This window comes from Tropicimonas sediminicola (assembly GCF_900188335.1).
In the GTDB taxonomy this organism is placed as follows: domain Bacteria; phylum Pseudomonadota; class Alphaproteobacteria; order Rhodobacterales; family Rhodobacteraceae; genus Tropicimonas; species Tropicimonas sediminicola.
The window spans coordinates 337,115-386,752 of sequence record NZ_FZOY01000005.1 but is presented as its reverse complement, the minus strand read 5'-3'; the positions used below and the strand labels follow the sequence as shown (position 1 = coordinate 386,752).

48 protein-coding genes and 1 tRNA gene (1 of these 49 running past the window's edge) are annotated in these 49,638 nt (G+C 67.9%); 16 read left to right on the top strand and 33 right to left on the bottom strand.

Going from position 1 to position 49,638, the window contains the following annotated elements:
• Positions 1 to 331: 331 nt before the first annotated feature.
• From CHB86_RS15305 to msrP, 4 genes are all read right to left on the bottom strand, one after another.
• A complete protein-coding gene (locus tag CHB86_RS15305; protein WP_089233915.1) occupies positions 332 to 1,366 on the bottom strand; it encodes a hypothetical protein in 1,035 nt (344 codons plus the stop codon).
• Positions 1,367 to 1,444: 78 nt separating this feature from the next.
• Positions 1,445 to 2,098 carry a protein-methionine-sulfoxide reductase heme-binding subunit MsrQ gene (msrQ, locus tag CHB86_RS15300; protein WP_245837993.1) on the bottom strand — a complete coding sequence of 218 codons (654 nt, stop codon included), beginning with the start codon at positions 2,096 to 2,098 and terminating at the stop codon, positions 1,445 to 1,447.
• On the bottom strand, positions 2,059 to 2,205 hold the full coding sequence (locus CHB86_RS25085; protein WP_342747473.1) for a GDCCVxC domain-containing (seleno)protein: 147 nt from the start codon (positions 2,203 to 2,205) through the stop codon (positions 2,059 to 2,061). Before CHB86_RS25085 ends, msrQ begins: the two co-directional genes overlap by 40 nt.
• Before the next feature lie 62 nt (positions 2,206 to 2,267).
• On the bottom strand, positions 2,268 to 3,197 hold the full coding sequence (gene msrP, locus CHB86_RS15290) for a protein-methionine-sulfoxide reductase catalytic subunit MsrP (protein ID WP_089233913.1): 930 nt from the start codon (positions 3,195 to 3,197) through the stop codon (positions 2,268 to 2,270).
• Positions 3,198 to 3,527: 330 nt separating this feature from the next.
• Between msrP and CHB86_RS15285 the strand changes: the two genes are divergently transcribed.
• Positions 3,528 to 4,013 (top strand): fasciclin domain-containing protein, encoded by a 486-nt coding sequence (locus CHB86_RS15285; RefSeq protein ID WP_089233957.1) that lies wholly within the window; start codon positions 3,528 to 3,530, stop codon positions 4,011 to 4,013.
• Positions 4,014 to 4,164: 151 nt separating this feature from the next.
• Here the strand turns inward: CHB86_RS15285 and clpB are convergent, their stop codons facing one another.
• A complete protein-coding gene (gene clpB, locus CHB86_RS15280; RefSeq protein WP_089233912.1) occupies positions 4,165 to 6,780 on the bottom strand; it encodes an ATP-dependent chaperone ClpB in 2,616 nt (871 codons plus the stop codon).
• 299 nt (positions 6,781 to 7,079) lie between these two features.
• On the opposite strand from clpB, the gene pyrF reads away from it, so the two are divergent.
• Positions 7,080 to 7,808 carry an orotidine-5'-phosphate decarboxylase gene (gene pyrF, locus CHB86_RS15275; protein WP_089233956.1) on the top strand — a complete coding sequence of 243 codons (729 nt, stop codon included), beginning with the start codon at positions 7,080 to 7,082 and terminating at the stop codon, positions 7,806 to 7,808.
• A gap of 200 nt (positions 7,809 to 8,008) precedes the next feature.
• On the opposite strand, the gene CHB86_RS15270 is transcribed toward pyrF, so the two are convergent.
• The 3 genes from CHB86_RS15270 to CHB86_RS15260 all read right to left on the bottom strand — a co-directional run bounded on the left by CHB86_RS15270 (position 8,009) and on the right by CHB86_RS15260 (position 9,783).
• A complete protein-coding gene (locus CHB86_RS15270) occupies positions 8,009 to 8,296 on the bottom strand; it encodes an NfeD family protein (protein WP_089233911.1) in 288 nt (95 codons plus the stop codon).
• Positions 8,296 to 9,186, bottom strand: a complete 891-nt coding sequence (locus CHB86_RS15265; RefSeq protein WP_089233910.1) for an SPFH domain-containing protein — start codon at positions 9,184 to 9,186, stop codon at positions 8,296 to 8,298. The genes CHB86_RS15270 and CHB86_RS15265 overlap by 1 nt, the downstream gene beginning before the upstream one ends.
• 141 nt (positions 9,187 to 9,327) lie before the next feature.
• Complete coding sequence (locus tag CHB86_RS15260) at positions 9,328 to 9,783, bottom strand: NUDIX domain-containing protein (protein WP_217898321.1); 456 nt, start codon at positions 9,781 to 9,783, stop codon at positions 9,328 to 9,330.
• A 175-nt stretch (positions 9,784 to 9,958) separates the two neighbouring features.
• On the opposite strand from CHB86_RS15260, the gene CHB86_RS15255 reads away from it, so the two are divergent.
• On the top strand, positions 9,959 to 11,212 hold the full coding sequence (locus tag CHB86_RS15255; protein ID WP_089233908.1) for a DNA polymerase IV: 1,254 nt from the start codon (positions 9,959 to 9,961) through the stop codon (positions 11,210 to 11,212).
• 269 nt (positions 11,213 to 11,481) lie between these two features.
• Here CHB86_RS15255 and CHB86_RS15250 read toward each other — a convergent pair whose 3' ends face one another.
• A complete protein-coding gene (locus tag CHB86_RS15250; protein ID WP_089233907.1) occupies positions 11,482 to 12,345 on the bottom strand; it encodes an N-formylglutamate amidohydrolase in 864 nt (287 codons plus the stop codon).
• A 158-nt stretch (positions 12,346 to 12,503) separates the two neighbouring features.
• Between CHB86_RS15250 and CHB86_RS15245 the strand changes: the two genes are divergently transcribed.
• The 3 genes from CHB86_RS15245 to CHB86_RS25080 all read left to right on the top strand — a co-directional run bounded on the left by CHB86_RS15245 (position 12,504) and on the right by CHB86_RS25080 (position 14,856).
• Positions 12,504 to 12,578, top strand: a tRNA-Val gene (locus CHB86_RS15245).
• A 79-nt stretch (positions 12,579 to 12,657) separates the two neighbouring features.
• Positions 12,658 to 12,783 carry a type B 50S ribosomal protein L36 gene (gene ykgO, locus CHB86_RS15240; protein WP_089233906.1) on the top strand — a complete coding sequence of 42 codons (126 nt, stop codon included), beginning with the start codon at positions 12,658 to 12,660 and terminating at the stop codon, positions 12,781 to 12,783.
• A gap of 252 nt (positions 12,784 to 13,035) precedes the next feature.
• Positions 13,036 to 14,856 carry a calcium-binding protein gene (locus CHB86_RS25080; RefSeq protein WP_245837991.1) on the top strand — a complete coding sequence of 607 codons (1,821 nt, stop codon included), beginning with the start codon at positions 13,036 to 13,038 and terminating at the stop codon, positions 14,854 to 14,856.
• A gap of 42 nt (positions 14,857 to 14,898) precedes the next feature.
• Here the strand turns inward: CHB86_RS25080 and CHB86_RS15230 are convergent, their stop codons facing one another.
• Positions 14,899 to 15,360, bottom strand: coding sequence for an Lrp/AsnC family transcriptional regulator (locus tag CHB86_RS15230; protein WP_217898320.1), 462 nt, complete (start codon positions 15,358 to 15,360; stop codon positions 14,899 to 14,901).
• A gap of 153 nt (positions 15,361 to 15,513) precedes the next feature.
• On the opposite strand from CHB86_RS15230, the gene ald reads away from it, so the two are divergent.
• Positions 15,514 to 16,632, top strand: coding sequence for an alanine dehydrogenase (gene ald / locus CHB86_RS15225; protein ID WP_089233905.1), 1,119 nt, complete (start codon positions 15,514 to 15,516; stop codon positions 16,630 to 16,632).
• Between the two features lie 27 nt (positions 16,633 to 16,659).
• On the opposite strand, the gene CHB86_RS15220 is transcribed toward ald, so the two are convergent.
• Positions 16,660 to 18,315 (bottom strand): peptidoglycan-binding domain-containing protein, encoded by a 1,656-nt coding sequence (locus tag CHB86_RS15220; protein WP_089233904.1) that lies wholly within the window; start codon positions 18,313 to 18,315, stop codon positions 16,660 to 16,662.
• A gap of 84 nt (positions 18,316 to 18,399) precedes the next feature.
• Positions 18,400 to 19,623, bottom strand: a complete 1,224-nt coding sequence (locus CHB86_RS15215; protein WP_089233903.1) for a phenylacetate--CoA ligase family protein — start codon at positions 19,621 to 19,623, stop codon at positions 18,400 to 18,402.
• A gap of 264 nt (positions 19,624 to 19,887) precedes the next feature.
• Between CHB86_RS15215 and CHB86_RS24670 the strand changes: the two genes are divergently transcribed.
• A complete protein-coding gene (locus CHB86_RS24670; RefSeq protein ID WP_176442874.1) occupies positions 19,888 to 21,333 on the top strand; it encodes a M8 family metallopeptidase in 1,446 nt (481 codons plus the stop codon).
• Positions 21,334 to 21,382: 49 nt separating this feature from the next.
• On the opposite strand, the gene CHB86_RS15200 is transcribed toward CHB86_RS24670, so the two are convergent.
• From CHB86_RS15200 to CHB86_RS15170, 7 genes are all read right to left on the bottom strand, one after another.
• On the bottom strand, positions 21,383 to 22,213 hold the full coding sequence (locus tag CHB86_RS15200; protein ID WP_089233900.1) for an ABC transporter ATP-binding protein: 831 nt from the start codon (positions 22,211 to 22,213) through the stop codon (positions 21,383 to 21,385).
• A gap of 74 nt (positions 22,214 to 22,287) precedes the next feature.
• On the bottom strand, positions 22,288 to 23,577 hold the full coding sequence (locus CHB86_RS15195) for an ABC transporter substrate-binding protein (RefSeq protein WP_089233899.1): 1,290 nt from the start codon (positions 23,575 to 23,577) through the stop codon (positions 22,288 to 22,290).
• An 87-nt stretch (positions 23,578 to 23,664) separates the two neighbouring features.
• Positions 23,665 to 24,741 (bottom strand): branched-chain amino acid ABC transporter permease, encoded by a 1,077-nt coding sequence (locus CHB86_RS15190; RefSeq protein ID WP_089233898.1) that lies wholly within the window; start codon positions 24,739 to 24,741, stop codon positions 23,665 to 23,667.
• Positions 24,741 to 25,010: a hypothetical protein gene (locus CHB86_RS15185; RefSeq protein ID WP_089233897.1), complete on the bottom strand. Its 270-nt coding sequence runs from the start codon at positions 25,008 to 25,010 to the stop codon at positions 24,741 to 24,743. Before CHB86_RS15185 ends, CHB86_RS15190 begins: the two co-directional genes overlap by 1 nt.
• A gap of 55 nt (positions 25,011 to 25,065) precedes the next feature.
• Positions 25,066 to 26,019 carry a branched-chain amino acid ABC transporter permease gene (locus tag CHB86_RS15180; protein WP_089233953.1) on the bottom strand — a complete coding sequence of 318 codons (954 nt, stop codon included), beginning with the start codon at positions 26,017 to 26,019 and terminating at the stop codon, positions 25,066 to 25,068.
• Between the two features lie 192 nt (positions 26,020 to 26,211).
• A complete protein-coding gene (locus CHB86_RS15175) occupies positions 26,212 to 26,970 on the bottom strand; it encodes an ABC transporter ATP-binding protein (protein WP_089233952.1) in 759 nt (252 codons plus the stop codon).
• Between the two features lie 166 nt (positions 26,971 to 27,136).
• Entirely contained in the window at positions 27,137 to 29,113 is a 1,977-nt protein-coding gene (locus CHB86_RS15170) for an AMP-binding protein (protein ID WP_245837989.1), read from the bottom strand.
• Positions 29,114 to 29,372: 259 nt separating this feature from the next.
• Between CHB86_RS15170 and CHB86_RS15165 the strand changes: the two genes are divergently transcribed.
• Positions 29,373 to 29,939 carry a L,D-transpeptidase gene (locus tag CHB86_RS15165; RefSeq protein WP_089233896.1) on the top strand — a complete coding sequence of 189 codons (567 nt, stop codon included), beginning with the start codon at positions 29,373 to 29,375 and terminating at the stop codon, positions 29,937 to 29,939.
• Between the two features lie 102 nt (positions 29,940 to 30,041).
• Here the strand turns inward: CHB86_RS15165 and CHB86_RS15160 are convergent, their stop codons facing one another.
• Positions 30,042 to 30,596, bottom strand: coding sequence for a L,D-transpeptidase (locus CHB86_RS15160; protein ID WP_089233895.1), 555 nt, complete (start codon positions 30,594 to 30,596; stop codon positions 30,042 to 30,044).
• A gap of 180 nt (positions 30,597 to 30,776) precedes the next feature.
• On the opposite strand from CHB86_RS15160, the gene CHB86_RS15155 reads away from it, so the two are divergent.
• The gene (locus tag CHB86_RS15155; RefSeq protein ID WP_089233894.1) at positions 30,777 to 31,400 is read left to right on the top strand and encodes a hypothetical protein; all 624 of its coding nucleotides are present in this window, start codon (positions 30,777 to 30,779) and stop codon (positions 31,398 to 31,400) included.
• Positions 31,401 to 31,446: 46 nt separating this feature from the next.
• Here the strand turns inward: CHB86_RS15155 and CHB86_RS15150 are convergent, their stop codons facing one another.
• Positions 31,447 to 32,103 (bottom strand): peroxiredoxin, encoded by a 657-nt coding sequence (locus tag CHB86_RS15150; RefSeq protein WP_089233893.1) that lies wholly within the window; start codon positions 32,101 to 32,103, stop codon positions 31,447 to 31,449.
• Between the two features lie 161 nt (positions 32,104 to 32,264).
• On the opposite strand from CHB86_RS15150, the gene CHB86_RS15145 reads away from it, so the two are divergent.
• The gene (locus CHB86_RS15145) at positions 32,265 to 33,704 is read left to right on the top strand and encodes an aldehyde dehydrogenase family protein (RefSeq protein WP_089233892.1); all 1,440 of its coding nucleotides are present in this window, start codon (positions 32,265 to 32,267) and stop codon (positions 33,702 to 33,704) included.
• A gap of 94 nt (positions 33,705 to 33,798) precedes the next feature.
• On the opposite strand, the gene CHB86_RS15140 is transcribed toward CHB86_RS15145, so the two are convergent.
• Genes CHB86_RS15140 through CHB86_RS15125 form a run of 4 tightly spaced genes read right to left on the bottom strand, consistent with a single transcriptional unit; the run spans position 33,799 to position 36,425 of the window.
• Positions 33,799 to 34,437: an RluA family pseudouridine synthase gene (locus CHB86_RS15140; RefSeq protein ID WP_089233891.1), complete on the bottom strand. Its 639-nt coding sequence runs from the start codon at positions 34,435 to 34,437 to the stop codon at positions 33,799 to 33,801.
• Entirely contained in the window at positions 34,434 to 34,817 is a 384-nt protein-coding gene (locus CHB86_RS15135; protein WP_089233890.1) for a GFA family protein, read from the bottom strand. The genes CHB86_RS15140 and CHB86_RS15135 overlap by 4 nt, the downstream gene beginning before the upstream one ends.
• On the bottom strand, positions 34,810 to 35,265 hold the full coding sequence (locus CHB86_RS15130) for a GAF domain-containing protein (RefSeq protein WP_089233889.1): 456 nt from the start codon (positions 35,263 to 35,265) through the stop codon (positions 34,810 to 34,812). The genes CHB86_RS15135 and CHB86_RS15130 overlap by 8 nt, the downstream gene beginning before the upstream one ends.
• A complete protein-coding gene (locus CHB86_RS15125; protein WP_089233888.1) occupies positions 35,265 to 36,425 on the bottom strand; it encodes a thiolase family protein in 1,161 nt (386 codons plus the stop codon). Before CHB86_RS15125 ends, CHB86_RS15130 begins: the two co-directional genes overlap by 1 nt.
• Positions 36,426 to 36,518: 93 nt before the next feature.
• On the opposite strand from CHB86_RS15125, the gene CHB86_RS15120 reads away from it, so the two are divergent.
• Positions 36,519 to 36,863 carry an STAS domain-containing protein gene (locus CHB86_RS15120; RefSeq protein ID WP_089233887.1) on the top strand — a complete coding sequence of 115 codons (345 nt, stop codon included), beginning with the start codon at positions 36,519 to 36,521 and terminating at the stop codon, positions 36,861 to 36,863.
• 113 nt (positions 36,864 to 36,976) lie between these two features.
• A complete protein-coding gene (locus CHB86_RS15115; RefSeq protein ID WP_176442892.1) occupies positions 36,977 to 37,417 on the top strand; it encodes an ATP-binding protein in 441 nt (146 codons plus the stop codon).
• A gap of 541 nt (positions 37,418 to 37,958) precedes the next feature.
• On the opposite strand, the gene hspQ is transcribed toward CHB86_RS15115, so the two are convergent.
• Positions 37,959 to 38,285: a heat shock protein HspQ gene (hspQ, locus tag CHB86_RS15110; protein WP_089233885.1), complete on the bottom strand. Its 327-nt coding sequence runs from the start codon at positions 38,283 to 38,285 to the stop codon at positions 37,959 to 37,961.
• A gap of 82 nt (positions 38,286 to 38,367) precedes the next feature.
• Between hspQ and CHB86_RS15105 the strand changes: the two genes are divergently transcribed.
• Positions 38,368 to 39,249 (top strand): AEC family transporter, encoded by an 882-nt coding sequence (locus CHB86_RS15105; protein ID WP_089233884.1) that lies wholly within the window; start codon positions 38,368 to 38,370, stop codon positions 39,247 to 39,249.
• 117 nt (positions 39,250 to 39,366) lie between these two features.
• On the top strand, positions 39,367 to 39,951 hold the full coding sequence (locus CHB86_RS15100) for a transglycosylase SLT domain-containing protein (protein WP_089233883.1): 585 nt from the start codon (positions 39,367 to 39,369) through the stop codon (positions 39,949 to 39,951).
• A 21-nt stretch (positions 39,952 to 39,972) separates the two neighbouring features.
• Here CHB86_RS15100 and CHB86_RS15095 read toward each other — a convergent pair whose 3' ends face one another.
• From CHB86_RS15095 to CHB86_RS15075, 5 genes are all read right to left on the bottom strand, one after another.
• A complete protein-coding gene (locus CHB86_RS15095) occupies positions 39,973 to 40,566 on the bottom strand; it encodes a LolA family protein (protein WP_089233950.1) in 594 nt (197 codons plus the stop codon).
• A gap of 93 nt (positions 40,567 to 40,659) precedes the next feature.
• The gene (locus tag CHB86_RS25235; protein WP_217898319.1) at positions 40,660 to 42,204 is read right to left on the bottom strand and encodes a M10 family metallopeptidase C-terminal domain-containing protein; all 1,545 of its coding nucleotides are present in this window, start codon (positions 42,202 to 42,204) and stop codon (positions 40,660 to 40,662) included.
• Between the two features lie 90 nt (positions 42,205 to 42,294).
• A complete protein-coding gene (locus CHB86_RS15085; protein ID WP_089233882.1) occupies positions 42,295 to 45,264 on the bottom strand; it encodes a DNA translocase FtsK in 2,970 nt (989 codons plus the stop codon).
• Positions 45,265 to 45,279: 15 nt separating this feature from the next.
• A complete protein-coding gene (locus CHB86_RS15080) occupies positions 45,280 to 46,464 on the bottom strand; it encodes an aminotransferase class I/II-fold pyridoxal phosphate-dependent enzyme (RefSeq protein WP_089233881.1) in 1,185 nt (394 codons plus the stop codon).
• Between the two features lie 165 nt (positions 46,465 to 46,629).
• Positions 46,630 to 47,958, bottom strand: a complete 1,329-nt coding sequence (locus CHB86_RS15075; protein WP_089233880.1) for an amidase — start codon at positions 47,956 to 47,958, stop codon at positions 46,630 to 46,632.
• A gap of 85 nt (positions 47,959 to 48,043) precedes the next feature.
• Here CHB86_RS15075 and CHB86_RS15070 point away from each other — a divergent pair, with 85 nt between their 5' ends.
• Positions 48,044 to 49,273: a UbiH/UbiF/VisC/COQ6 family ubiquinone biosynthesis hydroxylase gene (locus CHB86_RS15070; RefSeq protein ID WP_089233879.1), complete on the top strand. Its 1,230-nt coding sequence runs from the start codon at positions 48,044 to 48,046 to the stop codon at positions 49,271 to 49,273.
• Positions 49,274 to 49,288: 15 nt separating this feature from the next.
• On the opposite strand, the gene CHB86_RS15065 is transcribed toward CHB86_RS15070, so the two are convergent.
• A complete protein-coding gene (locus CHB86_RS15065; protein WP_089233878.1) occupies positions 49,289 to 49,492 on the bottom strand; it encodes a Trm112 family protein in 204 nt (67 codons plus the stop codon).
• On the bottom strand, positions 49,489 to 49,638 hold the end of the coding sequence (locus CHB86_RS15060) for an LON peptidase substrate-binding domain-containing protein (protein WP_089233877.1). Its footprint extends 483 nt past the window's final position; the window shows 150 of its 633 coding nt (coding positions 484-633); its start codon lies off the right edge, out of view; its stop codon occupies positions 49,489 to 49,491. Before CHB86_RS15060 ends, CHB86_RS15065 begins: the two co-directional genes overlap by 4 nt.

Genomic DNA, 49,638 nt, shown 5'->3' with positions numbered 1-49,638 from the left:
TCCCGAACCGCCCGTCTGGCGCCCCGCCGTGCGCCTCAGCGCCGCCGGTGAAGGGGGTTCTACGGATACTACCCGGAGGCCGCAAGTGGTTTTTTACATGAAGATGACAGTTTTTGCATCTCTTTTTGAATTTCCATGAAAAACAACAACTTGCACGCCGATTTTTTCGCTCACCCCGTCAGGAGAGCCTGCGGACGCCCATCTGGACCGGGTGCTGCGGGGCGATTTTCGGGCGATTTCGGACTTCTCCACAGACTCGCCCACAGAATCCGCCGGAACACCCGCCGAGTCGCCTTCACGACTCGTCCGAATCCGGCCCGAACAGGCCGAGTCAGGCAGCCCCCGCCTTCTTCGCGCCCCGCTTCCGCTTGGCGAGCTGCGCCTGGAGCCGCTCGTTCTCTCTCTGAAGGCGGTTGAGTTCCCGGGCGATGTCCTCGACCGACTCCGGCCCCCAGAGATCCGCCTCCGGCGGAAAGGACGGCGCCGGCAGGTCGAGCCCGTACCGCTCGCGGAGCAGGTCCGCCTCGGGCCCCGCGATCTCCATGATCGCCTCCCGCGTTTCGGGTGGCAGGAAGAACCGCTGCCCGCGGATACGGCTGAACACGGCGCCGGGCGCCCGTGCCCGTTCCGGATTCGCACGGCCGTCGATGAGCACCGGCTCGATCCGGTTCAGCGCATCCGCCAGCAGCACCGCCTCGTGGCTCAGGCTCTCGTTGGTGTCGGTCCCGCCGAGCTGGTCGAGCTGACTGTCCTCCAGTCCGAGGATGCCGAAGAAATCCCGCACCGCGTCGCCCCCCCGTAGCTGGGCGCGATCGAAGGGGCGCAGCACGAGCTCGCATTTCTCCAGCGCGGGGCCGAACTGCTCCAGCTTCTCGGACCAGCGCCGGACGTTCCTGTCGGGCGCAAAGTCCTTCAGCTGCATGTTGCCCATCTTGATGTGCTGCTGCACGCCGCTGAAGACCAGTGACGCGGGGTGCCGCAGATAGCAGATCACGACGACGCGCCGCGCCTTGGTCAGCAGGAAATCCACCAGCCGCTCGAAGGACACCGCGTCCTGCGTCACGAAGCTCTCGCTGGACAGGATCAGGTTGGGCGTTTCCGCCGTCGCCATCTCCGCCTCGATGCGGGCGCGGTATTCCAGCGCCTCGGCGCGAACCTCGTCTGACGTCCGCCCGTCGCGCCAGTGGTTCCGCTTCGGCGCGGGGTTGTCGACGAAGGACTGGCCCAGAAGGAAGTGGTTCCGGATGCCGGAAGGGTAGTGATAGCCGAACTCGCGCAGGAGATCCCTGGACTGATGCGCCGTCGCCTGGATCGACGAGCTTCCGGTCTTGCCGGTGCCGATGTGAAGATAGGCGGTGGCGAACATGGGCGATCCTCCGGGTCAGTCATCGCGCGCCACGGTTCCACGTTCCCCCGCGGCGGGCAAGCACCCAGTGCGCCGCCCTCAGGTCCGGGCCGCGGACCGGGAGCGCAGCATCCGGCCGGGGCGCAGGCGCAGCGCCAGCAGGCCGAGGATCGCGGCCAGATAGTAGAACGGCTCGACCTGCCAGCCCTTCACCACCATGACGAAGTGCACCGCGCCGAGCGGCACCACCAGGTAGGTCAGCCGGTGCAGCCGCCGCCACCGCTCTCCGCCGAGCCGGCGCAGCGCCCAGTTGTTCGAGGTCAGCGCCAGCGGGATCATCAAGACGAAGGCGACCATGCCGATGGTGATGTAGGGTCGCTTGAGAATGTCGCCCCAGATCTGCGCGGGGATCTGCACGTCCAGCACCAGCCAGACCGCCAGGTGCGCCGCTATATAATAGAAACCGAGCAGGCCGATGGCCCGGCGGAACCGGACCAGCCGCAGCCCCGCGTGGCGCTGCAGGGGCGTGATGGCCAGCGTCGCGATCAGCAGCCACAAGCCCCAGAGTCCCAGCCAATGCTCGATCGCCTTCACCGGGTCGACGCCCAGGTCACCCCGGATGCCGGCCCAGAACAGCCAGGCCACCGGCAGCGCGCCAAGCGGATAGAGCAGCCAGGCCGGCACCCGGCGCAGCGCGGAATTGATCGGGTCCATCAGGTGCAACACCCCTGTCCTTCCTGAACCGGCGGGCATGGCACGTCCCCGTAGGAACAGAAGACGCAACAATCGCCGGGGCGCGGCCGCAGCAGCGCCGCACAGGCCGGGCATTCGTAAAACCAGACGCAGGCATTCCCGGGCATGTCCTCCCGGCTGCGATGGCCGCAGCGCGGGCAGGTCAATGTCGAGACGGTCTGCGTCACCGTCAGTAGTACTTCGCCAGGTCCATCCCGTCGTAGAGCGACGCGACCTCCTGGCCGTAGCCGTTGAACATCAGCGTCGGCTTGCGCTTGGCCAGCAGACCGCCGCCCACCTCGCGCTCGGTGGCCTGGCTCCAGCGCGGATGGCTCACCTCCGGGTTCACGTTCGAATAGAAGCCGTATTCCCGACCGTTCGCCTTGTTCCAGCTGGTCGGCGGCTCGTCCTCGGTCAGGGTGATCCGGACGATCGACTTGATCGACTTGAACCCGTATTTCCACGGCACCACCAGACGGATCGGCGCGCCGTTCTGGTTCGGCATTGGCTCGTCATAGACGCCGGTGGCCATGATCGTCAGCGGGTTCATCGCCTCGTCGAGCCGCAGCCCCTCCACGTAGGGCCAGTCGAGCACCCGCGTCCGCACGCCGGGCATCTCCTCGGGGCGCAGCGCCGTCTCGAAGGCCACGTATTTCGCCGAAGGCTGCACGCCCACCCGGTTCAGCAGGTCGGCCAGCTCGAAGCCGACCCAGGGCACGACCATCGACCAGGCCTCGACACAGCGGAAGCGATAGATCCGCTCCTCCAGCGTCGTGCCGGCCAGAACGTCGTCCATCGTCCAGGTGCCGGGCTTGTCGACCAACCCGTCGATCTGCACCTGCCAACCTTCGGTGGTCAGCATGTGCGCGTTGCGGGCCGGATCGTCCTTGCCGGTGCCGAACTCGTAGAAGTTGTTGTAGGTCGTCACCGCCTCGTAGCTCGTCGGCTCCTCGACGGTCGAATATTGCGACGGTTTCGCCGAGAGCCCGGCACGCGCCACGCCTGCGATCCCGCCCGCGGCCAGACCGGCGGCGGCGGCAATCACCTGGCGACGGTTCAACCAGGCCGCTTTCGGGGTCACCTGCGACCAGGTGAGATCGTTCTTCCAGCGTCCGGCCATCTCTGCCCTCCTGTTGCGCTTTCCTCCTTGTACGACATCCCGACGCGTCCCGCGCCCCTCCGAAACGAAATCTCACGCGAAAGTTGGCGTCCGTCACCGCGCCGGCCCACCGCGTGATCGCGTTCGGATCACGTCCATTCAGCAAAAGGTGACTTGATTGCGCAAAACGCCCGGGCTTAGCGCGCCGCGGCCATGGATCAAGCCCGCTCTCCGGCATCTTTTCCCGGCCTCCCGTCATCCAGCCGGCCTGTCCCGCCGTAGCACTGATAACGTCCGAGACGGGCGTGCCAGTACGAACTGGAAACCACATTGACGACGGAGATTGCCAAGATGATCCGCAGAACTTTCCTCGCCCTCGCTTCCGCCACCATGCTCTCCGCCCCGGCCTTCGCCGGCGGGCACAGCATGGACATCGTCGACACCGCCGTCGGCGCCGGCTCCTTCGAAACCCTCGTCGCCGCGGTGACCGCCGCCGGCCTGGTCGACACGCTGAAGGGCGAAGGCCCGTTCACCGTCTTCGCGCCGACCGACGACGCCTTTGCCGCCCTGCCCGAGGGCACCGTCGAGTCGCTGCTGCTTCCGGAGAACAAGGACCAGCTGGTCTCGATCCTCACCTACCACGTCGTTCCGGCCAAGGTGATGTCGGGCGAGCTTGCCGGCCAGACCGTGACCGCCAAGACGGTGAACGGCGCCGAGCTGATGGTAGACGGTACCGACGGTGTGAAGGTCAACGACGCCATGGTCGTGCAGGCCGACATCGAAGCCTCCAACGGCGTGATCCATGTCGTCGACAAGGTGATCCTGCCCGAGGGCTGAGTTCGAGCGGCCCTGCCGCCCACTCACGGAAAGGGGCGCGCCGCAGCAGCGACGCGCCCCGTTTCTTTGTCCTCTCCTTCCAGCGAGCCCCAGCCTGTCTTCCTGGCTGAAATACCCCCGCCGGAGGCAGCGCGCGCCAGCGCGCTCCAGATCAGTGAACCACCGCATCCTCCGGCGGCTGCCGGCTGGTCGAGCCGATGTGGTCGCCCACGATCAGCCCCTCCGCGCCGGCCGACACCGTGACGGTGTCGCCATCGGCCACGTCGCCGGCCAGGATCATCTCGGCCAGCTCGTTCTGCAGCGCCTTCTGGATCACCCGCTTCAGCGGACGCGCCCCGAACACCGGGTCGTAGCCCTCGTCGGCCAGCCACTTCCGCGCCGCCTCGTCCAGATCCAGCGAGATCCCCCGCCGCGCCAGGCGCTTCTCCAGAAGCCCGAGCTGGATGTCGACGATCCCGTCCATGTCGGACCGCGACAGCCGGTCGAAGATGATGGTCTCGTCCAGCCGGTTCAGGAACTCCGGCCGGAAATGCGCCTTCACCGCATCCATCACGTCGCGCTTGGCCTCCGAGGCGTCCGCCCCGTCGGGAAGCTGGCTCAGCGCCTGCGCCCCGAGGTTCGAGGTCAGCACGATCAGCGTCTGCTTGAAGTCCACCGTGCGCCCTTGCCCGTCGGTCAGCTGACCGTCATCGAGCACCTGCAGCAGCACGTTGAACACGTCCGGATGCGCCTTCTCGACCTCGTCGAACAGCACCACCTGGTAGGGCCGGCGCCGCACGGCCTCGGTCAGCACACCGCCCTCGTCATAGCCCACGTAGCCCGGAGGCGCGCCGATCAGGCGGGCCACCGCGTGTTTCTCCATGAACTCCGACATGTCGATACGCACCATCGCGCTGTCATCGTCGAACAGGAACTCCGCCAGCGCCTTGGTCAGCTCGGTCTTGCCGACACCGGTCGGCCCGAGGAACAGGAAAGAGCCCAGCGGCCGCGATTCCTCGTTGAGCCCGGCCCGCGCCCGGCGGACGGCGTTGCTGACCGCGGTCACCGCCTGTTTCTGGCCGATCACGCGCTTGCCGATCTCGCCTTCCATCCGCAGGAGCTTCTCGCGCTCGCCCTCCAGCATCCGCGTGGTCGGAATGCCGGTCCAGCGCTCCACCACCTCGGCGATCTGCTCGGGCCGCACGGCCTCCTCGACCATCACGTCGTCCTCGGCGCTTTCGGCCTCGGCGAGCTGCTTCTCGAGCTGCGGGATGACGCCATAGGACAGCTCCCCCGCCTTGGCGAGATTGCCCTCGCGCTTGGCGATGTCGAGTTCCGCCCGCGCCTGGTCGAGCTGTTCCTTCAGGTCGCGCGCACTGTCGAGCTTGTCACGCTCCGACTGCCACCGCGCCGTCATCTCGGCCGACCGCTGCTGCAGGTTCGACAGTTCCTCTTCCAGCTTGTCCAGCCGGTCCTTCGAGGCCTGGTCGTCCTCCTTCTTCAGCGCCTCCGCCTCGATCTGCTTCTGCAGGATCTCGCGGTCGAGCGCGTCGAGCTCTTCCGGCTTCGAATCCACCGCCATCCGCAGACGGCTCGCCGCCTCGTCCATCAGGTCGATCGCCTTGTCCGGCAGGAACCGGTCGGTGATGTAGCGATGGCTGAGCGTCGAGGCCGCCACCAGCGCGCTGTCCGAAATCCGGACCCCGTGGTGCAGCTCGTACTTCTCCTTGATGCCGCGCAGGATCGAGATCGTGTCCTCGACCGTCGGCTCCTCGACCATGATCGGCTGGAACCGCCGCGCCAGCGCCGCGTCCTTCTCGACGTGCTTGCGGTACTCGTCGATCGTCGTCGCGCCCACGCAGTGCAGCTCGCCCCGCGCCAGCGCCGGCTTCAGCAGGTTGGAGGCGTCCATCGCCCCATCCGCCTTGCCCGCGCCCACCAGCGTGTGCATCTCGTCGATGAACAGGATGATCTCGCCCGCCGCCGCGGTGATCTCCGCCAGAACCGCCTTCAGACGCTCCTCGAACTCGCCGCGGTACTTCGCGCCGGCAATCAGCGAGCCCATGTCGAGCGCCATCAGCGTCTTGTTGCGCAAGCTCTCCGGCACGTCGCCGTTGATGATCCGGAGCGCCAGCCCCTCGGCGATCGCCGTCTTACCGACGCCGGGCTCGCCGATCAGCACCGGGTTGTTCTTGGTCCGCCGGCTCAGCACCTGCATGGTGCGCCGGATCTCGTCGTCGCGGCCGATGATCGGGTCGATCTTGCCCTCGCGCGCCGCAGCCGTCAGGTCGCGGGCGTATTTCTTGAGCGCGTCATAGCCTTCCTCGGCGCTCGCCGTGTCGGCGGTCCGGCCCTTGCGCACGTCGTTGATCGCGGCGTTCAGCCCCTGCGCGGTCACCGCCCCCGCTTCCAGCGCCTCCTTGGCGCCCGAACGCACCACCGCCAACGCGGTCAGGATGCGCTCCACCGGCACGAAACTGTCGCCCGCCTTGGTGGCGATCTTCTCGGCCTCGTCCAGCACGCGGCTCATCTTCTGGTCGAGATAGACCTGCGCCCCGTCGCCCGACACCTTCGGCTGCTTGGCAAGCTGCGCTTCCACGGCCTCCCGCACCCGCTCCGGCGCGCCGCCCGACCGCTTGATCAGGTTGGCCGCAAGCCCCTCTTCGTCATCCAGCAAGGCCTTCAGCAGATGCTCCGGCACCAGCCTCTGGTGCTCTTCCCGCATCGCGATGGTCTGCGCAGCCTGAAGGAACCCGCGCGACCGCTCCGTGAACTTCTCCATGTTCATCGGTCTCTCCTTTTCCAAAGCGCCTGCCGGGATTTCGCCGCCCGTCCGGCGGCACGGCGATGTCGCAGGCCTCGTCAGCGATATGGGAAGCGAAACCGCCCGGCTCAAGCCGCACTGTCACATTTTTCACACAGCAACTTGCATGTCCCCCCAGCCCTCTCCTGCCCGGATGTTTCCCCGGCGGGAGCGCCGCCGCATGGGCCGCAACGGGGACAGACAGCCCCCCGGCCACCGCCGCCACAGGCTTGACCCGCATGGAAAGCAGCGCCATGACGGCCCCGATCAACCGGAGAACCGCCATGCCACAGCCCGCAGCCGACGACCGCCTGATCGTCGCCCTCGACGTCCCCGACGCCCTCGCAGGGCTGAAACTGGCCACCGAGATCGGCGACGCCGTCTCCTTCTACAAGATCGGCCTCGGCATGCTGACCGGCGGCGGGCTGGCACTGGCCAACGAACTCAAGGCCGAGCACGGCAAGCGCATCTTTCTGGACATGAAGCTCTTCGACATCGGCGCGACCGTCGAGGCGGCCGTGCGCGGGCTCGCGCAGTTCGACCTCGATTTCCTGACCGTCCACGGCGACCCCCATGTCGTGCGCGCCGCGCAGGAAGGCAAGGGCGCGAGCGAGCTCAGGATCCTCGCCGTCACCATCCTCACCTCGCTCGACCGCGCCGACCTCGACGCCAGCCTGATCCGGCCCGGCGACCTGCAGGAGATCGTCCTCGAACGCGCCGCCCGGGCGCTCTCCGCCGGGGCCGACGGCGTGATCGCCTCGCCGCAGGAAGCCGCCCTGATCCGCGCCCTTCCGGAAGCGGAGGGCAAGCTCATCGTGACGCCTGGCGTGCGCCCCGCCGGCGCCGCCCTCGGCGACCAGAAACGCGTCGCCACCCCGGCGCAGGCAGTTGCGGACGGCGCCGATCACGTGGTGGTGGGCCGCCCGGTCTGGCAGGCCGAGGACCCGCGCGCCGCCGCCCAGGCCATCGTCGCCGAGCTCAACAGCCCGCAGGCCCTCCGCGCCAACGCCTGATCGGGCCGGCAAAGGGGGGCTCCCCTCGCGGCTCGACGCTGCCGCGCCTCGCCCCCTTGGGGCCGGGCGCGCCTTCGGCGCGTCCCCGCGCTCGTGGCGAACGCGCCCCCCTTGCCGGGCACGACCGCGGCTTCTTCTGTCCGGAAATTTCCTCGCGGGAGGCAATCGCGCGCCGGCGCAATCCTCTGCCCCAATGAGGCTCAATCCTCGTTGATGTCCTCGTCGAACGTCTTCACCGACCCGCCAGACAGCCCGAAGATCCGCTTCAGCGCCAGCCAGGCCACGAGCGAGAGCACGGCAAAGACCAGGAACAGCAGCGGCAGCGACCCGGCCATCATCGCCCCGAGCGGCCCGCCGACCCAGAGCAGCAGCCCGGTCGCCAGCGCCCCCACCGCGAAGCCCAGAAAGATCCATCCCGGCGCCAGCACCTCGAGGATCGCCAGCACCAGCCCGGCGATCACCCAGGCCCACCAGGTGCTCCAGACCATCAGCCACGCCCCCGCAGCATCTTGAACGCGTCACCGAAGGCCTCGGCGGCATTCGCCGGCAGCACGATGGTCTGCTTGCCCTCGCCGTTGCCGAGGTTGTTCAGCGCCTCGACCTGCTTCAGCGCCACCTGGTATTGCGCCGCCTCGATCCCGTTCTCGCGGATCGCCGCGGCGACCACGCCGGTGGCATAGGCCTCGGCATCCGCCTGGATCCGCCGCGCCTTGGCGACCTGCTCGGCGGCATAGAGCTCCGCATCCGCGTTGAGCTCGATCGCCCGCTTCTGGCCCTCGGCGCGGGTCACCGCCGCGCGGCGCTCCCGCTCGGCGTTGAGCTGCTGCAGCATGGCGTCCCGCGTCGCCTGGTCGAGGTTCACATCCAGGATCTCCGCCCGGGTCACCTCGATCCCCCAGTCGTCCACCGCGGATTCGACGCTGGTCTTGATCTGGTCGATCAGCTGCGAGCGGTTGGACTGCACCTCGTCGAGATCCATCTTGCCGATCTCGGCCCGCACGATCCCCGCGACGGTCGTGGCGATCGCCCCGTCCACGTCGCGGATCCGGTAGACCGTCTTTTCCGGCTCGAGGATGCGGTAGAAGACCGAGGTGTCGATCTGCACCAGCACGTTGTCCTTGGTGATCGCATCCTGGGTGGCGTTGGGCAGCTGCCGCTCGAGGATCGACACCTTGTGCGCGACCCGGTCGAGAAACGGCACGATCAGGTTCAGGCCCGGCCCGAGCACCGCCCGCAAACGGCCGAACCGCTCCACCACGTATTTCTCGGATTGCGGCACGATCCGCACCCCGAGAAAGACACAGAGCAGGATGAAGGCCGCCAGCAGCAGCACCACGACCGAGCCGCCGGAAAGGGAGAAAAGAATATCTTCGAGCATGGGACCGCTTTCGTCTGCCATCAAATGTTACAGGACTATGCCGGTCGCATGTGAAAACAAAAAGGCGCGAATGGCCCGATTGCGGGAAACCCCGGGGGGATGTGGCGCGGGGGCGCCATCGGCGCCGCAGCGCGGCGGCGCTCAGCCGAGCGCCTCCCACCACTGGCAAAGCGCCCCCTGCAGCTCCGGCACCGCGTTCGGATGGGCGATGAAGCGCGGCACGCTCATCATCTCCCACCGTTGCCCCTCCTCGCCAAAGACGATCGCCTCGACCAGCGTCGGCGGGATGCGGGCGACGAGGAACACCCCGGCGATCCGGTGCGGCTGGTACTTGTGGAACCGGTCGGCATGGACGACCGACGCCGCCGGCACCCGGATGCCGAACTCCTCCTCCGCCTCCCGCAGCGCGCAGACCAGCGCCGTCTCCCCGGGCTCGCGTTCGCCGCCCGGCAGATCCCATTGGCCCGGGTTCGGAATATGGGCGAAGTCGTCCCGCAGGTAGGTCACCACCTCGTCGCCGCAGACCAGGGCGATCTTCGCGCCAAAGACATCGCGGCTGGCAGCCCAGTCCCGCGCCTCGGGTCTCGTCTCGCTCACCGCCATCGGCCCCTCTTCACCCCGTGTCCGCACCGCCATACCGCGCCGCGCAGGCGAGTCAAACCCGCCGCGCGCAGCCCGCGCCGGCCCGGGCAGGGCACAAACCCGTTGCGCCCGGCCCGCCGCCTCCCCTATCCCGTCTGCACCAGGGTTTCCCAGCCAAGGGCCACGCGCCATGCCCGCGCTCTGCCGCGATTGCCTGCACAGCTTCGACACAGGCCGCCGCTGTCCGGCCTGCGGCTCGCCGCGCGTGATCTCCCATCCCGAGCTCTTCGACCTCTCCATCGCCCACATGGATTGCGACGCCTTCTATGCCTCGGTGGAAAAGCGCGACGACCCAAGCCTCGCCGACAAGCCGGTGATCGTCGGCGGCGGCAAGCGCGGGGTGGTCTCCACCTGCTGCTACATCGCCCGCACCTACGGCGTGCGCTCGGCGATGCCGATGTTCCAGGCGCTGAAGCTCTGCCCGCAGGCGGTGGTGATCAAGCCGCGGGGAGAGGCCTACGCCACGGCCTCCCGCGCAATCCGCGGCATGATGGAGGAGTTGACCCCGGCCATCGAGCCGCTGTCGCTAGACGAGGCCTTCATCGACCTCACCGGCACCGCGCGGCTTCACCATGCACCACCCGCGGTGATGCTGGCCCGCCTGGTGCGACGGATGGAGACCGAGCTCGGCCTCTCGGGCTCGATCGGGCTCAGCCACAACAAGTTCCTCGCCAAGGTCGCCTCCGACCTCGACAAGCCCCGCGGCTTCGCGGTGATCGGCAAGGCCGAGACCGCCGATTTCCTGCGCGACCGGCCCGTGCGCCTGATCTGGGGCGTGGGCGAGGCCTTCCAGTCCTCGCTCGACCGCGCCGGCATCCGCACCTTCGGCGACCTGCTCCGCTGGGACCGCAAGGACCTGCATGCCCGGTTCGGCGCCTCCGGCGACCGGCTCTGGCACCTGGCGCGCGGCGAGGACCGACGCCGCGTGACCCGCAACGCCCCGGTCAAGTCGATCTCCAGCGAGACCACCTTCTTCGAGGACACCGCCGACCGCGACCTGCTGGACGGCCATATCTGGCGCCTCGCCGAGAAGGTCTCGGACCGGGCCAAGGCCAAAGGATCGGCCGGGCGCGTGGTGACGCTCAAGCTGAAGCGTGCCAGCCACGCCCTGCTCACCCGGCGCCGCGCGCTGGAGGACGCCACCCAGGTCGCCGACCGGATCTACCGCACCGCGCGCAGCCTGCTGGACCAGGTCGAGGAGCCGGGGCCGTTCCGGCTGATCGGCGTCGGCCTGTCCGACCTGGTGCCCGAGGCCCAGGCCGACCTCTCCGGCGATCTGCTCGACCCCGCCGCCGAACGCCGCGCCCGCGCCGAACGCGCCACCGACCGAATCCGCGCCCGCTTCGGCGCCGAGGCGATTCTCAAGGGCCGATCCCTGCGCTGACCGCCGAGTCACAGGCCGGATGCCAGGGGCTCCCGCCCGGGCTCGACGCCTTGCGGCGTCTCCCCCGGTTGGGCCGGGCCGCGCCTTGCGGCGCGGCGGTCGCGCCCCCGCCCGAGGGCGATGCCCGCCGGCAATCGGCTTGGCGGCCGCCACAGCCTGCAGGCCGAAGGCCTGCCACGCCCAACAGCTTTTCTGCCCCCGAACGGGGGCGGACAAGGTGGCGGGAGCCCCTGGTCACCGGAAAGGACAATCGAACGGCGTGCTGCGCCCTATTCGGCCGCGAGCGGCAGGGACGCCGGCCGGCCAATCTCCACGATCTCGGCAATGATGCCTTTCAGCGTCGCCCGGAAATCGCTGAAACCCTGGCTCGGCCGGACCGCACGCTCGTCCATGTAGAGCGCCCGGTCGATCTCCACCTGGACCACGTGCTGCCGGCGAGAGGGCTTGCCGTAATGCTGGGTGATGAAGGCCCCCGCGAAGGGCGCGTTGCGCACCACCCGCAGGCCGGCCCGGACAAAGGCCGCCTCCACCGCATCGATCACATCCGGCGCGCAGGCCGCGCCGAACCGGTCGCCCAGCACCACCTGCGGCCGCCGCCCGACGGCGCCGGGCATCGAGAGCACCGCCTCGTGCGGCATCGAATGACAATCGATCAGGATCGCCCGGCCGAACTGCGCCTTGCTCTCGTCGAGCAGCTGCTGCAGCTGGCCGTGGTAGGGCCGCCAGACCTCGGAGAGCCGCTCCCGCGCCTCCGCCAGCTCGATCTTGCCACGATAGATCGCCCGCCCGTTGGCGACGACACGGGGAATCACCCCCAGCCCGGAGCTCACCCGCGGGTTGTGGGTCACCGCCCGCACGCCGCGCACCACCGCCGGGTCGAGCTCGTCGGCCCCGCGGTTCAGATCCACGTAGGCCCGCGGCGCCAGCGCCGCCAGCAGCGGCGCGCCAAGGCCGGGGGCGGTGTTGAACAGCCGGTCGACAAAGGCATCCTCGGAAGAACGGATCGACATCTCGTCCAGCACGGATCTTCTCAGGAAATCCCAGCTGTAATCGCGCCCGCTGTGCGGCGAGGCAAAGACCACACCCGTGGTGTGTTCCTTCGGCAGGTCCAGTCTGTAGGGAAGTGTCGCCATGCTCTCTCCTTGCCAACCATATAGCGACAAATTTTCCTCTGCCAAAAGCCCTTGAACCCGGCCGGGCTTCGCTTTATACGCCCCTCCACCGACGCGGAAATGCCCCGCGTCCTTTTCCTTTGTGGAGCAGGACACGGCGGGCGCGATTCGGCGGAGGCGGGCGGTTAGCTCAGCGGTAGAGCACTACGTTGACATCGTAGGGGTCACTGGTTCGATCCCAGTACCGCCCACCATTGAATTCGGGCCGGAAACGGCTCGCTGGCGAAACAAACGGCGCCGTCTCAGCGCCTGCGACAGAGGAAAGGGAAGACCATGAAGGTCCGCAACTCGCTCCGCTCGCTGAAATCGCGGCACCGGGATTGCCGTATCGTGCGCCGCAAGGGCCGCGTATACGTCATCAACAAGACCCAGCGCCGCTTCAAGGCCCGCCAGGGCTGATCAGCGCAGCTTGAAGACGAGATCAGAGGCCGTGGAATTTTCCGCGGCCTCTTTCTTTTGCGCGCCCGCACCCCCGTCCAGGCCCCCGTCACGGCCCCTCCCCCGGAGCGCAACGACCGGCGACCGATTCCCGAAGCGTGACCCCGATCCCACCTGCGGCGGCGCGGCACAGCCTCTCCGTTGACCGACCGAATCACCCCTGCTACGCCTTTCGAAAAAGAAAATCGCATAACGCAAAAGGCAGAGGCACAGATGCAGTTGAAACGCTCCGATTCCGAAGTTCTCGTCGGGTCCGTCGGGTATACCCCGTCCGGCAAAGCCCCCGACATCACCACGCTGGCCGACGGCCGTCTCCTCGTCGTCTGGACCGAGACCCTCGGCCGCCCGACCGACGATTTCGACGATGTCGACGGTGCGGTCTTCGCCCGAATCTTCAATGCCAAGGGCAAGCCCCTCGGCGACGCCTTCCAGGTGAACGACTGGCAGCCCTTCACCCAGGACAGCCCCCAGGTGGTCGCGCTCGACGACGGCGGCTTCGCGATCGGCTGGACCCACCGCGCGCTCTACGGCGACCATGATCACGACAACAACGTCTTCGTGAAAACCTACGATTCGGACGGCGAACCGAGCGGCCGCGTCATCACCCGCGACCTGGTGATCGACGAGCCGGGCAACGACCCCGACAACGATCCGCAGCTGCTCGAGATGGTCACACTCTCCAACAACCGCATCGGGTTCGCCGTCGATTACAACGAGGGCGCGCCCGAATCCTACTTCTACACGCTGAACGCCAATGGCACCGACAGCGGCGAGGGCACCAATGATTCCTCGCGGCACAACCTCGACATCATCGGCAACCCGGACATGGTGCAGCTGGAGAACGGCAACATCGTCCGCGCCTACACCTCGAGCGGCCCGCTCGTCGGAGATGGCCACTATGACATGGTGTTCACCATCACCGATGAATTCTTCGGCGCACCGATCGGCATTCCCGGCGTCTACCAGCCGCTGGAATTCTGGATCTACAACGATCCCGACACCCGCAAGGGCGACATGGAACTGGCCGCGCTCAAGGGCGGCGGCTTCGCCATCGCCTATTCCGAGTGGACCGGAATCGGCACCTCGGACGTCCATGTCGACATCATCACCGACTACGGCCAGATCGAGTTCCAGAACACCATCGTCAGCCGCGATCTGGGCTATGCCTATGACGTTGCCGATATCGACATGCTCGGCCTGTCGAACGGCATGATCGCCCTCGCCGTCGTGATGCACGATGCCACGGGCGGCACCACCGGTGTCGACCTGTTCCTGCTCGATGCCGACGGCACCTTCGTCGACAGGAAGCAGATCAGCACCTACGACGTCGGCAAACAGGCGGCTCCCTCGCTCACCGAGACGGCGGACGGCCGGATCGCGGTCGTCTTCACCGACTACTCCGGCAAGACGATCGACGGCGACACCGACACGCTCCACATGTCCTTCTTCGACATCAAGGGGCCGAGCGCCCGGTTCGTCGGCACCAATGACGACGATCTGCTGCGCGGGCTTGGCGGCAACGACACCCTGATCGGTCTCGGCGGCAACGACACGCTCTACGGCGGGCGCAACCGCGACACCCTGCGCGGCGGCGACAACAACGACAAGCTCTACGGCGGCTCGGGTCACGACTTCCTCGGCGGCGGCGTTGCCCGCGACGTGCTGAGGGGCCAGACCGGCAACGACGGCCTCAACGGCGGCAGCGGCAACGACAAGCTGTTCGGCGGCAAGGGTGACGACATGCTGCGCGGCGGCAGCGGCGTCGACGTCATGACCGGCAACGCGGGCGCCGACATCTTCGTCTTCTCCGGTGCGATCGGCGACGACACCATCGCGGATTTCGAGATCGGCACCGACACGCTTCGCTTCCGCAAGGGCAATGGCGAGGCCGAAAGCTTCCGGCAATTCGTCAACAACGCCGAACAGGTCGGCAAGAAGGTCGTCTACGACAAGGGCGACGACGGCAAGAGTACGATCACGTTGCTCGACACCCAGCTCGACGACCTGTCCCGCTCGGATTTCGACTTCCTCTGACACCGCATCCGGCCGGGGCCGCCCATCGCGCGGCCCCGCGCCTCACCCCGGCACCGGATAGCCGCGCCACCCCTTGATCGAGCGCAGCGCGAAGCTGGTCTGCATCCCCGACACCCCCGGCAAACGGCCAAGGCAATTGCGGTGGATGTTGTCGTAATCGGCGACGTCCCGCGCCACGATCCGCAGGATGTAATCCGCAGTCCCTGTGGTCAGCACGCATTCCAGGATCTCGTCGTAGAGCATCACCGCGCGTTCGAAGGCGTTCATCGCCTCCTGGCTCTGCGAGGTCAGAGTGATCTCGACGAACACCAGCAGATCGAGCCCCAGCGCCTTGGGATTCACCCGCGCCGAATAGCCGTCGATCAGCCCCCCCGCCTCCAGCAGTTTGACCCTCCGGTGGCAGGCCGAGGTGGACAGCCCGATCCGCTCGGCCAGCTCCGCCACGGGGATGTTCGACTCCCTCTGCAATTCCCGAAGAATCTGCGCATCGAAGCGGTCCAGCATGTGGTTCACCTATTTCCCCTCAACGTCGGAAATTTTACCGCACAGCCCGGAGGATGCACACAAAATTCGAAACTCCCGCGGAACCGCCTCCGGTATCATTGTTGCATTTGCATCGAACGACACACGCAACCAGAACAGGGAAGCAACAGGGCCATGAAGATCGGTGTCCCAAGGGAGATCAAGAACCACGAGTACCGCGTCGGGCTGACGCCGGAATCCACCGCCGAGCTGGTGGCCCACGGCCATACCGTGCTGGTCGAGACCGGCGCGGGGCTCGGCATCGGCGCGGATGACGAGGCCTACCGGGCCGCCGGCGCACAGATCGCCCCCGGTGCCGCCGAGGTCTTTGGCGAGGCCGCGATGATCGTGAAGGTCAAGGAGCCGCAGGCCGCCGAATGTGCCATGCTGCGCAAGGGCCAGCTGCTCTACACCTATCTCCACCTGGCGCCGGACCCGGACCAGACCCGCGCGCTGCTCGCCTCCGGCGCGACCGCCATCGCCTACGAGACCGTCACCAGCGCCTCGGGCGGCCTGCCGCTCCTGAAACCGATGAGCCAGGTCGCGGGCCGGATGTCGATCCAGGCCGGTGCCACGGCGCTGGAAAAGGCCCATGGCGGCCGCGGCGTGCTGCTCGGCGGCGTGCCGGGCGTCGCACCGGGCCGTGTCGTCGTCCTTGGCGGCGGCGTGGTCGGTTTCAACGCCGCGCAGATGGCCGTGGGCCTCGGCGCCGACGTGACCATCCTCGACCGCAACCCCGAGGTGCTCGAACGCCTCGCCACCCATTTCGAGAGCCGCGCCAAGACGGCCTATTCGACCCGCACCCGCGTGGCCGAGCTGATCGCCGAGGCCGACCTCGTGATCGGTGCCGTGCTGATCCCCGGCGCCGCGGCGCCCCAGCTCGTCACCCGCGCCGACCTCGCGACGATGAAGCAGGGCGCGGTGCTGGTCGATGTCGCCATCGACCAGGGCGGCTGTTTCGAGACCTCGCGCGCCACCACCCATGCCGAACCGACCTACGAGATCGACGGCATCGTGCATTACTGCGTCGCCAACATGCCCGGCGCGGTGGCCCGCACCTCGACCTACGCGCTCAACAACGTCACCCTGCCCCATGCCCTGCGCATGGCCGACCTCGGCTGGCAGGAGGCGCTGCGCCGCGACACGCACCTTCGCAACGGCCTGAACGTCTGGAACGGGCAGATCACCTGCGAGGCCGTGGCCGATGCGCTCGGCTACGACCTGCACAGCGCCGAGGATGCGCTGGCCGCCTGAGCCGGCGCGGACGGGTCCGGGCGCGCCTCAGCGCCCGGTCCCGAACAGGCTCCCGAAATCCGACAGCATCGCGACCACGGTCTCCTCGCCGACATAGCCTGTCGGCTGCAGCCCGCGGCTGCGCTGGAACCGGCGGATCGCCGCGCGGGTGTCGTCGTCGAACGTGCCGTCGACCAGCCCCGGATCATGCCCGAGCTGCTCCAGCCGGCGCTCGATCACCATCCGCGAGGTCGGTGTCATCTGCAGCGCCGCTTCGGCCGCCTGCGCCGCCTTGTCCGCCTCGCTGCCGGCGCCCTCAAGAGCCTCGATCCGCTCCCGCGCCGTCTCGGCCCGCGCGCCATCCGGATGGGCCTCGAGATAGGCGCGATAGGCGGTGACCGTGCCGGCCTTGCGCGCCGCGGCCCAGTCCTGCCGGTCCTGCCGCGCCGCGACCTCCTGCGCCTCCGCCTCGATCCGCGCCAGGCGCTCCCGCGCGATCGGCGCAAACAGCCCGTCGGGATAGCGGTCGAGATAGGTCCGGAGCCCGGCCTCGTCCGCGCCCTCGTTCAGCGCCGCCCAGGTCTCCCGGTCGGCCTTCTCGCGCTCGAGCTGGGCCCGGCGCTCCTCGGCCTCGATCTCCGCCTGCCGGCGCTCCGCCTGGAATGCCAGCCGGCCGATCTGCCGCTCGTTCAGGTAGCTCGTGGACGGGAAACCGTTCGCCGTCTGGAACCGCGAGATCGCGGCCCGGCTCGCCGGCCCGAAGACCCCGTCCGCCCCGCCGGGCTCATGCCCGAGCACGGCGAGGTTCTCCTGGATGACCCGGCGCGAGGCCCGGTCCAGCTCCAGCGCCTCCTCGATCAGCCGCGCATCCCGGTCGGGCTCGTTCCGGATCTTCTCGACCGCGGCGCGCGCCTCGGTGGCAAAGAACCCCTGCGGATAGCGCTGCAGATAGCCCTCGTAGGCCGCCACGCTGTCCTGCGCCTGCGCCGCCTGCCAGAGTGCCCGCTCCACCTCGGCCGCGTTCGGCGGCGCCGGCGGGCGCTCCGCCCCGAGCGGCAGGAACTCCACCGCCTCCGACAGGAACCCCGCCCCGGCAACACCGCTCGACGCGGCGATCGCCTCCGGCAGGGTCCGCCCCTCCTGCAACAGCTGGTTGGCGACGAAATCGGCGACCTGCTCCGCGCCGCCCTGTACCAGCGTCACCCCCTGCGGCGGTTCCGCCTCCGGACCGGCGCTCAGCCCGTCGCCCGGAGCGGCCACGGCCGTGGCATTGCCGAGCGCGACCACCGACCGCCCCGGCACCCGCGCCGCGATCTGCAGCACCGTCTCGATGGACAGCCCCACGTCATCCGCCGTCGCCAGGTCCGGCATCCGCTCCAGCCCGTCCACCAGCAGCCAGCTCCGGCCGCCGCCACTGACGAAGCTGCCCGACAGGTGCACCAACACCCGTTCCTCCTGCGCCAGGTCGCGCATGAAGGTCGACAGCGCCGCCCGCATCTCGGCGATCGAGCCCGCATCCGCGGTGATCACCTCGAATCCCGCGCGCCGCAGCGCCTCCGCCGTGTCGGTCACCTCCGGGGTCCGCAGCAGCCCGCGCCGCTGCGCCTCCGGCGCGCCGATCACCAGCGCCCGGTCGGCCGCCGCCGGCAGCGCGACCGTACAAGCCAGCCCGGCGAGCACGGGCAGCATCATCAGCCTTTTCATTCTTGTCTCCGCAAACCTGCCAATGCCTCAAACTGTAAGCATGCGGCGCAGGTTATTGAATAGCAGCGCGGGGAACGCCCGGCTTCAGTCGTAAGTCCGCCGATCCTCGATCACGACACCGTCCTTGGGCAGGTCCCCCGGCGCCAGAACCTCGACCGATCCGCGCAGCTTCAGCAGGTCGTGCACGTCCTCGGCATATTCGGTCCAGTCGCCGCCCTCGGCCTCGATCTGCACGTGCAGCTTGTCCATCTCGTCCTCGCGGGTCACGATCACCCGCGCCTTGTGGACATGGCTGTGCCGCGCCACCAGCGCCGCCACCTGCTCCGGCCGCACGAACATGCCCTTCACCTTGGTCGTCTGGTCGGCCCGGCCCATCCAGCCCTTGATCCGCGCATTGGTCCGCCCGCAGGGGCTCTCGCCCGGCAGCCAGGCGCTCATGTCGCCGGTGGCGAAGCGGATCAGCGGGTAGTCGGGGTTCAGCGAGGTCACCAGGATCTCGCCCACCTCGCCCGGCCCCACCGGATCGCCGGTGCCGGGGGTGACGATCTCCACGATCACGCCCTCGTCCACGATCATCCCCTCCATCGCCTCCGATTCGTAGGCGACGTTGCCGAGATCGGCCGTGGCGTAGCATTGCAAGCAGGTGATCCCCCGGTCGGCATAGGCCTGGCGCAGCGACGGGAAGAGCGCCCCGCCCGACACCGCGGCCCGCGCGATCCGGAGCTCCACGCCCAGCTCGTCGGCCCGCTCCAGGATCACCTTCAGGAAATCGGGCGTGCCGGCATAGGCCGTGGTGCCGACATCCGCCGCCGCGCGCACCTGCAGCTCGGTCTGCCCGGTGCCCGCCGGCAGCACCGCCGCGCCCACGGCCCGCGCCCCGCTCTCGAACATCGCGCCCGCCGGGGTCAGGTGATAGCCGAAGCAGTTCTGCACGATGTCGCCCTTGCCGATCCCCGCGGCATGGAGGAACCGGCCCAGCCGCCACCAGTCCGGCGCGCTGACCATGCCGGGCTCGTAGAGCGGCCCGGGCGACTGGAAGATATTGTCGAAGCCGTGCGCCGGCCGCGCCGCGAACCCGCCCAGCGGCACCACCGCCGACTGCTTCGCCCCGAGCTCCGACTTGCGCAGCACCGGCAAGGCGGCGAGCGCCGCCGCATCCACGATCTTGCCCGGATCGACCTCGGCCAGCGTCTCCGCGTAGCCACTCAGCGCCTTGGCGGCCGCGATCTGCCTTGGCAGCGCCTCCGCCAGCGCCGCCGCCCGCTTGTCCGCCGACCGCGTCTCCAGCTTGTCGAAATGTCTGGCCATCTCCCACTTTCCTCCGTGCTGCCCGCTGTGGCCGCCATCGGCAGTCCGGGGCCTTGCGTCTCCCCCGCCATCATCACGGCGGCACGGGCCCGGCGCAACTCCCTGCATGGGCATTCCCGCTCCGCGGCCGGCGCAGGTCATCTCCACGCCGACCGCCGCGGAATCGTTGCCACACAGGCCACAATCGCCAACCAACCACCCTGACAATCCGCCCTTCGGCGCCAAATCCCGGCGAAAATGCCGCGGAATTTTGCGACACATGCAATGCGTGCAATCCTTACCCAGGGGCAACTGGAGGAGACCACCGAGATGCGCGCGACCCCGGAACACGAGCTGCTGTCACAGCCCGGCCAACTGAACTTCGGACCGGAGGACGGATCATCGTCGCCCGAAGCCGGCGCCGGGTCCGAACCACGCGCACCGCAGGCCCTGTCGGAGCTCTTCGCGAGGCTCCAGACCCCGGTCGATGCCTTCCTCTTCGACAGCGCATCGGAGAACACCAGCGACGACGAGGCGTTCCTGCCGCAAACCGCCTGGTCCGCTGTGCCCGCCCCCGCGTCCCTCGACCTGCCGCCCCCGGGCTCGCCGACCGATGACCTCGGCAACGCCAAGCCCGAGAAGGATCCCGATGCCCCCGGCGGTGGCAACGGCGGTGGCGGCGGCGGAAACGGCGGTGGCGGTGGCGGCGGTAAAGGCGGCGGCAAGGGCGGCGGCGGCGGCCCGACCGAACCGCCGACAGCAACCACGCCCTTCTGGTCGACCACCCTCGGCGACGCGGATGCCGACGGCGTCGATCACTACAACATCACCATCGAGTTCTACGGAACCGACAGCCTCTGGGGCGCAGTCGGCGACGCCGCCAGCGGCTTCTCCGGCGGCTTCATCGACGCCTTCGTCGGCGCCGCCGAGTTCCTGACCTCGATGATCCGCCTCGGCTACGGCGACAGCGGCTACACCGGCCCCTACGCCGATATCGAGGCCGGGCAGGCCGGCGAGAGCCGCAACGCCGACGACCTTGTCATCGAGGCCTATCTTACCGATATCGACGGCACCGGCGGCATCCTCGGCCGTGCCGGCCCCTACGACCTGCCCGACGCCGATGGCGACGAGGTCTACGAAGGCTTCCCCACGGCCGGCCTGATGGAATTCGACAGCGCCGACGCCGCCGACCTACTGGACGGCGCCGCGCTCGGCGGGCTCTGGAACGACACGGTGCTGCACGAGATGATGCACGTGGTGGGCTTCGGCACGCTCTGGGACCAGCCGACCGAGGGCGGCACGGTCTCCGGCTGGGACGCCCTGGTCGGCGACCAGATCTACGTCGACGACCAGGGCACCGCGAACCCCTTCGACGACAACCGCGCCTATCTCTACAGCGGCGACACCGAGGCGACCGCGGAACTGGCCGGCCACCCGGAGTTCAGCGGCAATCTCTGGGTCGAGGCCGACGGCGGCGCCGGCACGGCGCGCGGTCACTGGGACGAGGGCGTCTATGACAACGAGATCATGACCGGCTACATCAACAGCCTGGACGACGGGATGAATGCCGGCGCGAACTACATGGCGGACTTCACCGTCGCCGCCTTCGCCGACCTCGGCTACACGCTCGACACCGGCGCGGACGGACAGGTCAACTACGACGCCATCGCCGCCTCCGGAACCCACTTCCTGGAAACCGGCGAGGTGCTGGACTGGACCACCTTCGCCTGAGACAGGTTCGACGGGCCGCGATGGCCCCGGCCCGTCCCCTGCTCCCGCCTCAGCTCAGCCAGCGCTTGCGGCGGCGATAGGAGCGCACGTCTCGGAACGACTTGCGCCCCTCGTCGCCCACCCCGAGATAGAATTCCTTCACGTCCGGGTTCTCGCGCAGCTCCGCCGCCGGCCCGTCCATCACCACGCGGCCCGATTCCAGGATGTAGCCGTAATGGGCGTACCGCAGCGCCACGTTCGTGTTCTGCTCGGCCAGCAGGAAGCTCACGCCCTCCCCCTCGTTGACCGATTTCACGATCTCGAAGATCTGCTCCACCAGCTGCGGCGCCAGCCCCATCGACGGCTCGTCGAGCAGGATCGTCTCCGGCCGGCTCATCAGCGCCCGCCCGATCGCGCACATCTGCTGCTCGCCGCCCGAGGTATAGCCCGCCTGGCTCCTGCGCCGCTCCTTCAGCCGGGGGAAGTAGGAATAGACCATCTCCAGGTCGGCATCGATCGCCCCCTTGCCGTCGCCGCGGGTATAGGCGCCGGTCAGCAGGTTCTCCTCGACCGTCAGGTGCTCGAAGCAGTGCCGCCCCTCCATCACCTGGATCACCCCGCGCTTCACCAGCTTGGCCGGGTCCAGGTCCTGCACCACCTCGCCACGATAGCGGATCGAGCCCTTCGTCACCTCGCCGCGCTCCGAGTGCAGCAGGTTCGAGATCGCCTTCAGCGTCGTCGTCTTGCCCGCGCCATTGCCGCCGAGCAGGGCAGTCACCCCGCCCCGGGGCACGCTGAGCGACACCCCCTTCAGCACGAGGATCACGTGATTGTAGATCACCTCGATATTGTTCACCTCCAGAAGCAGGTCTTTGCTCTCGGCGGGGGCGGCATCCAGCATGGCGGTCTTCTTCCTGGCAGAAATACCCAAATCCCGCCGGCAGCCACCCGGGGCCGCCGGCGGGGGTCGTCACGTCACTCGCAGGCTTCGTTCATCGGCCAGGGCGCGTTCGCCTCGGCGTATTCGGCGGATTTCTCCTCCTCCAGCGGCGCGATGAAGGCCGCGTCGGCCATCAGCAGGTCGCTGGCCTGGACGAACTTCTCGCCGTCCCATTCCAGCATCCAGCCGCCCGAATGCCCGGTGTGATCCGAGCACGAGGTCTTGAACGGCGGCACCATGCCGGTCATCCCCAGTTCCTCCAGCCGCTCGGCGGAGATGTCGAGGTTCTCCAGCCCCCAGCGCAGCTCCTCGGCATTGATCTCGCCCTTGCCGAAATTGTCCTGCGCGGCCTTGATGCCCTCGGCCAGGATCATCGAGATCACCAGCCCGCGCTGGTAGAACACGCTGTTGAGATCCTCCTGCTGGCTCAGCCCGGCATCGACCACGTGGGTCTTGATGTCGGCCATCACCGGCGCGTCGGGCTGCGGCATCGACCAGGAGATCGACTTGTAGCCCTTGCCGTCGGCGCCGACCTGCTTGAGGTCCTCGTCATGCCCGGCCCACCAGACGCCGATGAACTGGTCCATCGGGTACTTGGTCTTGACCGCCTCGGTGATGGCGCCGGCGTTCATCGCGCCCCAGCCCCACATCACCACGTTGTCCGGCCGCTCGCGGCGGATCTGCAGCCACTGCGCGGACTGGTTCTGCATCTCCTTCAGGCCGACCGGGATCGGCACCAGCTCGAAGCCGTATTCCGCCGCCATCGCCTCCAGCACCGGGATCGGCTCCTTGCCGAACGGATGGTCGAGGTGCAGCAGCACGATCTTCTTGCCGCTGAGCGAGCCCATGTCGCCGCCCGCGATGTACTGCATGATCATCGAGGCCGCGTCCCAGTAGGAGGCCGGCGGGTTGAACGCCCACTGGAACACCTTGCCGTTGGCCATCGGCGAGAAGCCGTAGCCCGGCGCCAGGATCGGGATGTTGTCGGTGTTGGTCTTCGGCAGCACCTGCAGCGTGATGCCGGTCGACCAGGGCTGGGTCACCACGGCCTGCGCCTTGGTCCGCTCGTAGCATTCCACGCCCTTCTCGGTGGAATAGCCGGTCTCGCATTCGTCGAAATCGATCGGCACGCCGCCGATGCCGCCATCGCGCGCGTTGAGCATCGCCATGTAATCGGCCTGCCCGTTCATCAGCGGAATGCCCGTCGCCGCGAAGGGCCCGGTGCGATAGCTGAGGTTCGGGGTATAGATCCCTTCCGCGAACACCGGGGCGGCGAGCCCGAGGCTCAGCGCGCCGGCCATCGCCAGCTTGGTAAAGGTCTTCATGTCTTTCCTCCCTGAATGAACATGTTCGACGTCTCGTTTGCGCGGGTGCTCCTCCCGGATGTCACCTGTCTCCTCGTGCCGCCCCCCTCAATGCGGGAACGGCCAGATGATCAGCTTCTCCCGGATCAGCCGCCACAGCGCGTTCAGCCCGTGCGGCTCGATGATGAGGAAGAAGATGATCAGGCTGCCCACGATCATGATGTTGAGATGCTCCAGCAGCGCCGATTCCACCTCGATCCCGAGCGCCCGCGGCACCGTGTTCAGCACGACCGGCAGGCCGACGATCAGGATCGCCCCGAGGTAATTGCCGAGGATCGATCCCAGCCCCCCGATGATCGCGATGAACAGCACCCGGAACGACAGCGGAATGTCGAAGAGGTTCGGCTCCGCCGCCCCCCGCCACATGAACACGAACAGCGCCCCCGCCACGCCCACGATATAGGACGACACCGCGAAGGCCGTGAGCTTGGAGCGCATCAGGTTGATCCCGATCAGCTCGGCCGCGATGTCCATGTCTCGCGTCGCCTTCCAGGTCCGGCCCAGGTTGCCGCGCGTGAGGTTGATGGCGAGATAGGTCAGCAGGCTCACGATGGTCAGCACCACGTAATACTGCGTCATCGAGCTGGCCTGCGGCCCGGCCACGTAGAGACCGAAGATATCGAGGTTCGGCACCTGGATCGCGCCCGAGGCGTTGTAGTTGTAGAGCCAGGCCCATTTCTCGAACAGCCAGACCAGGAAGAACTGCGCCGCCAGCGTCGCGATGGCGAGGTAGAAGCCCTTGATCCGCAAGCTCGGGATGCCGAACATCACCCCCACGCCCGCCGAGAATACCCCCGACAGCAGGATCGCCACCACCGGGTTCAGCCAGGGCATCAGCGTGACCATCTTGTAGCAGGCATAGGCGCCCACCCCCATGAAGGCCCCGGTCCCCAGCGACAGCTGCCCGGCAAACCCCGTCAGGATGTTCAGCCCGAGCGCGGCCAGCGAATAGATCAGGATCGGCGTCAGCAGCGTCTGAAAGGTGAACTCGCTCGCGGTGAGCGGAAACACCACCCAGGCGCAGATCAGGATCACGCCGAGCAGGAAGGCGTCCTGCCTGATCGGAAACAGCGCCTGATCGGTCCGGTAGGACGTCTTGAACTGGCCGGCAGTGCGATAGAGCATCAGGTGGGTTCCCCGGCATCGGCGTATTTCTCGGGCTCCCGGAGCTGCTCCGGCACCGCCTTGTTAGGCCGCCGCGCGTAACCGGTCCGCTCGCTGTGCCGCACCAGCCACATGTAGGCCCAGATCCCCGCCGCGGCGCCAAGCGCGGCAAGGATCATCGCCACGACCACCTGCCCGCCGGCCTCGGACCCGCCCGTCAGCGCGAGGTAGCCGAAGGCCCAGAAGCCCGACCACGCCACGACGTTCAGGATCGCTATCAGCTTTGCCACGTCATCCTCCTCCCAAAGAGCCGCGCCTCCTCCGGCGCGGCCGCCTTCGTCTCCGTCACACCCGCTCGATGATCTTTTCGCCGAACAGGCCCTGCGGCCGGAACAGCAGCACGATCAGCGCCAGCACATAGGCAAACCAGCTCTCGGTGTTGCCCCCCAGCAGCGGCCCGCCCCAGTAGATCTCGAACATCTTCTCCAGCATCCCGATCATCAGCCCGCCGATGATGGCCCCGGTGATGGATTCGAGCCCGCCCAGCATCAGCACCGGCAGCGCCTTGTAGGCGATCACCTCCAGCGCAAAGGACACGCCCGCGCGGCTGCCCCAGGCGATGCCAGTCACCAGCGCGATGATCCCGGCGATGAACCAGACCAGCACCCAGACCGTCTGCAGCGAGATGCCCACCGACAGCGCCGCCTGGTGATCGTCTCCCAGCGCCCGGATCGCCCGTCCCATCCGCGTCTTGTTGAGAAAGAGCAGCAGCGCCGTCACCAGCAGCACCGCCACGACCACCGCCGTGATGTCGATATGCTGCAGGATCAGCAGCCCGCCGAAGGGCTCCAGCACGATATCGCCGGTGGGAATCCCCAGCTCCTCGGTGATCATCTGCTTGTTCTCGCCGCCAAAGATGATCTCGCCGAAGCCGATCAGGAACAGCGTGATGCCGATGGTCGCCATGAACAGGATGATGTCCGGCTGCCCGACCAGCGGCCGCAGCACCACCCGCTCCACCGTGACCGCCAGCCCGAACATCACGCCGAGCGTCAGCACCACCGAGATCCAGGCCGGCACCCCCATCTCGTGCAGCCCCACCAGCGTCAGCGCCGCGAACACCACCATGATGCCCTGCGCGAAGTTGAAGATCCGGCTGGAGCGATAGATCAGCACGAAGCCGAGCGCGATCAGCGCGTAGAGCACGCCTGACACCAGCCCCTCCCAGAGCACCTGCATCAGGAAGTCCGGCGCCTCCACCATCTCGGCGAAGGGCGCGACGAAGATCTTGTTCAGCAACTCCATGCCGTACCTTCCGCTGTCTGTCTGGATTTCCGGTCACAACCGGCGGTCGAAACGACCGGACCGGCGGTCATTCCGGCCTTCCGCGGCCCGACGGCCCCGGATTCCGGGATCGCGGCCGCCGCCCCCGTGGAAAACGACCGCGGTCCCGGTCGTTTCGACCGGCACTTGTGCGCAAAACGCCCGGGATCACTCATGCGGCACCCCCAGGTAGGCGTCGATCACGTCCTGGTTGGAGCGCACCTCGTCCGGCGTGCCGTCGCCGATCTTCTTGCCGTAATCCATCACGACAACCCGGTCGGAGAGGTCCATCACCACCCCCATGTCATGCTCGATCAGCGCGATGGTGGTGCCGAATTCGTCATTCACATCAAGGATGAAGCGGGACATGTCCTCCTTCTCCTCGACGTTCATCCCCGCCATCGGCTCGTCCAGCAGCAACAGCGACGGCTCGGCGGCCAGCGCCCGCGCCAGTTCCACCCGCTTCTTCAACCCGTAGGGCAGCCGCCCCACCGGGGTCTTGCGGATCGCCTGGATCTCGAGGAAATCGATAATCTTTTCAACCTGTTCCCGGTTGAAGACCTCCTCCCGCTCGGCCTTCCCCCACCAGATCGCCTGCTCCCAGAGCGACGCCTTCATATGCGTCAGCCGCCCGGTCATGACGTTGTCGAGCACCGTCATCCCCTCGAACAGCGCGATGTTCTGGAACGTCCGCCCGACGCCCATCCGGGCCACCTCGTAGGGCTTCATCGACGGCCGCGGCGCCCCCTTGTACCAGACCTCGCCCTCCTGCGGATGGTAGAAGCCACTGATAACATTGAGCATCGAGGACTTCCCCGCGCCGTTCGGCCCGATGATCGCCCGGATCTCGCCCTCCCGGATGTCGAAGGAGATGTCCTTGATCGCCTCCACCCCGCCAAACCGCAGCGTGATGTTGCGCATCTCCATCAGCACATCGCCGATCTGCCGCCCGTCGGCGGTCACGTAGGGCTCCGCAGGCACGCTCACGACAGGCCTCCCGCCGCCCGGAAGAGCCGCTCCGGCCCCATCTTCTTGGCAAAAATACCCATTTCCGACAGATGGTTGCGCGCGCGCCGCCCCGTGGTCTCCCCGATCATTCCGCTGCCATCCCCTGCGATTTCCCGACCGGCGCCGTCGCGGCATCCACCAGCTTCAGCGTCGCCGAGATGCTGCCCTTGCGCCCGTCCTCGTAGGTCACCTCGGTGGTGGTGAAGATGCTTTCCGAACCGTCGTAAAGCGCCGCGATCAGGTCGGCGTATTTCTCCTCGATGATCCGCCGCCGCACCTTGCGGGTCCGCGTCATCTCGCCGTCGTCGGCGTCCAGTTCCTTGTGCAGCACCAGGAAGCGATGGATCTGGCAAGCCGAGAGCATCGGGTCCTGCGCCACCGACCGGTTCACGTCCTCGACATGAAACCGTATCGTTTCCAGCACCTTGGGGTGGCCTGCCAGCTCCTGGTAGGAGGCATAGGCAATGTTGTTGCGCTCGGCCCAGTTGCCCACGGCGGTCAGGTCGATGTTGATGAAGGCGGTGCAGTAGTCGCGGGCATTGCCGAAAACCACGGCCTCCAGAATGTCGGGAAAGAACTTCAGCTTGTTCTCGACGTACTTGGGCGCGAACAGGCTGCCGTCGGCCATCTTGCCCACGTCCTTGGCCCGGTCGATGATCCGCAGGTGGCCGCTGCCTTCCTCGAAGAACCCGGCATCGCCGGTGGCGACCCAGCCCTCGGCATCCTTGGTCGAGGCCGTGCTTTCCGGGTTCTTGTAGTATTCCACGAAGGTGCCGGGCGAGCGGTAGAAGATCTCGCCGGTCTCGTCGATGCGGATCTCAACCCCGGGCGACACCACGCCCACGGTATCGGCGCGCACCTCGTTGTCCGGCTGCTGGGCGATGAAGACGCTCGCCTCGGTCTGGCCGTAGAGCTGCTTGAGGTTGATCCCGAGCGACCGGTAGAACTCGAAGATCTCCGGCCCGATCGCCTCGCCCGCGGTATATCCCACCCGCACCCGGCTGAACCCGAGCGCGTTCTTCAGCGGCCCGAAGACGGCGAATTCTCCAAGCGCATAGCGCAGCCGGTCGATCGGCCCCACCGGCTTGCCGTCGAGGATCGCGGGGCCGACCCGCCGGGCCAGTGCCATGTAATGCCGGAACAGCCAGCGCTTGACCGAACCGGCGTCCTCCATCCGGATCATCACGCTGGTCAGCTGGCTCTCGAACACCCGCGGCGGTGCGAAGAAATAGGTCGGTGCGATCTCGCGGAGGTCGGTCATCATCGTGTCCGCGCTCTCCGGGCAGTTCACGCAAAACCCGTTCCAGTAGGCCTGCCCCATGGCGAAGATGAAATCGCCCACCCAGGCCATCGGCAGGTAGGCGAGGATCTCGTCCTCGGCCCGCAGATGGTCGAACTCGGAGGAGTTCTTCGAGGTCTCGATGATGTTGCGGTTCGACAGCACCACGCCCTTGGGCTTGCCGGTCGTCCCGGAGGTATAGAGCATCACGCAGGTGCTGTCGTAGCTCAGCTCCGCCTCGCGCCGGTGCAGCTCCTCCTCGTGGCGGTAATGCGAGGCCTTGCCCTCGTCGCGGATGTCGCGCAGCCAGTTCAGGTGCTCGTGGTCGTATTTCCGCATGCCCCGCTTGTCGTGGTAGAGCACGTGCTCGATCTGGTGGAGCCGCTCCTGGATGTCGATCACCTTGTCGACCTGCTCCTGGTCGCCGCAGACCACGAACCGCGCTCCGCAATGCTCCAGCACATAGGCCATCTCCTCGGCCACCGCGTCCTGGTAGAGCGGCACCGGCACCGCGCCGCACATCTGCGCCGCAACCATCGACCAGTAGTGATCCGGCCGGTTGCGCCCGATGATGGCCACGTGATCCCCGCGCTCCATCCCGAGCGCCAGGAAGCCCATCGCCAGCCATTCGATTTCCTGCAGGGTCTCGGCCCAGGTCCAGCTCTGCCAGATCCCGTATTCCTTCTCGCGATACGCGGTGCGCGTGCCGAACTCGCGCGCGTTGCGCCTCAGGAGCGCAGGAACAGAACACAGATCGCCCGCAGGCGTTGTGGTCGCAGTCAAAAGATGTCCTCCCCTGGTGCCGTTGCGGACACCGCGGCCTTTTCGGCCTTGGGGGTCAGTATAGGACGGGGATTCGGGGAGTCGTCAAATCTTTTTTGAACATGCGTTCAAATAAGCGCCTGGCAGCCTTGCCGGTAGCATTGAACTGCTGCAACACCCGCGCCCGCTCTTGCAGGCGGTTGCGCGCACGCCCTTCGAAGCCGGTGGAATTTCCTGTATCCCCGACGGGCATTCGATCATGACGAAGGGGCAGTCACCAATGATCAGCCGCAGAAGTTTCCTCGCGAGCGCCGCCGCCGCATCGGCCGCGATGCCGCTCCCGGCCTTTGCCGCGACCCAGACCTCGACCAAGCTGCCGAAGAAATTCCGGCCGCAGGTGGTCAAGGTTTCCAAGGAGTATCCGGCGGGCGAGATCCACGTCCTGACCGACGACCACTTCCTGTTCTGGACCCTCGGCGACGGCAAGGCGATGCGTTACGGCATCGCCGTCGGCGCGCCGGGCCGCAATTTCAAGGGTGTCGCCGAGATCCGCCGCAAGGCCGAATGGCCGAGCTGGACGCCGACCGCCAGCATGATCGCCGCAGAACCGCAGGTCTATGCCAAGTGGCGCAACGGCCTGCCCGGCGGCCACGAGAAGAACCCGCTCGGCGCCCGCGCGCTCTACCTTTACCAGGGCAACCGCGACACGCTCTACCGCATCCACGGCACGCCGCAGCCCTGGACCATCGGGCGTTCCTTCTCCTCCGGCTGCATCCGGCTGCAGAATGCCCATGTCGAGGAGCTTTACGAACACGTGCCGCTAGGAACGCGGGTCGTGGTCTACTGACCAGGCCGCCCCCGGCCCTTCACCTGTCCGGACAAATCCTCGGAGGGCGCGCCGCAAGGCGCCTGGGGGCAGACAGCCCCCTCCCCGGCCGCCGCGCGCGCCTCAGTGGAAAGTGACGCTCGTCCCCACCGGCACCCGGTCATAGAGATCGACGATATGGTCGTTGTGCAGCCGGATGCAGCCCGACGACACCGACCGACCTATCGTCCAGGGCTGCGGCGTGCCGTGGATGCGGTACATGGTGTCCCGTCCGCCGCGATAGAGATAAAGCGCACGCGCCCCCAGCGGGTTCTCCGGCCCGCCCGGCATCCCCGAGGCCCACTTGGCATAGATGTGCGGCTCGCGCCGGATCATGTTGGCGGTCGGCGTCCAGCTCGGCCATTCCGCCTTGCGCCCGACATAAGCCGACCCGGAAAGGTTGCGCCCCTCGGTGCCGATCGCCACGCCATAGCGGATCGCCTGCTCCGGGGCGACGATGTAATAGAGGAAATGCCGCCCGAGCTCGATGTGGATGTCGCCGGCCACGAAGCCGGGGCGCACCCGGACGACCCGGGCCCGGAGGGACTTGTCGAGCTGGAAATCCTCCTGCGCACGCAGGAGACCCGGCGCGGCAAGGGCGGCGAGACCGGTGGCGAGGAAACGTCGTCTGGCGGGCATCGGCTTCTCCAGGGCTCTGGCTGACAGGGCACTCCATCCACTCACCACGCTGTCGCAAAGACTGCCACCCGGACCGGGATGGCGCAACCGTGCGGTTTCCGGCACGCCCCGACCATATTCGGGCCACAGTCGCGCGATGAGATGGGGCAGTGGGAGGGGCGGTCCAGTCGGGAGCCTGAAGTGACGCCGGAATTTGCGAAAGACATGGCCGTCTGGATCCATTTCATGGGTCTGGTGCCCGGTCTCCTTTATGCCCTTGCGGCCGATGCGACCGCGATGCGCAGCCTGCGGCGTCCGCTGGCGGCCGAGGAGCTTCGGCAACTTCGCGACTTCCACCTGATCATCTCGCTTGCGCTGCTGTTGCTCTGGGCCAGCGGCCTCGCGCTGCTCTGGCTCAAGCTCGGCCCCGGCGGCGGCAGCCTGACACCCAAGCTCATGGTCAAGCTCGCTGTCGTCTGCACGCTGACGGCCAATGCCGTGGCGATCGGGCGGATCGGCCTGACCGGGCTGGGATCGCGCCCGCTGCTGCGCTTCGGCGACTATCCCGCCGCCTTCCGCATCCGCCTGGGCCTTATCGGCGGTCTCTCCGCCGCCTGCTGGATCTCGGCCTTTGCCCTGGGAATGTTCGTGCCGCTGGCGAGCATGGATTTCGGCCAGCTGGTCCTCCGGCTCGTTCCGGTTTTCGCGCTCTGCCTCGCCGGTGGCCTCGCGATTGCCTACGTGGCGCGCGGCCTGGACCGCCGGCTCGCCGCGCTCCGCGAAGCCGCGATGCCCGGCCCCTCCGACCCGCTGCCCTCGTCGTGAGGTCGGCCCCGCGGGGAGCGGGACCGACCCGGTTTGCCGGTGGCGATCAGACCGGCGAACGCGTCTTGCGCAGGTAGGGCAGCACCGCGTCGAACTCGCCGAACTTCTCCTTGGCCGCCGCGTCGTCCAGCGACAGGGCGACGATCACGTCCTGCCCCATAGTCCAGTTGGCCGGGGTGGCGATCGGGGTCTGGTAGGTCGCCTGCAGCGCGTCGAGCGCCCGCAGCACCTCGGCGAAGTTGCGTCCCACCGACATCGGGTAGGTCATCGTCAGCTGCAGCTTCTTGTTCGGCGCGATGATCATCACCACCCGCACCGAGGCGCTGTCCGCCGCCGTGCGGCCGTCGGGCAGGTAGGCGTCGGCGGGCAGCATGTCGAGCTGCTTGGAGATCGTCAGGTCGTCATCGGCGATGATCGGGAAGGTCACCGGGCTCTCGGCCACTTTCTCGATGTCGCCGATCCACTTCTTGTGCTCCTCGACGCCGTCGACCGACAGGCCGATCACCTTGGTGCCCCGCTTCTCCCATTCCTCGGCGAGCTGCGCCACGGCGCCGAACTCGGTGGTGCAGACGGGGGTGAAATCCTTCGGATGCGAGAACAGAATCGCCCAGCTGTCGCCGATCCAGTCGTGGAACGAGGCAATCTCGCCCTGGCTCGTCGTGAGTTTCAGATCAGGCATAGTGTCGTTTATGCGCAGGCCCATGCTCGGGTCTCCTTCATGATTGGAAATGATCGCGTCCGCGGTGGCGAATATCGCTGCCTCGCCCTTAGATATATTCCAGACTCAGGAAAGAAACCCCCATCTTGCGACCCGCCCCAAGCGGTGACAGTGTGTCGCAAAATTCAAGACGGGAAGGATATCCCATGATCGAGAAACGCCAGTTCTACATCAACGGCGCCTGGGTGGACCCGGCCGCGTCGCGCGACTTTCCGGTGATCGACCCCTCCACCGAGGAGGAGGTCGCGGTGATCTCGCTCGGCGACAAGGCCGACACCGATGCCGCCGTCGCCGCCGCCAACGCCGCCTTCGAGACCTGGTCCCAGACCGACCCGGCCGAGCGCATTGCCGTGGTCGAGAAGATCCTCGAGATCTACAACGCCCGCGCGGAGGACATGGCCCAGGCCATGACCACCGAGATGGGCGCGCCGCTCAAGCTCTCCCGCGAGGACCAGGTCGGCGCCGGCAGCTACCACATCAAGAACTTCATCCGCGCCGCGAAGGAGTTCGACTTCGTGCGGATGCTGCGTCCCGATGCGCCGAACGACCGGATCATCCTGGACCCGATCGGCACCGTGGCGATGATCACGCCCTGGAACTGGCCGATGAACCAGGTGACGCTCAAGGTCATCCCGGCGCTGCTCACCGGCTGCACCATGGTGCTGAAGCCCTCCGAGATCGCGCCGCTCTCCTCGATCCTGTTCACCGAGATCCTCGACGAGGCCGGCGTGCCCGCGGGTGTCTACAACATGGTGAACGGTGACGGCGTCGGCGTCGGCAGCCAGCTTTCCGCCCATCCGGGCGTCGACATGGTGAGCTTCACCGGCTCCACCCGCGCCGGCATCGCGATCTCCAAGGCCGCAGCCGACACGATCAAGCGCGTGAGCCTGGAACTCGGCGGCAAGGGCGCGAACCTGGTCTTTGCCGATGCGGACGAGGATGCCGTCCGCCGCGGCGTCGCCCACATGATGGAAAACACCGGCCAGTCCTGCAACGCGCCGAGCCGGATGCTGGTGGAACGCTCGATCTATGACGACGCGGTCGAGATCGCGCGCGAGACCGCCGAGAACACCGGCGTCGCGAATGCCCACGACGACGGCGATCACATCGGTCCGCTGGTCAGCCAGATGCAGTGGGACAAGGTGCAGGGCCTGATCCAGAAGGGCATCGACGAAGGCGCGCGGCTGGTGGCCGGCGGCCTCGGCCGGCCCGACGGGCTGAACCGCGGCTACTTCGCCCGCCCCACGGTCTTCGCCGACGTGACCAACGACATGACGATCGCCCGCGAGGAGATCTTCGGCCCGGTCCTGTCGATGATCCCCTTCGACACCGAGGAAGAGGCCGTCCGCATCGCCAACGACACCGTCTACGGCCTCACCAACTACGCCCAGACCCAGGACCCCGACCGCCTGCGGCGCATGGCCCGCAAGCTGCGCTCCGGCATGATCCACCTGAACGGCAAGTCCCGCTCCGCGGGCGCGCCCTTCGGCGGCATCAAGCAATCGGGCAACAGCCGCGAGGGCGGCGCCTGGGGGCTGGAGGATTTCGTCGAGGTCAAGGCGGTCGGCGGCTACCCGGCCGAGTGACCGACCGGGAGGGGCGGCGCGCCCGCCCTTCTCCTGGCTCCAATACCCGCGGGGGGAGCGCCGCACGGCGCGGGGGGCAGACAGCCCCCCTCCCTCAGAACGGGCAGGGCGCAACGAACTCCATCGGCGCCCCGCCGTCGGGATGCCGCAGCCCCAACCGTTCGGCATGCAGCATGAGCCGCGGCGCCACCCCATCGAAATACAGCGGATCGCCAAGGATCGGATGGCCGATCTCCGCCATGTGCACCCTGAGCTGGTGCGAGCGCCCGGTTTCCGGCAGCAGCGCGACCCGCGCCGCCTCCGCCTCCCGCTCCAGCACGCTCCAGTGCGTCCGCGCCGGCTTGCCGCGCGCGTGATCCACCATCTGTTTCGGCCGGTTCGGCCAGTCGGCGATCAGCGGCAGGTCGATCACCCCGCCCTCGGCCTCCGGATGGCCATGCACCCGGGCGATGTACCGCTTGGACATGTGCCGCCGCTCGAACTGGAGCCCCAGGTGCCGCTGCGCCGTCTTGGTGCGGGCAAACACCATGACCCCCGACGTGTCGCGGTCCAGTCGGTGCACGAGGAGCGTGCCGGGATAGGCCGTCTCGAGCCGGGCCAGCAGGCAATCGGCCAGGTGCGCCCCCTTCCCCGGCACCGACAGAAGCCCCGAGGGCTTGTCGACCACCAGCAGCTCCGCATCCATGTGCAGCACGACCGGCGGCCCGGCGGGCGGATCGTAGGTGTCGCTCACGGCTCTTGCGGCACCCCGTCGGCGATCTCGTAGTAATCGCCCTTGCCGCCACAGAAGATATGTTTCTCGAGCCGCAACCCGGTCGCCCCGTCGAGCGAGCCGAGCGAGACCGAGATCGTCTCCTCGTCCAGCGCCCGCCAGAACAGGAAGGACCCGCAGTCCGGGCAGAACCCGCGCCGCGCGCCCTCGCTCGCCGCATACCAGCGCACCGGTCCGCTGATCTCCACCGCAGCCAGGGGTGCCTGCGCCGAGGCCCAGACGTGCCCGGACTGGCGGCGGCACTGGCTGCAATGGCAGGCCGAAACCGAGCTCAGCGGCTCCGCGACGCGGTAGGTCACGCCGCCGCAAAGGCAGCCTCCGGTGCGGACCGGTTCAGCCACCGGCGAAGACCTTCTTCAGGATCCGCTCCAACCCGGCGGCATCGGCCTCGTCGAAGGCCGCCGGCTGGTCGCTGTCGATGTCGAGCACGGCGATCAGCGCACCGGAGGCATCCCGGACCGGCAGCACGATCTCCGACCGGGTGGAGGTGGCGCAGGCGATGTGCCCCGGAAAGGCCTCCACGTCCGCCACAAGCTGCACCTCGCCGGTCCGCGCCGCGGCGCCGCAGACACCGCGCGCGAAGGGGATCACCAGGCAGCCGTGCCCGCCCTGGTAGGGGCCGATCTTGAGCAGTTCCGGCGCGACCACCCGGTAGAAGCCGGTCCAGTCGAACCGGTCGTCGGCATGGTGGATCTCGCAGGCGAGCGTGGCCATCAGCGCGACCGCGTCGTCCTCGCCCTCGGTCAGAGCCAGGATCGTCTTTTCAAGCTCGGTGTAATCGACCCGCATCACGGCCTCTCTATTGCAATCGCAGTGCCCTCGCCGCCGCCAATGCAGATCGCCGCGACGCCCCGCTTCAGCCCGCGCTTCTCCAGCGCATTGAGCAGCGTCACCATGATCCGCGCGCCGGAAGCTCCGATCGGGTGGCCGAGCGCGCAGGCCCCGCCGTTCACGTTCATCTTCTCTCGCGGAATACCCATCTCGCGCATGAAGGCCATCGGCACAACGGCAAATGCCTCGTTGACCTCCCAGAGATCCACGTCCCCGACATCCCAGCCGATCTTCTGCAGCAGCTTCTGCGCTGCCGGGACCGGCGCGGTGGTGAACCAGCCCGGCGCCTGCGCGTGGCTGGCGTGCCCGAGAATGCGCGCTCGCACCGGCAGGCCGGCGTCTTCCGAGGCAAGCACCAGCGCCGCGGCCCCGTCCGAGATCGACGAGGCATTGGCCGCCGTCACCGTGCCGTCCTTGCGGAAGGCCGGTTTCAGATGCGGGATCGTCTCCGGGCGGGCCGCGCCGGGCTGTTCGTCCTCGTTCACTGTCACGTCGCCCTTCCGGCCCCTCACCAGCACAGGCGTGATCTCGGCGTCGAAAGCGCCGCTCTCCTGCGCCGCCAGCGCGTTCGACAGCGAGCCGAGCGCGTAGTCGTCCTGCGCCGTGCGAGTGAACTGGAAGTGCTCGGCGCAATCCTCGGCGAAAGTGCCCATAAGGCGGCCCTTGTCATAGGCGTCCTCCAGCCCGTCGAGGAACATGGAATCCTGGACCTGCTGGTGCCCGATCCGCGCGCCGCCGCGCATCTTGGGCAGCAGGTAGGGCGCGTTGGTCATGCTCTCCATGCCGCCCGCGGCGACCACGTCGGACTGGCCCAGGGCGATCTGGTCGAAGGCCATCATCGCCGCCTTCATCCCCGAGCCGCACATCTTGTTGAGCGTCGTGGCCGGCACCTCCTCGCCGAGCCCCGCGCCGAAGCCCGCCTGCCGTGCCGGCGCCTGCCCCTGCCCGGCCGGCAGCACGCAGCCCATGAGCAGTTCCTCGACCGTCGTCACGCCGGCCTGCCCGAGAGCGGCCTTCAATGCCGCCGCGCCGAGCTCCGGCGCAGGAAGCCCGGAAAACACCCCCTGAAAGCCACCCATCGCCGTCCGCGCCGCCCCGGAAATCACCACGTTACGCATATCGTCCTCCCCGTTTCAGCCGCGTGCATACCGAATGGTAAGGTTTATCGTCCAGCCTTGTTGCCGATTGGACCTGCCGCACTGGAGGAGCGCATGGAATTCGAGACTCGCACGGAAGGCAACGTTCTCAGGATCGATGTTCTGGCCACGCGGATCGATGCTGCCTGCGCCATCCAGTTCAAGGACAGGATGCGGGATCTCTGCGCTGATTGCCCGGAGCGGGTAGTGCTGGATCTCCAGCGGGTCGATTTCCTGGATTCGTCCGGCCTCGGCGCGGTGGTCGCCGCCATGAAGTTCCTCGGGAACGGCCGCAGGCTGGAACTTGCGGGGCTGACGCCCAAGGTGTCCAAGGTCTTTCGCCTGACCCGGATGGATTCGGTCTTCACCATTCACCAGTCCGCCGACGACGTGCTCGACAGCGGGAGCAGCGCCGCCTGATGGAAAGACGACGGGCATCCGGCACTCCGGGGCCATCTCGCACGGGACCGTCGGGGGCCGCATCCGGCCCAGGGCAGCCGGCGGCGGATTTCGGCCCCCGGCACGCCGGCCCGATGAAGGCACCGTGCCGCGGCTACCTCCACGAGCTCGTCGGCGATACGCCGGCCGAAGTACGGCGCGCCCTGCGCAGGATTATCCGATCCCTCGCGTCCCATGGGCTCTCGGCGGAGGATTGCGTGCATGCGGAGCTCGTGCTGGCCGAGATCATGAACAACGTCGTGGAGCATTCCTATCTCGGGCCGCTCTCGGGGGTGTTCAGCGTCGAGATCGCAATTCTCGCCACCGGGCTGAACGTGGTGGTGGAAGATGACGGTGCTCCGATGCCGGGCCTGCGGCTGCCGGCCAGCAGCCCCCACGACCTCTCGGTCGAGCTGCACGACCTGCCGGAGGGCGGGTTCGGATGGCTGATGATCCGGGAACTGGCCAGGGATCTCCACTACGAGCATCGCAAGGGGCGCAACCGGCTCCAGTTTCGGCTGGAGACCTCCTCGTGACCGGCTGCCTTGAAGATGTGCGCCACGCTGTCGCCGCAATCACACCGCAGGAATGCCCCGAATCGCGGGCATCCTGTCGACGTAGCTCCAAAAGGCTTCCCTCGACGCCGCGTGTTTTCAGCCCCCACCCAAAGCGCGGCGTCGAGGTCCTGCCTTTCCGAGGGACCTCTCCCCCACGTTCCGGAATACAGCGATCCAGCATCTCCACCCGGCATGCCGATTGCCTGCCATTCGGCGGAAACCCGTCCGGTTCCGAACCGTCAGTCCCGGCCCGCGACAGGGATCAACCGCCGGAAACGACACTTCACCTCGGACCGTTTGAACGGGTCGCGGACGGCGTCGGCGAAGAATGCTTCCCCCGGCGCCGTACGGGATCGTCCCTGGCAGGTCAGCTCCACACCACGGCTCCACCCTTCGACCAGCACAACGGAATCCTTGGCTCAAGGCACCGAAATCGCGAACATTTCCGGGTTCAGGGCGCAGTCACGAGGCCACCGGGCGCCGTTCTGACGCTCGCCACGATCCACAGTGTTCGCCCCGGTCAGTTCAGCTGGAAGTGCAGCGGATAAACACCGTCGCGGAATTCCCCAAACAGGTCCGGAAGGTCGGGATGATCGACAGGTTCCCCGGAATAATCCGGCACCAGGTTCTGTTCCGAGACATACGCCACGTAGTAGCTCTGATCATTCTCGGCCAGCAGGTGATAGAACGGCTGCTCCTTTTCCGGACGGCTTTCCTCCGGAATCGCATCATACCAGGCTTCGGTGTTGGAAAAGATCGCGTCGACATCAAAGACCACACCCCGGAAAGGATGCTTGCGGTGCCGAACAACTTGGCCCAAGTGATATTTGGCTTTACTCTTATGCATACACAAAGTCCCCACGATAAATGGGTACGAATTTGCGGGGCGTGAGTCCATCCGCCAGTGCCAGAATCATGGGAAACAGTGTGTGAACGCCCTCGTCACAGTCCTTGAAATCACCGCTCCCGTCTTTCTTCTGGCCGCCCTTGGCTATGGCTGGACCCGCATGGGCTGGGACTATCCGGTCTCCTTCATCACCCGTCTGGCGATGACGCTCGCCGTCCCCTGCCTGATCTTTACCGCCCTGATGACCTCGCCCGCGGACCCGGCCTCGCTGGCCGCGATCTCGCTCGCCGCGACGCTGGGCTACGTGCTGGTCGCGATCGTGCTCGCGGCCTTCATGCGTTTCGCGGGGCTCGACCGGCGCAGCCTGCTCGCGCCGATGATCTTCGGCAATACCGGCAACCTCGGCCTGCCGCTGGCCTTTTTCGCCTTTGGACAGGAGGGGCTCGGCCTCGGGGTGGCGGTGCTGGCGGTCACGACCATCGGGATGTTCACCCTTGGCTTGCTGCTGTTCTCGGGCGGCACCAACCCGGCCCGGGTGCTGCGCGAGCCGATGTTGATCGCGTCGTTGCTCGGCGGGCTGTTTCTCTGGCAGGGATGGCAGACCCCGCAATGGCTGACCAACTCGCTGGAGTTGATCGGGCAGATGGCGATCCCGCTGATGCTGCTGACGCTCGGCGTGGCGATGGGCAGCCTGCACCCCGGCGCGCTGGTCCGCTCGTTCGGGCTCTCGCTGGTCAAGCTGGTGGTTTCCGCCGGCGCCGGGATCGCCGCGGGGCTGGCCCTTGCCCTGCCCCCGGTGCCGATGGCGGTGCTGATCATCCAGATCATCACCCCGGTGCCGGTGACGGCCTACCTGCTCGCCGAGAAATACGATGCCGACGCCGAGGCGGTGGCCGGCCTCGTGGTTGTCTCCACGTTCCTGTCGGTCGCCATCTACCCCGTCGCGCTGGCGATCCTGCTGTAACACCCCACGAAAAATTGTGCTGTCGGGTCCGCGTGTTCTGCGTTCACCCCGGACGCGATTTCGCCTAGACTGGAAAAAAACGAGCAGATCAAAAAACAAATCGGATCGGACAGGCGGATGATCAGATCTCTATGCGCCTTGTGCCTCCTGGCGGTTCTTGCCGGCTGCGGGGGCGGAAACAAGGTATCTCCCAAGAACCTCGACAATGCCTGCAGCATCGTCGACCAGCGCCCCAAGTACCTGCGCGCCATGCGAAAGGCCGAGCGGAAGTGGGGCGTGCCCGTGCCGGTGCAGATGGCGATCATCCACCAGGAGAGCAAGTTCGACGGCGACGCACGGACCCCGTTGCAATGGCAGCTGGGCGTGATCCCGATGGGCCGTCAGAGCTCGGCCTACGGCTATTCCCAGGCGCTGGACGCCACCTGGGATCAGTACAAGACCGAAACCCGCAATCGCCGGGCGAAACGCAACGACATTCGCGACGCCACCGATTTCATGGGCTGGTACATGACCAAGACGCGGGACCGGAACGGCATCCCGCTCAGCGACGCGCGCCGCCAGTACCTCGCCTATCACGAGGGTTGGACCGGCTATTCCCGTCAGAGCTACAATTCGAAGGGGTGGCTGGTGAACGTGGCCGCGCGGGTCGGCGACCGGGCGGTCGTCTACGACCGCCAGCTCCGGGCCTGCGGCAAGATCTGACCGCAGGCCGTGGGCGCGCCCCTAGTTGCGGCGCGCCTCTTCGCGGATGATGTCGAACAGCGACGATGGCATCCGCGTGCCGGTCTGCAGCTCGCCGAGGATCACCGTGGTCTCGTCGCCGGCCCCGTCGGTGATGACCCACTGGCGCAGCTCGACCGGGTCCGGGGTGAACACCAGCCGGATCGTGCCGTATTCGGGGTTTTCCGGATCCTGGGCGACGACGCTCGTTGTCTTGCCGTCGGTGGTGTGGGCGACGACCATGCGCGCCTGGGAGAGGTTCACGTTCTTCTGCAGGATGATGCTGAGCGGCGTCTGGCGCAGCGGATACTGGGTCGAACCGGTGTTGGACTTGGCGTCGAAGATCGCCACCGTGCCGCCGCCGGCCATCACCAGCGAGTTGTCCGGCGGGTTGTATTCGAACCGCGCCCGCCCGGGCCTTTGGATATAGACCTTGCCGGTCGAGATCGTGCCGTCGGCATTGATCTGGGTGAACTCGCCGGAAGCGGTCTCGAACCCGTTGAGGTAGTTCGACAGCGCGTTCAGCGAGATCTTCTCCGCCGAGGCGGGACCCGCCAGCGTCAGCGTGAGCGCGAGAATGGAAGCAAGACGTTTCATCATGCTATCTGAGTATGGTCTCCCGCGGGCGCTTACCAGAGTGCTCGCTCTCAAAGCGGCGTGAACGGCGAAAGCCGGCCACCGCCCCGCCGGTCAGGCTTCGATGAAGATCTGCCAGTCCGCAAGACCGGTGAGCTCGGCCTTTGTCACGTCCATGATCCGGATTTCGAGGTCCGCGTCGAAACGGACGAGGCTGTCGGAGCCGCCCCCCGTTTTCACGAAGCGGGCATCCGACGCGGAAAAGCCGGTCGCCGCGATGTCGATCCGGTCGATCCCGAGGTCGTAATCGGTGATGCGGTCGGTCGCGCCGAAATCCTTCCGGGTGAAGACGAAGGTGTCGCGCGCATTCCGGCCGCCGATCAGGACATCGGCGCCGCTGCCGCCGGCGAGCGTGTCGGTGCCGCCGCCGCCGATCAGGCGGTCGTTGCCGGCGTCCCCGGAGAGGCTGTCGTTGCCCGCCTCGCCGAGAAGCCTGTCCTTCTGCCCGCCGCCCGAGAGCGTGTCGTCGCCCGCGCCACCGCGCAGCACGTCGACGCCGGTGCCGCCGTCGAGCGTGTCGTCACCGCCGCCGCCGCGCAGGTCGTCCTTTCCCGCGCCGCCGCGCAGGATGTCGTCGTTCACCCACCAGTATTCCCCGTCGTCGCCGACCAGCAGGTCGTCGCCCTTGCCGCCGACGAGCAGGTCATTGCCGTCGTGGCCCTTGAGCGTGTCGTCGCCGTCCTGACCGTAGAGCTTGTCGCCGAAGTCGTAGAGCCGGCCCTCGATATCCCGGTCGCCCAGAAGCGTGTCGTCCCCTGCACCGCCGCGCAGGATGTCGGCGCCGCCGTTGCCCATGAGCCGGTCGTTTCCGCCGCCGCCCTCCAGCCGGTCCGCCTTTTCCCAGCCCCAGATCTTGTCGGCCCCGCCCTTGCCGTCGATGTGGTTCTTCATGTGGAGCAACCCGACCACCTCCTCAGCCCGCTTGGTCCCTTCGGCGGTGAAGACCCCCTTGTCGAGACCATAGCTCCAGCCCTTCAGGGCTCCGGACTTGCCGTAGATGTGCTGGACGGCCTGCACGTCGAACGGGCTCGGCTCGGTCTGGGGATCGATGGTGTGGTTGTAGGACATCACCGTGGTGTCGGTGCTGTCGAGGGAGGATTTGAGCGTAAAGGCCCCCTCGAACGGATGGCTGAGGCCGAGGGTGTGGCCCAGTTCGTGGAGGACGGTGGTGAAGCCGTGACCGCTGTTCATCTCGTTCTTGTCGAGGTTCATCACGAAATCCTTGGGGTTGTCGAAGGCCCCGCTGTCGATGTTCGTGAAAGGCAGGCTGGCATAGCCGGCAAGGTTGCCGGCGTCGATGTCGGCGGCATAGGCGAGTACCATGGCGCTCTCGTCCGTCGTCTCGACGAAGCGCACGCCCGCGACCGCCTCGTACAGGCCGAGCGCCTTGCGGAACGCGGCCTCCTCGGCCGAGGTGTAGCTCCGGAAGGATTTGGCGCCGTAGGGGTTCTCGTCCTCCAGAAGGCCGGGAAGGTCGGAGCTGGTGGCGAAGCGGTAGGAGATGAAGACCGACGTGCCAAGGGGCGCGGTGGCGTTCCAGCGGTCGCCCTCGTTGTCGAGATAGGCGAGGATCGCCCTATAATCGCCGACTTTGGTCATGGGCCTCCCCTCCTGCTCGATGGCACCGGAAGGGGAGGGTAGCACAGGCCCACCGCCGCGTTAATCCCGGCGCCGGGCAGGGGAGGGGGATCAGGCCTGTTCGGGCACCAGGATCTCGCGCTTGCCCACGTGGTTCGACGCGCTGACGAGCCCTTCCTCTTCCATCTGCTCCACAAGGCGCGCGGCCTTGTTGTAGCCGATGGCCAGCTTGCGCTGGATGTAGGAGGTCGAGCACTTGCGGTCCTTGATGACGATCTGCACCGCCTGGTCGTAGAGCGCATCCTCGCCGTCGGTGTTGCCGCCGAGGCCGAGGACGAGATCGATGTCGCTCTCCTTGTCCTCGTCGGGGCCGTCCACCACGCCGCCCACGTAGTCCGGCGGACCGAAGGCCTTGAGGTGGTTCACGATCTCCTCGACCTCCTCGTCGCTGACGAAGGGGCCGTGGACGCGGGTGATCTTGGCGCCGCCAGCCATGTAGAGCATGTCGCCCATGCCGAGGAGCTGTTCGGCGCCCATCTCGCCCAGGATCGTCCGGCTGTCGACCTTGGAGGTCACCTGGAAGGAGATCCGGGTCGGGAAGTTGGCCTTGATGGTGCCGGTGATAACGTCGACGGACGGACGCTGCGTCGCCATGATGATGTGGATGCCGGAGGCCCGGGCCATCTGCGCCAAGCGCTGGATGCAGGCCTCGATCTCCTTGCCGGCGACCATCATCAGGTCGGCCATCTCGTCGACGATCACGACGATGAAGGGCAGCAGCTCGGGCGCGAACTCCTCGGTCTCGAACACCGGCTCGCCGGTCTCGTCGTCGAAGCCCGTCTGCACGGTGCGGGAGAACATCTCGCCCTTGGAGAGCGCATCCTTCACGCGGCTGTTGTAGCCCTCGATGTTCCGCACGCCCATCTTGGACATCTTGCGGTAGCGGTCCTCCATCTCGCCCACGACCCACTTGAGCGCCACGACGGCCTTCTTGGGGTCGGTCACGACGGGCGAGAGCAGGTGCGGAATGCCGTCATAGACGGAGAGTTCCAGCATCTTCGGATCGATCATGATCATCCGGCATTCTTCCGGGCTGAGCCGGTAGAGCAGCGACAGGATCATGGTGTTGATCGCCACCGACTTACCGGAGCCCGTGGTCCCGGCGATCAGCAGGTGGGGCATCTTGGCGAGGTTGGCCACGACCGGCGCGCCGCCGATGTCCTTGCCGAGCGCGAGCGGCAGCGGCATCGAGGTGTCGCCGAATTCGCGCGCCGAGAGGATCTCGCGCAGCACCACCTTCTCGCGGTTGGCGTTGGGCAGTTCGATACCGATCACCGAGCGTCCGGGCACGGTGGAGACACGCGCCGAGAGCGCCGACATCGAGCGGGCGATATCGTCGGCGAGGCCGATCACGCGGCTCGCCTTGAGGCCGGGCGCGGGCTCCAGCTCGTACATGGTCACGACCGGACCGGGACGGACGGAGACGATCTCGCCCTTCACGCCGTAATCGTCGAGCACGTTCTCGAGCATCCGGGCGTTCTCTTCCAGCGCCTCGTCGGAGAGCACGTGGCGCTCGACCGAGGTCGGGCTGGTCAGCAGCGACAGCGGCGGGATCTCGTATTGCTCGGCCTCGGCCGGCTCCAGCTCGAGCGAGGGCTGCGCCTCGGCGCGGGCCTGGCGCGAGGGCTCTGCCACCTTGCGGGGCGGGTGCTGGACCACGGCCCTGGGCTCGTCGTCGAGCGACGCGACCGGGGTGCCGCGCTCGTAGATCGTCGGCGCGACCTGCGGGCGGGCGGTGCTCGGCGCGGGCTGCGGTGCGCCGGGCGCGACGGGGGCCGGCGGCTCGACGGGCTGCGGCTGCGGGGCACGCTGGGTGGGCGGCGTCTGCACCTGCATCGGCGGCATGGCCGGCGGCGGCATGTCGTCGATCTCGGCCATCGGCGCAGAAGGCACGGCGCCCGGCACCTTGAGGATCAGCGGATTGGGGCCGCGGCGGCGCACCACCGGCGGCTCGGCCCGTCCGATCGTGCTCGGGGCCGCGGGGCGCGGGATGGCGCGGGCGCGAACGCGGATCGCATCGGCGATCCGCGCCTTGATCCGCTCCTCGCTGGGGCCGGCATCCTCGGCGGTCTCGTAGAGATCCTCGTCGTCATAGTCCGCGGCGGCGGGCTCGGCGGCGAAGGCGGCCTCCGGCGTGGGGGCACGGCGCACCAGCTTGGTGACCGAACCGAGCAGCTTGCCGGCGGCGGGACGTTCGGCACGCAGGGGCGGCTCGGGCGGCAGGTCGTAGTCGTCATCCTCGACCAGAACCGGCTCGCTCTGGCGGCGCTCGGCACGGTCCTCGACGCGCGCCGCACGGCGTTCGGCAAGCCGCGCCCGCTGTTCGCCGCCCTTCTCGGCAAGCCCCCGGGCCAGCACGGCCGTCCCGGCGACGCCCACACCCGCGGCGCGCAGCAGGCCCGCGTAGAGAAGGATCACGCCGACCACGAGGAAGCGGCCGATCCGGCGCAGCTCGTCAAAGGTGAAGCCGGTCACGAAGAGCAGCATCGACAGGGCGCCGAGCCCGACCGGCACCGCCAGCAGGCGCACGCCGAAGCTCGCGGAGATCGGCAGCATGTTGAGCGTGGCGCCCAGCACGGTGTCGCCGAAAAGCCCGCCGAGACCGAAGCTGTGCGTCCATTCGGAACTGGGCACGACGGTCGAGGCGTAGACGGCGGCGCAGGCCACGGCGATCGGCGCGAACAGCAGCCGGCCGAGCGCGCGCTCGGTCCCGCAATGGGCCAGCAGACGGATGCCCCAGGCCATGGCGATTACCGCCAGCGCCCAGCTTCCGAAGCCCACGACGATGAACAGCGGCGCGGCGATGGAGGCGCCGAACCGGCCCAGCAGGTTGCGCACCGGCGCGTCGGTGGCGGAGAAGAAGGACGGATCCTGTGGCGCGTAGGAGGCAAGCATCGCCGCGATGGCCGCGGCCAGCCCAAGGAGCATGATCCCGACCAGCTCCCGTCCACGCCTTTCGATGGCTTCCTGCATGGAGCTGTCGAGAAGGGGGTCACGCTGTCTTGTCTGATATGAAGCCATCGGATCTTTTCGTCCTTATTTTTCGTAGAGGCAGTCACGCAGGCCCAGCAACCCGCGCCGCAACTCGTCCATCCCTGCAACCATCGCGACCCGGACATATCCCTTGCCGGGATTGTCTCCACCCACGTCGCGACCCAGATAGGCGCCGGGCAGAACCCGTACGCCGGTCTGTTCGAATACCTGTATCGCCGTCGTCTCGCCATCGCTGACCGGCAGCCAGAGGAAAAATCCCCCTTCGGGCCCCTGATACCCCTCTACGCCGGCCATGATCTCGTCGGCGAGGCGGAATTTCTCCTGGTAGATCGCGCGCGAAGCCTCCACGTGGGCCTCGTCCGCCCAGACCCGCTCGGCCACCCGCTGCAGGGGCAGCGGCAGCGGCGCCCCGGCATAGGCGCGGAGCTGGCGGATGCGCGCCATGCATTGCGGCCCCGAGGCGACGAAGCCCGAGCGCAGCCCGGGCAAGTTCGACCGCTTGGAGAGCGAGTGGAAGATCACCACCCGCTCCGGGTCCGCCCCGGTGGCCTGCGCCATCTGGAGCGCGCCGGGCGGCGGCGCGTCGCGGTAGATCTCGGAATAGCACTCGTCGGCCATGATCCGGAAATCGTGGCGCTCGGCGAGGTCGAGCAGCCGCCGCCAGTAGGTCTCGTCCGCGACCGCACCCTGCGGGTTCGAGGGCGAGCAGACATAGGCGAGCGTCACACGGTCCAGCAGCTCGGTCGGCAGGGCGGTGTAATCGGGCAGGAAACCGGTCTCGGCCGTGGCCGGCACGAAGAAGGGGTCGGCCCCGGCCATCAGGGCGGCAACCGCGTAGACCTGGTAGAACGGGTTCGGCACCAGCACCACGGGCGCCTTGCCCCGCTTGGTCTCCGGGCTGAGCGCCAGCGCGGTGTTGAACAGCCCTTCGCGGGTGCCGTTCAGAGCCATGATCTGCGTGTCCGGGTCGACCGTCACGCCATAGCGGCGCCCGATCCAGGCCGCGATCGCGGCCCGCAGCTCCGGCGTGCCCTCGTTGGGCGGATACTTGGCGAAGCCGGCGATGTTCTGCGTCAGCACGTCTTCGAGGAAGTCCGGCATGGCATGGCGCGGCTCGCCGATCGTCATATCAATGACGTCGCCGCCCGGCTCGGACTCGGCCAGCAATTTCCGCAGACGCGGAAAGGCGTATTCGGGTAGGTCCGAAAACCTGTCGGGGAACGTCATGCGCTCGCTTGCTGTAAACTGCCTCGGGGTCGGGGTCGTGACGCCCCGTTTGGTGACAGATTAGCCACGCTGCCCGGTTTGGTCCAGAAAATGTGACACTCCGCCGGGGGCTTGTGTCTTTTCGGCCAGATCGCCGGGCCGGAGCCCGGCGAGGCCGACCAAGGCTCAGGCCAGCGCCGCCTCCGCCGCCGCACCGAGGCGCAGCAAGGCCTCCTCCGCCATCGGCGGGGCCATCAGCGACACCCCGGCCGAAGGCACGCCGGTGGGCAGGGTCAGAGCACAGAGACCCATGAGGTTGCCGATCCGGGTGTTGCGCAGGGTCATCAGGTTCTCGCCCACGAAGAAATCGGCGTCCTCCTCGAGCAGGGCCTTGTTCGGCGGCATGATCGGGACCGTCGGCACGAGGACCGCGTCATATTCGGCGGTGGCGGCGAGATAGGCGCGGCGCAGGCGTTCCAGCTCCTGCCAGGCCGCGACGAAATCGGCGGCCTCGATGCCCTTGCCGCCCCGAAACCGCTCCAGCACCGGCGGATACATCCGCTCCGGATGCGCCTCGATCTCGGTTTTCCAGGTGCCATAGGCTTCGGGCGCATAGAGCGTCGGCGACAGGGCCATCGCGGCCTCCACCTCGGGCAGTTCGCGCTCCTCGATCACCGCACCGGCTGCCGCGAGACGCGCGATGGCGCGGTCGAAGCCTTCCTTCGGTTTGTCCCGCAGCCCGTCGAAGGCGGTGGTCTTGAGCACCATGAGCCCACGGCCTTCCAGCGAGGCGCCGGTCAGGTCCGCGGGCTTGCCGCCTTCGAGGATCGCCAGCAGCAGCGCGGCATCCTCGACCGTCCGGCACAGCGGGCCGACGGTGTCGAACCGGGCACAGAGCGGAACCACGCCGGAGAGCGAGAGGCGGCCCGAGGTCGTCTTGAGCCCGACGAGGTCGTTCCAGGCCGAGGGCACCCGCACCGAGCCACCGGTGTCCGAGCCGATGCCCGCCGCCGCCAGCCCGAAGGCCACGGAGGCCGCCGCGCCCGAAGAAGAACCGCCGGGCACCGCCTCGGGGTCGTTCACGCAGGGCGGCGTCTCGGTCACCGGGTTCAGCCCGAGACCGGAGAAGGCGAGTTCGGTCATGTGGGTCTTGCCGAGGCAGACGAGCCCCGCCGCGGTCGCGTTGCGCAGCACCTCGGCATCGGCGTCCGGCACCCGGCCCCTGAGCAGCGCGGTACCGGATTCGGTTCCGACGCCCGCGGTGTCGAACAGGTCCTTCCAGCTCACCGGCACGCCGTCCAGCAGCGACCGCCGCAGACCGAGCCGCGCCCGTTCCGCGGCCGCACCGGCCTCGGCCAGGGCGCGGTCGCGGGTGGTGCGGGCGTAGATCCGGCCGGAGGCCTCGTGGCTGTCGATGGCCGACAGGTAGGCTTCCGTCAGCGCCACCGGGTCGATCTCTCCCGCGCCGATTCCGCGGCCCAGGTCGCCCGCACTCATCCAAAGCCACTCGTTCATGCCGTTCTCCGAATTCTGCCGAAACGGACCCTAGCGGCAGGGCAGCGCATGGACAATCCCGACGACTGGGGTATGTCTTGCCGCGATGACACATGACAGCGACCTCCTGATCGTCGGCGGCGGGCTCAACGGACCGGCCTTGGCGCTGGCCTGCGCCCAGGCCGGCATGACCTCGACCGTGATCGACGCGCTGAGCACCGAGGCGCGGGCCGACGCGGGATTCGACGGGCGCTCCTATGCGCTGGCGCTCGCCTCGCAGCGGCTGCTCTCGGCCATCGGCATCTGGAACAAGGTCGCCGAGCACGCCCAGCCGATCCGCAACATCGTCACCACCGACGGCCGCCCCGGCGAGGGGCCCGTGCTGCCGTTTGCCATGCACTTCGACCACGGCGAGCTGGACGAGGGGGTGATGGGCTACATCCTCGAGGACCGCTACCTGCGCCGCGCGCTGCTGGAGGCGATCGAGGCCGAACCGAAGATCACCCACCGCCCCGGCGAGACGGTCGTGGACCAGGAGATCACCCCCTCCGAGGCGCGCGTCACGCTAGCGTCGGGCGATACGCTGACCGGGCTGGTGCTGGTCGGCGCCGACGGCCGCAAGAGCGGCGTCGGCCTTCGCGCGGGCATCCAGCGGACGGGATGGGATTACGGCCAGACCGCGCTGGTCTGTGCCGTGGAACATGAAAAGCCGCACGACGGCACCGCGCACCAGTTCTTCATGCCGCACGGTCCTCTGGCGATCCTGCCGCTGCCCGGCAACCGCAGCTCCATAGTCTGGGCCGAGACACCAGAGGCCGCAGCCCATATCGCCAGCCTCGACGACGCCGGCTTCCTCGCGGCGCTGCGCCCGCGCTTCGGCGATTTCCTTGGGGAGATCCGGCTGGCCGGCAAACGATTCTCCTACCCGCTCAACCTGACCATGGCCAACCACACGGTGAAGGACCGGCTGGTGCTGATCGGGGATGCGGCGCAGGGCGTGCACCCGATCGCCGGACAGGGCTTCAACCAGGGGCTGACGGATGTGGCCACGCTGACCCAGGTGCTGGCAGAGGCGCGGCGGCGCGGCGAAGATATCGGCTCGATCCTCGTGCTCGAGCGTCACCGGGCCTGGCGCAGCTTCGACCGGGCCACGCTGGCGCTTGGCATGGACGCGGTCAACCGGCTGTTTTCGAACGATAATCCGATCCTGCGGGTAGCGCGCGGGATTGGCATGGGGGTGATCGACAAGCTCCCTGCCCTGCGTCGCACCTTCATCCGCGAGGCCGCGGGGCTGTCGGGCGACGTGCCGAACCTGCTCAAGGGAAAACCGGCCTGACGCGACCGGGCCGGCTCAATCGAGCGGCCGCGCCTCGTCGATCACAAGGATCGGCACCCCGTCGCGGATCGGATAGGCCAGCCGCGCGGCGCGGGAAACGAGCTCCTGCCGATTGGCATCATAGGAGAGCAGCGTCTTGGTCTGCGGGCAGACCAGCGCCTCCAGCATCTTGCGGTCGGCAATTGTGGGGCGGGGCTCGGACTCGGGGCGCGCGTTCATTGCATCACCTCCGCGCCATCGTCGCCCGCATGCAGCGCGAACTGCATCAGCGCCGTCAGGGTCTGCCGACGGTCGGCCAGCGTCGGCGCCTCCAGCAACGCCTGCTTGTCGCCGACATCAAAGGGCAGCAGCATCGACAGCGAGTT

Coding starts and splice junctions, on each gene's coding strand:
- CHB86_RS15305 (WP_089233915.1), bottom strand. CDS start 1,366: ATGTTCGCCACCGCCTATCTTCACATCGGCACCGGCAAGACCGGAAGC.
- msrQ (WP_245837993.1), bottom strand. CDS start 2,098: ATGCCCGCCGGTTCAGGAAGGACAGGGGTGTTGCACCTGATGGACCCG.
- CHB86_RS25085 (WP_342747473.1), bottom strand. CDS start 2,205: ATGCCCGGGAATGCCTGCGTCTGGTTTTACGAATGCCCGGCCTGTGCG.
- msrP (WP_089233913.1), bottom strand. CDS start 3,197: ATGGCCGGACGCTGGAAGAACGATCTCACCTGGTCGCAGGTGACCCCG.
- CHB86_RS15285 (WP_089233957.1), top strand. CDS start 3,528: ATGATCCGCAGAACTTTCCTCGCCCTCGCTTCCGCCACCATGCTCTCC.
- clpB (WP_089233912.1), bottom strand. CDS start 6,780: ATGAACATGGAGAAGTTCACGGAGCGGTCGCGCGGGTTCCTTCAGGCT.
- pyrF (WP_089233956.1), top strand. CDS start 7,080: ATGCCACAGCCCGCAGCCGACGACCGCCTGATCGTCGCCCTCGACGTC.
- CHB86_RS15270 (WP_089233911.1), bottom strand. CDS start 8,296: ATGGTCTGGAGCACCTGGTGGGCCTGGGTGATCGCCGGGCTGGTGCTG.
- CHB86_RS15265 (WP_089233910.1), bottom strand. CDS start 9,186: ATGCTCGAAGATATTCTTTTCTCCCTTTCCGGCGGCTCGGTCGTGGTG.
- CHB86_RS15255 (WP_089233908.1), top strand. CDS start 9,959: ATGCCCGCGCTCTGCCGCGATTGCCTGCACAGCTTCGACACAGGCCGC.
- CHB86_RS15250 (WP_089233907.1), bottom strand. CDS start 12,345: ATGGCGACACTTCCCTACAGACTGGACCTGCCGAAGGAACACACCACG.
- ykgO (WP_089233906.1), top strand. CDS start 12,658: ATGAAGGTCCGCAACTCGCTCCGCTCGCTGAAATCGCGGCACCGGGAT.
- CHB86_RS25080 (WP_245837991.1), top strand. CDS start 13,036: ATGCAGTTGAAACGCTCCGATTCCGAAGTTCTCGTCGGGTCCGTCGGG.
- CHB86_RS15230 (WP_217898320.1), bottom strand. CDS start 15,360: ATGCTGGACCGCTTCGATGCGCAGATTCTTCGGGAATTGCAGAGGGAG.
- ald (WP_089233905.1), top strand. CDS start 15,514: ATGAAGATCGGTGTCCCAAGGGAGATCAAGAACCACGAGTACCGCGTC.
- CHB86_RS15220 (WP_089233904.1), bottom strand. CDS start 18,315: ATGAAAAGGCTGATGATGCTGCCCGTGCTCGCCGGGCTGGCTTGTACG.
- CHB86_RS15215 (WP_089233903.1), bottom strand. CDS start 19,623: ATGGCCAGACATTTCGACAAGCTGGAGACGCGGTCGGCGGACAAGCGG.
- CHB86_RS24670 (WP_176442874.1), top strand. CDS start 19,888: ATGCGTGCAATCCTTACCCAGGGGCAACTGGAGGAGACCACCGAGATG.
- CHB86_RS15200 (WP_089233900.1), bottom strand. CDS start 22,213: ATGCTGGATGCCGCCCCCGCCGAGAGCAAAGACCTGCTTCTGGAGGTG.
- CHB86_RS15195 (WP_089233899.1), bottom strand. CDS start 23,577: ATGAAGACCTTTACCAAGCTGGCGATGGCCGGCGCGCTGAGCCTCGGG.
- CHB86_RS15190 (WP_089233898.1), bottom strand. CDS start 24,741: ATGCTCTATCGCACTGCCGGCCAGTTCAAGACGTCCTACCGGACCGAT.
- CHB86_RS15175 (WP_089233952.1), bottom strand. CDS start 26,970: ATGGAGATGCGCAACATCACGCTGCGGTTTGGCGGGGTGGAGGCGATC.
- CHB86_RS15165 (WP_089233896.1), top strand. CDS start 29,373: ATGATCAGCCGCAGAAGTTTCCTCGCGAGCGCCGCCGCCGCATCGGCC.
- CHB86_RS15160 (WP_089233895.1), bottom strand. CDS start 30,596: ATGCCCGCCAGACGACGTTTCCTCGCCACCGGTCTCGCCGCCCTTGCC.
- CHB86_RS15150 (WP_089233893.1), bottom strand. CDS start 32,103: ATGGGCCTGCGCATAAACGACACTATGCCTGATCTGAAACTCACGACG.
- CHB86_RS15145 (WP_089233892.1), top strand. CDS start 32,265: ATGATCGAGAAACGCCAGTTCTACATCAACGGCGCCTGGGTGGACCCG.
- CHB86_RS15130 (WP_089233889.1), bottom strand. CDS start 35,265: ATGCGGGTCGATTACACCGAGCTTGAAAAGACGATCCTGGCTCTGACC.
- CHB86_RS15125 (WP_089233888.1), bottom strand. CDS start 36,425: ATGCGTAACGTGGTGATTTCCGGGGCGGCGCGGACGGCGATGGGTGGC.
- CHB86_RS15120 (WP_089233887.1), top strand. CDS start 36,519: ATGGAATTCGAGACTCGCACGGAAGGCAACGTTCTCAGGATCGATGTT.
- CHB86_RS15115 (WP_176442892.1), top strand. CDS start 36,977: ATGAAGGCACCGTGCCGCGGCTACCTCCACGAGCTCGTCGGCGATACG.
- hspQ (WP_089233885.1), bottom strand. CDS start 38,285: ATGCATAAGAGTAAAGCCAAATATCACTTGGGCCAAGTTGTTCGGCAC.
- CHB86_RS15100 (WP_089233883.1), top strand. CDS start 39,367: ATGATCAGATCTCTATGCGCCTTGTGCCTCCTGGCGGTTCTTGCCGGC.
- CHB86_RS15095 (WP_089233950.1), bottom strand. CDS start 40,566: ATGAAACGTCTTGCTTCCATTCTCGCGCTCACGCTGACGCTGGCGGGT.
- CHB86_RS25235 (WP_217898319.1), bottom strand. CDS start 42,204: ATGACCAAAGTCGGCGATTATAGGGCGATCCTCGCCTATCTCGACAAC.
- CHB86_RS15085 (WP_089233882.1), bottom strand. CDS start 45,264: ATGGCTTCATATCAGACAAGACAGCGTGACCCCCTTCTCGACAGCTCC.
- CHB86_RS15080 (WP_089233881.1), bottom strand. CDS start 46,464: ATGACGTTCCCCGACAGGTTTTCGGACCTACCCGAATACGCCTTTCCG.
- CHB86_RS15075 (WP_089233880.1), bottom strand. CDS start 47,958: ATGAACGAGTGGCTTTGGATGAGTGCGGGCGACCTGGGCCGCGGAATC.
- CHB86_RS15070 (WP_089233879.1), top strand. CDS start 48,044: ATGACACATGACAGCGACCTCCTGATCGTCGGCGGCGGGCTCAACGGA.
- CHB86_RS15065 (WP_089233878.1), bottom strand. CDS start 49,492: ATGAACGCGCGCCCCGAGTCCGAGCCCCGCCCCACAATTGCCGACCGC.